The 55934-nt window shown below is 75.1% G+C and carries 53 protein-coding genes and 1 pseudogene (1 of these 54 running past the window's edge); 31 read left to right on the forward strand and 23 right to left on the reverse strand.

The window, feature by feature from the left end; all coding sequences use genetic code 11:
- Positions 1–21 precede the first annotated feature (21 nt).
- Both ACI79R_RS19025 and ACI79R_RS19030 read right to left on the reverse strand, forming a co-directional pair.
- Positions 22–1095 carry a mechanosensitive ion channel family protein gene (locus ACI79R_RS19025; RefSeq protein WP_456575228.1) on the reverse strand — a complete coding sequence of 358 codons (1074 nt, stop codon included), beginning with the start codon at positions 1093–1095 and terminating at the stop codon, positions 22–24.
- Between the two features lie 32 nt (positions 1096–1127).
- Positions 1128–3227, reverse strand: coding sequence for a prolyl oligopeptidase family serine peptidase (locus ACI79R_RS19030; protein WP_456575229.1), 2100 nt, complete (start codon positions 3225–3227; stop codon positions 1128–1130).
- A 120-nt stretch (positions 3228–3347) separates the two neighbouring features.
- Between ACI79R_RS19030 and ACI79R_RS19035 the strand changes: the two genes are divergently transcribed.
- Together ACI79R_RS19035 and ACI79R_RS19040 are read left to right on the forward strand one after the other, a co-directional pair.
- The gene (locus tag ACI79R_RS19035) at positions 3348–3956 is read left to right on the forward strand and encodes an HNH endonuclease (RefSeq protein WP_456575230.1); all 609 of its coding nucleotides are present in this window, start codon (positions 3348–3350) and stop codon (positions 3954–3956) included.
- Between the two features lie 64 nt (positions 3957–4020).
- On the forward strand, positions 4021–4884 hold the full coding sequence (locus ACI79R_RS19040) for an SCO6745 family protein (protein ID WP_456575231.1): 864 nt from the start codon (positions 4021–4023) through the stop codon (positions 4882–4884).
- A gap of 22 nt (positions 4885–4906) precedes the next feature.
- Here ACI79R_RS19040 and kynU read toward each other — a convergent pair whose 3' ends face one another.
- The gene (kynU, locus tag ACI79R_RS19045; RefSeq protein ID WP_456575232.1) at positions 4907–6160 is read right to left on the reverse strand and encodes a kynureninase; all 1254 of its coding nucleotides are present in this window, start codon (positions 6158–6160) and stop codon (positions 4907–4909) included.
- A 37-nt stretch (positions 6161–6197) separates the two neighbouring features.
- Between kynU and ACI79R_RS19050 the strand changes: the two genes are divergently transcribed.
- The 3 genes from ACI79R_RS19050 to ACI79R_RS19060 are packed head-to-tail and all read left to right on the forward strand — an operon-like array spanning position 6198 to position 8508.
- Complete coding sequence (locus ACI79R_RS19050; RefSeq protein ID WP_456575233.1) at positions 6198–7634, forward strand: amidase; 1437 nt, start codon at positions 6198–6200, stop codon at positions 7632–7634.
- Between the two features lie 28 nt (positions 7635–7662).
- Positions 7663–8001, forward strand: a complete 339-nt coding sequence (gene ctaJ / locus ACI79R_RS19055; RefSeq protein ID WP_456575234.1) for an aa3-type cytochrome oxidase subunit CtaJ — start codon at positions 7663–7665, stop codon at positions 7999–8001.
- A gap of 48 nt (positions 8002–8049) precedes the next feature.
- Complete coding sequence (locus tag ACI79R_RS19060) at positions 8050–8508, forward strand: DUF5130 family protein (RefSeq protein ID WP_456575235.1); 459 nt, start codon at positions 8050–8052, stop codon at positions 8506–8508.
- Positions 8509–8621: 113 nt separating this feature from the next.
- On the opposite strand, the gene pepN is transcribed toward ACI79R_RS19060, so the two are convergent.
- Positions 8622–11174 (reverse strand): aminopeptidase N, encoded by a 2553-nt coding sequence (gene pepN / locus ACI79R_RS19065; protein ID WP_456575236.1) that lies wholly within the window; start codon positions 11172–11174, stop codon positions 8622–8624.
- 143 nt (positions 11175–11317) lie between these two features.
- Between pepN and ACI79R_RS19070 the strand changes: the two genes are divergently transcribed.
- The gene (locus ACI79R_RS19070) at positions 11318–11980 is read left to right on the forward strand and encodes a mycothiol-dependent nitroreductase Rv2466c family protein (RefSeq protein WP_456575237.1); all 663 of its coding nucleotides are present in this window, start codon (positions 11318–11320) and stop codon (positions 11978–11980) included.
- Between the two features lie 56 nt (positions 11981–12036).
- On the forward strand, positions 12037–12792 hold the full coding sequence (locus tag ACI79R_RS19075) for an SDR family oxidoreductase (RefSeq protein ID WP_456575238.1): 756 nt from the start codon (positions 12037–12039) through the stop codon (positions 12790–12792).
- A 75-nt stretch (positions 12793–12867) separates the two neighbouring features.
- Here the strand turns inward: ACI79R_RS19075 and ACI79R_RS19080 are convergent, their stop codons facing one another.
- The gene (locus ACI79R_RS19080; protein ID WP_456575239.1) at positions 12868–13542 is read right to left on the reverse strand and encodes a DUF429 domain-containing protein; all 675 of its coding nucleotides are present in this window, start codon (positions 13540–13542) and stop codon (positions 12868–12870) included.
- Between the two features lie 26 nt (positions 13543–13568).
- On the opposite strand from ACI79R_RS19080, the gene ACI79R_RS19085 reads away from it, so the two are divergent.
- Both ACI79R_RS19085 and ACI79R_RS19090 read left to right on the forward strand, forming a co-directional pair.
- Positions 13569–14066: a ribose-5-phosphate isomerase gene (locus tag ACI79R_RS19085; protein ID WP_456575240.1), complete on the forward strand. Its 498-nt coding sequence runs from the start codon at positions 13569–13571 to the stop codon at positions 14064–14066.
- A 92-nt stretch (positions 14067–14158) separates the two neighbouring features.
- A complete protein-coding gene (locus ACI79R_RS19090; protein WP_456575241.1) occupies positions 14159–15157 on the forward strand; it encodes an alpha/beta fold hydrolase in 999 nt (332 codons plus the stop codon).
- On the opposite strand, the gene ACI79R_RS19095 is transcribed toward ACI79R_RS19090, so the two are convergent.
- The gene (locus ACI79R_RS19095) at positions 15154–16392 is read right to left on the reverse strand and encodes a GNAT family N-acetyltransferase (protein WP_456575242.1); all 1239 of its coding nucleotides are present in this window, start codon (positions 16390–16392) and stop codon (positions 15154–15156) included. The two genes, ACI79R_RS19090 and ACI79R_RS19095, sit on opposite strands and share 4 nt — an antisense overlap.
- 63 nt (positions 16393–16455) lie before the next feature.
- On the opposite strand from ACI79R_RS19095, the gene ACI79R_RS19100 reads away from it, so the two are divergent.
- From ACI79R_RS19100 to ACI79R_RS19110, 3 genes are read left to right on the forward strand one after another with little or no spacing between them, the layout of a single operon-like run.
- The gene (locus ACI79R_RS19100) at positions 16456–17043 is read left to right on the forward strand and encodes a DUF5655 domain-containing protein (RefSeq protein WP_456575243.1); all 588 of its coding nucleotides are present in this window, start codon (positions 16456–16458) and stop codon (positions 17041–17043) included.
- Positions 17040–17465, forward strand: coding sequence for a hypothetical protein (locus ACI79R_RS19105; protein WP_456575244.1), 426 nt, complete (start codon positions 17040–17042; stop codon positions 17463–17465). Before ACI79R_RS19100 ends, ACI79R_RS19105 begins: the two co-directional genes overlap by 4 nt.
- A 3-nt stretch (positions 17466–17468) precedes the next feature.
- The gene (locus tag ACI79R_RS19110; RefSeq protein ID WP_456575245.1) at positions 17469–17825 is read left to right on the forward strand and encodes an MmcQ/YjbR family DNA-binding protein; all 357 of its coding nucleotides are present in this window, start codon (positions 17469–17471) and stop codon (positions 17823–17825) included.
- Here ACI79R_RS19110 and ACI79R_RS19115 read toward each other — a convergent pair.
- Positions 17810–18454 (reverse strand): response regulator, encoded by a 645-nt coding sequence (locus tag ACI79R_RS19115; RefSeq protein WP_456575246.1) that lies wholly within the window; start codon positions 18452–18454, stop codon positions 17810–17812. The two genes, ACI79R_RS19110 and ACI79R_RS19115, sit on opposite strands and share 16 nt — an antisense overlap.
- Positions 18451–19764 (reverse strand): sensor histidine kinase, encoded by a 1314-nt coding sequence (locus tag ACI79R_RS19120; RefSeq protein WP_456575247.1) that lies wholly within the window; start codon positions 19762–19764, stop codon positions 18451–18453. Before ACI79R_RS19120 ends, ACI79R_RS19115 begins: the two co-directional genes overlap by 4 nt.
- Positions 19765–19977: 213 nt before the next feature.
- On the opposite strand from ACI79R_RS19120, the gene ACI79R_RS19125 reads away from it, so the two are divergent.
- From ACI79R_RS19125 to ACI79R_RS19140, 4 genes are all read left to right on the forward strand, one after another.
- Positions 19978–21624 carry a hypothetical protein gene (locus ACI79R_RS19125; RefSeq protein ID WP_456575248.1) on the forward strand — a complete coding sequence of 549 codons (1647 nt, stop codon included), beginning with the start codon at positions 19978–19980 and terminating at the stop codon, positions 21622–21624.
- A gap of 69 nt (positions 21625–21693) precedes the next feature.
- Entirely contained in the window at positions 21694–22695 is a 1002-nt protein-coding gene (locus tag ACI79R_RS19130; RefSeq protein WP_456575249.1) for a sigma-70 family RNA polymerase sigma factor, read from the forward strand.
- A gap of 29 nt (positions 22696–22724) precedes the next feature.
- Complete coding sequence (locus ACI79R_RS19135) at positions 22725–23132, forward strand: VOC family protein (protein WP_456575250.1); 408 nt, start codon at positions 22725–22727, stop codon at positions 23130–23132.
- A gap of 158 nt (positions 23133–23290) precedes the next feature.
- Positions 23291–23629, forward strand: a complete 339-nt coding sequence (locus ACI79R_RS19140) for a hypothetical protein (RefSeq protein WP_456575251.1) — start codon at positions 23291–23293, stop codon at positions 23627–23629.
- 8 nt (positions 23630–23637) lie between these two features.
- Here ACI79R_RS19140 and ACI79R_RS19145 read toward each other — a convergent pair whose 3' ends face one another.
- A complete protein-coding gene (locus ACI79R_RS19145; protein ID WP_456575252.1) occupies positions 23638–24801 on the reverse strand; it encodes a hypothetical protein in 1164 nt (387 codons plus the stop codon).
- Positions 24802–24914: 113 nt separating this feature from the next.
- Between ACI79R_RS19145 and ACI79R_RS19150 the strand changes: the two genes are divergently transcribed.
- The 4 genes from ACI79R_RS19150 to ACI79R_RS19165 are packed head-to-tail and all read left to right on the forward strand — an operon-like array spanning position 24915 to position 28354.
- Positions 24915–25496, forward strand: coding sequence for a sigma-70 family RNA polymerase sigma factor (locus tag ACI79R_RS19150; RefSeq protein WP_456575253.1), 582 nt, complete (start codon positions 24915–24917; stop codon positions 25494–25496).
- Positions 25480–26544 (forward strand): hypothetical protein, encoded by a 1065-nt coding sequence (locus ACI79R_RS19155; protein WP_456575254.1) that lies wholly within the window; start codon positions 25480–25482, stop codon positions 26542–26544. The genes ACI79R_RS19150 and ACI79R_RS19155 overlap by 17 nt, the downstream gene beginning before the upstream one ends.
- A gap of 2 nt (positions 26545–26546) precedes the next feature.
- Positions 26547–27518, forward strand: a complete 972-nt coding sequence (locus tag ACI79R_RS19160) for an ABC transporter ATP-binding protein (protein WP_456575255.1) — start codon at positions 26547–26549, stop codon at positions 27516–27518.
- Positions 27515–28354 (forward strand): ABC transporter permease subunit, encoded by an 840-nt coding sequence (locus tag ACI79R_RS19165; RefSeq protein WP_456575256.1) that lies wholly within the window; start codon positions 27515–27517, stop codon positions 28352–28354. Before ACI79R_RS19160 ends, ACI79R_RS19165 begins: the two co-directional genes overlap by 4 nt.
- A 2-nt stretch (positions 28355–28356) precedes the next feature.
- Here the strand turns inward: ACI79R_RS19165 and ACI79R_RS19170 are convergent, their stop codons facing one another.
- The 5 genes from ACI79R_RS19170 to ACI79R_RS19190 are packed head-to-tail and all read right to left on the reverse strand — an operon-like array spanning position 28357 to position 33734.
- Positions 28357–28722 carry a VOC family protein gene (locus ACI79R_RS19170; protein WP_456575257.1) on the reverse strand — a complete coding sequence of 122 codons (366 nt, stop codon included), beginning with the start codon at positions 28720–28722 and terminating at the stop codon, positions 28357–28359.
- Positions 28723–28753: 31 nt separating this feature from the next.
- Complete coding sequence (locus ACI79R_RS19175) at positions 28754–30016, reverse strand: bifunctional 3,4-dihydroxy-2-butanone-4-phosphate synthase/GTP cyclohydrolase II (protein ID WP_456575258.1); 1263 nt, start codon at positions 30014–30016, stop codon at positions 28754–28756.
- A gap of 11 nt (positions 30017–30027) precedes the next feature.
- On the reverse strand, positions 30028–31491 hold the full coding sequence (locus ACI79R_RS19180; RefSeq protein WP_456575259.1) for an NAD-dependent succinate-semialdehyde dehydrogenase: 1464 nt from the start codon (positions 31489–31491) through the stop codon (positions 30028–30030).
- 21 nt (positions 31492–31512) lie between these two features.
- Complete coding sequence (locus ACI79R_RS19185; protein ID WP_456575260.1) at positions 31513–32784, reverse strand: M24 family metallopeptidase; 1272 nt, start codon at positions 32782–32784, stop codon at positions 31513–31515.
- On the reverse strand, positions 32781–33734 hold the full coding sequence (locus ACI79R_RS19190; protein ID WP_456575261.1) for an NAD(P)-dependent oxidoreductase: 954 nt from the start codon (positions 33732–33734) through the stop codon (positions 32781–32783). Before ACI79R_RS19190 ends, ACI79R_RS19185 begins: the two co-directional genes overlap by 4 nt.
- Positions 33735–34110: 376 nt before the next feature.
- Between ACI79R_RS19190 and ACI79R_RS19195 the strand changes: the two genes are divergently transcribed.
- On the forward strand, positions 34111–35112 hold the full coding sequence (locus tag ACI79R_RS19195; protein WP_456575262.1) for a LacI family DNA-binding transcriptional regulator: 1002 nt from the start codon (positions 34111–34113) through the stop codon (positions 35110–35112).
- A gap of 45 nt (positions 35113–35157) precedes the next feature.
- Here the strand turns inward: ACI79R_RS19195 and ACI79R_RS19200 are convergent, their stop codons facing one another.
- Entirely contained in the window at positions 35158–36333 is a 1176-nt protein-coding gene (locus tag ACI79R_RS19200) for an acyl-CoA dehydrogenase family protein (protein ID WP_456575263.1), read from the reverse strand.
- A gap of 244 nt (positions 36334–36577) precedes the next feature.
- On the opposite strand from ACI79R_RS19200, the gene ACI79R_RS19205 reads away from it, so the two are divergent.
- The gene (locus ACI79R_RS19205) at positions 36578–37192 is read left to right on the forward strand and encodes an NADPH-dependent FMN reductase (protein WP_456575264.1); all 615 of its coding nucleotides are present in this window, start codon (positions 36578–36580) and stop codon (positions 37190–37192) included.
- A 102-nt stretch (positions 37193–37294) separates the two neighbouring features.
- On the opposite strand, the gene ACI79R_RS19210 is transcribed toward ACI79R_RS19205, so the two are convergent.
- The 5 genes from ACI79R_RS19210 to ACI79R_RS19230 form a co-directional block, all read right to left on the reverse strand.
- Entirely contained in the window at positions 37295–38674 is a 1380-nt protein-coding gene (locus ACI79R_RS19210; protein ID WP_456575265.1) for an amidohydrolase family protein, read from the reverse strand.
- The gene (locus ACI79R_RS19215) at positions 38671–39102 is read right to left on the reverse strand and encodes a RidA family protein (protein WP_456575266.1); all 432 of its coding nucleotides are present in this window, start codon (positions 39100–39102) and stop codon (positions 38671–38673) included. Before ACI79R_RS19215 ends, ACI79R_RS19210 begins: the two co-directional genes overlap by 4 nt.
- A gap of 175 nt (positions 39103–39277) precedes the next feature.
- Positions 39278–40309, reverse strand: coding sequence for a hemolysin family protein (locus tag ACI79R_RS19220; RefSeq protein ID WP_456575267.1), 1032 nt, complete (start codon positions 40307–40309; stop codon positions 39278–39280).
- Positions 40306–41679 (reverse strand): hemolysin family protein, encoded by a 1374-nt coding sequence (locus ACI79R_RS19225; RefSeq protein WP_456575268.1) that lies wholly within the window; start codon positions 41677–41679, stop codon positions 40306–40308. Before ACI79R_RS19225 ends, ACI79R_RS19220 begins: the two co-directional genes overlap by 4 nt.
- A gap of 110 nt (positions 41680–41789) precedes the next feature.
- Positions 41790–42416: a GyrI-like domain-containing protein gene (locus ACI79R_RS19230; RefSeq protein ID WP_456575269.1), complete on the reverse strand. Its 627-nt coding sequence runs from the start codon at positions 42414–42416 to the stop codon at positions 41790–41792.
- Positions 42417–43013: 597 nt separating this feature from the next.
- Here ACI79R_RS19230 and ACI79R_RS19235 point away from each other — a divergent pair.
- The 8 genes and pseudogenes from ACI79R_RS19235 (at position 43014) to ACI79R_RS19270 (ending at position 50742) form a co-directional block, all read left to right on the forward strand.
- Entirely contained in the window at positions 43014–43922 is a 909-nt protein-coding gene (locus tag ACI79R_RS19235) for an alpha/beta hydrolase (protein WP_456575270.1), read from the forward strand.
- Between the two features lie 286 nt (positions 43923–44208).
- Positions 44209–45639, forward strand: a complete 1431-nt coding sequence (locus ACI79R_RS19240) for an alpha/beta hydrolase (protein WP_456575271.1) — start codon at positions 44209–44211, stop codon at positions 45637–45639.
- A gap of 69 nt (positions 45640–45708) precedes the next feature.
- Positions 45709–46155, forward strand: a pseudogene (locus ACI79R_RS19245) (LppA family lipoprotein); the annotation flags it as partial.
- Positions 46156–46675: 520 nt separating this feature from the next.
- Complete coding sequence (locus ACI79R_RS19250) at positions 46676–47119, forward strand: hypothetical protein (protein WP_456575272.1); 444 nt, start codon at positions 46676–46678, stop codon at positions 47117–47119.
- 540 nt (positions 47120–47659) lie between these two features.
- On the forward strand, positions 47660–48469 hold the full coding sequence (locus ACI79R_RS19255; protein ID WP_456575273.1) for an ATPase: 810 nt from the start codon (positions 47660–47662) through the stop codon (positions 48467–48469).
- Entirely contained in the window at positions 48466–49152 is a 687-nt protein-coding gene (larB, locus tag ACI79R_RS19260) for a nickel pincer cofactor biosynthesis protein LarB (RefSeq protein ID WP_456575274.1), read from the forward strand. Before ACI79R_RS19255 ends, larB begins: the two co-directional genes overlap by 4 nt.
- Positions 49149–50348: a nickel pincer cofactor biosynthesis protein LarC gene (gene larC, locus ACI79R_RS19265; RefSeq protein WP_456575275.1), complete on the forward strand. Its 1200-nt coding sequence runs from the start codon at positions 49149–49151 to the stop codon at positions 50346–50348. The genes larB and larC overlap by 4 nt, the downstream gene beginning before the upstream one ends.
- 4 nt (positions 50349–50352) lie before the next feature.
- Positions 50353–50742 (forward strand): hypothetical protein, encoded by a 390-nt coding sequence (locus tag ACI79R_RS19270; RefSeq protein ID WP_456575276.1) that lies wholly within the window; start codon positions 50353–50355, stop codon positions 50740–50742.
- Positions 50743–50749: 7 nt separating this feature from the next.
- Here ACI79R_RS19270 and ACI79R_RS19275 read toward each other — a convergent pair whose 3' ends face one another.
- Genes ACI79R_RS19275 through uxaC form a run of 3 tightly spaced genes read right to left on the reverse strand, consistent with a single transcriptional unit; the run spans position 50750 to position 55022 of the window.
- A complete protein-coding gene (locus ACI79R_RS19275; protein WP_456575277.1) occupies positions 50750–52264 on the reverse strand; it encodes a gluconokinase in 1515 nt (504 codons plus the stop codon).
- A complete protein-coding gene (locus tag ACI79R_RS19280; protein ID WP_456575278.1) occupies positions 52261–53610 on the reverse strand; it encodes a mannitol dehydrogenase family protein in 1350 nt (449 codons plus the stop codon). Before ACI79R_RS19280 ends, ACI79R_RS19275 begins: the two co-directional genes overlap by 4 nt.
- Positions 53607–55022 carry a glucuronate isomerase gene (gene uxaC, locus ACI79R_RS19285; RefSeq protein ID WP_456575279.1) on the reverse strand — a complete coding sequence of 472 codons (1416 nt, stop codon included), beginning with the start codon at positions 55020–55022 and terminating at the stop codon, positions 53607–53609. The genes ACI79R_RS19280 and uxaC overlap by 4 nt, the downstream gene beginning before the upstream one ends.
- 155 nt (positions 55023–55177) lie before the next feature.
- On the opposite strand from uxaC, the gene ACI79R_RS19290 reads away from it, so the two are divergent.
- Positions 55178–55934 carry the 5' portion of a lactate racemase domain-containing protein gene (locus ACI79R_RS19290; protein ID WP_456575280.1) on the forward strand. It continues 530 nt past the right edge of the window, so the window shows 757 of its 1287 coding nt (coding positions 1–757); the start codon lies at positions 55178–55180; the stop codon falls past the right edge of the window.

The raw sequence follows: 55934 nt of genomic DNA on the forward strand, positions 1-55934 counted from the left end.
CGGCCACCAACACCACCACCCCTAACGCCACCGCCCCCCCCCCCCCGCGCCCGCCCGCCCGCTCGAGGAACAGGCGCCCCCCCCCCCGCCCCCGCCCCCGGCGCCGGCGCCCAGCAGCGGGAGCGGGGTGCGGATGCCGTCGGTGGCGAAGCGCTCCTTGAGCCGCAGCCGCAGCTCGCGGGCCACCCGCCACTGGTCGGCGTTGGTGGTGCGCACCTGCAGCCGCATGATCACGCCCTCGGCGGTGATCTGCTCGACGCCCAGCGACTCGGGCTCGGCGAGCAGCACGGCCGACCACTCCTCGTCGGCGTACATGGCGTCGGCGACCTCCTGCATCGCCGTCCGGCAGGCGTCGAGGTCGGTGTCGTGGGCGACCGGCATGTCGATGACCACCTGCGCGTAGCCCTGGCTCTTGTTGCCCACGCGCAGGATCTCGCCGTTGCGGGCGTACCAGACCACGCCGTGGGCGTCGCGCAGCCGGGTGATCCGCAGGCCGACGGCCTCGACGGTGCCGCTGGCCGCCCCCAGGTCGACGACGTCGCCGACGCCGTACTGGTCCTCGAGGATGATCCCGATCCCGGCGATGAAGTCCTTGACCAGGTTCTGCGCGCCGAAGCCGAGCGCGACGCCGATGACGCCGGCGCTGGCGATGATCGGTGCCAGGTTCACCCCGAGCTCGCCGAGCACGAGCACCACGGCGATCCCGAAGACGACGAACGAGGCGATGCTGCGCAGCACCGAGCCGATCGCCTCGGCCCGCTGGGTGCGGCGGGCGGCGATCGTCTCGACGCCGTCCGGGTCGGCCCGGCGGGCGCGGTGGCGCCACGGCCGCAGGATCGTCGGCATCGCGCCCGTGGCGGTGCGCGCGGTGAGCCGGCGGATCGACCGGTGCAGCATCGCCCGCACCACGACGGCGAGGACGACGACGAGCAGGATCCGCGCCGGCTTGGCGATCAGCGCGTCGGCGTTGGCCGCCAGCCAGTCCAGGCCGAACAGGTCGTAGACCCGCGCACACAGGGTGGACGGGTCGTCGACGCAGCTCGGGACGCTGGGCGCCGGGTCGGCAGCAGCGAACACGGACGGTGAAGCGCTCATCACAGCCATGGTCGCAGGTCCCACCTGCCGAGTCAGCCAGGTGTGACGGATGTGGCGGGACGTTCTGCACCGAGGCCCGTGTGCGCCGCCAGGAAGGCCAGCTGGTCGGCGGCCAGCCCGACGGTGCGGCTCACCGCGCGGGCGCCGTGGCCCACCGAGACCTCCCGCCGCAGCAGCACCGGCGCCTCCGCGCCGGTGGCGTGCTGCAGCGCCGCGGCGAGCTTGCGGGCGTGCAGCGGGTCGACCCGGGTGTCGGACTCGAAGGTCGTGAACAGCACCGCCGGGTAGGCGGTGCCCTCGCGCACCGCGTGGTACGGCGAGTAGCCCAGCAGCCAGCCCAGCTCGACCGGGTCCTCGGCGGTGCCGTACTCGTCGTTCCAGGTGCGGCCCAGGCCGAAGCGCTCGTACCGGACCATGTCCAGCAGCGGGGCGCTGCAGACGACGGCGGCGGCGAGGTCGGGTCGCTGGGTCAGCGTCGCCCCGACCAGCAGGCCGCCGTTGGAGCCGCCCATGACCGCCAGCTGCGCCGGCGTCGTCCACCCCCGGGCGACCAGGTGCTCGCCGGCGGCCGCGAAGTCGTCGAAGACGTTCTGCTTGCGCTCGCGCATCCCCGCGCGGTGCCACTCCTCGCCGTGCTCGGACCCGCCGCGCAGGTTGGCCACCACCCACACCCCGCCGGCGGCGACCCAGGACAGCGCCTGCGCCGAGTAGGCCGGGGTGAGCGCGACGTTGAAGCCGCCGTAGCCGTAGAGGACGGTCGGCCGCGGCGTGTCCGGGCGGCCGGCCGAGCTGATGACGAACAGGTGCACCGGCGTCCCGTCGCGGGAGGTCGCGTGCTCCTCGACCACGGTCACCGGGGGCACCGCCCCGGCGACGTCCGCGGCCTCCCAGGGCTCCAGCCGGTCGGGGACGGCGGCGTCCCAGCGCAGGACCGACGGCGGGGTGGCGTAGTCGGTGTAGCCGACCCACGCCGACGTGCCGCCCTCGGGCGGCGCGCTGACCCCGGAGATGCTGCCGGCGCCCGGACCCTCGACCTCGCCGAGCCGGCCGGAGCCGTCGGCGGCCCAGACCGACAGCCGGTCGGTGGCGTCCACGGAGTGGACGGCGAGCACCTGCAGGTCGCCGTCCGGACCGTCGACCAGGGCGAGGTCGGAGAGGACGGCGTCCCCGGTCTCCGGGACGACGTCGCGCCAGGCCTCCGGGGCCCACGTGCCCGGATCGGCCGGATCGGCGACCGCGAGCCGCCAGCGGGGGCTGTCGCGGTCGCTGAGCAGCCACAGCCGGCCGTCGCGGGCCACCCACGCCGAGGTCTGCGCGTCCACGCCGACCTGGAGCTCGCGCAGCGCGCCGTCCCCGTGCAGGTCGGCCAGCCAGACGTCGTCGCGCGGGGCGGTGCCGGCCGAGGCCGACACGACCAGCCAGCGGCCGTCGGCGCTGGTGCGCACGCCGTAGTAGTTGGTGGGATCCAGACCCTCGCCGTGGACGAGGGCGTCGCCGTCGGGGTCGGCGCCGACGCGGTGGCGCCACACCCGCCGGTGGTACTGCTCCTCGCCGGCCGGCACCTGGCCGGGGGCCAGGCGGCGCACGTAGAACAGCTCCTCGCCGCCGGGCAGCCAGGCGACGGGGGAGTAGCGGCAGCGGTCGACCGGCCCGTCGACCACCTCGCCGGTGGCGACGTCGAGCACGTAGAGCCGCGACTCCTCGTCCCCGCCGGTGGACAGCTGGTAGGCCAGCCGGTCGCCCTCCCAGGACGGCGACCAGGCGTCGAGCGTGGTGGTGCCCGCCGGGTCGAGCGCGGTGGGGTCGACCAGCACGCGGACGCTGCCGTCGGGCTCGCGCACCCGCAGCACCGCGTGCTCCTGGCCGGGGTCGCGACGGGTGGAGAACGCCCGTCCGGCCCGCCAGACCGGCACGCCGACGGCGCCGGCGTGCACCAGCTCGCCGAGCCGCGCGGCGAACGCCTCGCGCATCGGCAGGGCGGCCAGCGCCTCGGCGGTCAGGGCGTCCTGGGCCTCGGTCCACGCGCGGGTGCGCGGGTCCTCGGCGTCCTCGAGCCAGCGGTAGGGGTCGGCGACGGGATGTCCGTGCAGGTCCTCGACGAGGTCCAGCCGCGGTGCCTCGGGATAGCGCATCCGGGCCACCGTACGGTCCGCTGCCGCATCCATGCAGCGCGATGGCGCCTCGGCGGGCCAGAATGGGAGCGCCCGCGGGTCGTGCAGCACCCGGCGGTCCGGGGCGTCCGGAGGTGATCCGTGCCGCGTCCAGCGTCCGGGTCGTCGTCCGCGGGCCATCCGGGTCCGCGCCGCGACCCCGTTCCGGTCTCCGCCCTGCCCCCGGCCGGGCGCGGGACGACGGGGGCGACCCTCCTGCTCAACGCCACCTACGAGCCGCTGTGCGTGGTCTCCAGCCGGCGGGCGATCGTGCTCGTGCTGGCCGAGAAGGCGGTCTCGGTCGACAGCGCGAACGACGTCGTGCACGCCGAGACGGTCAGCGTGCCGGTGCCCGTGGTGGTGCGGCTGACCCGCTACGTGCGGGTGCCCTACCCGGCGCAGGTGCCGCTGTCGCGGCGGGCGGTGTTCACCCGCGACGGGCAGACCTGCGTGTACTGCGGCAGCTCGGCCACGAGCATCGACCACGTCGTGCCGCGCAGCCGCGGCGGCACGCACACCTGGGACAACGTGGTGGCCGCCTGCCGGCGGTGCAACCACACCAAGGCCGACCGGTCGCTGGCCGAGCTGGGCTGGAAGCTGCCGCACCCGCCGAGCACGCCGAGCGGGGCGGCCTGGCGGCTGCTCGGGCACCGCACCGTGGACCCGCGCTGGCGGGAGTGGCTGGGCATCCCCGAGAGCGTCTCCGCATGAGGCAGGACCTCCTCGCCCCCCACCGCTCGCGGGCTCGCGGCCGGCCCCTGCAAGGGGGCCGTCGGTGACCTCCTCCGGCACGGCCCGGCGGCTGTGGGTGCTGGGCGAGCCGTTCCACGCGCTCACCTACTTCGCCGACGAGTGCCGGGCCGCGGGGGAGGCCGCCGGGCTGCGCGGCTTCTGGACGACCTACTTCGCGCTGCGCGCCGCCCCGCTGGGGCCGGTCGGCCCCGAGGTCGTCACCGCGACCTTCTACAACTTCGCCCCGGGCTTCGTGGCCCGGCGGGTGCCCGCGGTGTGGGAGTCGGTGACGCCGGCCGCCGCGCTGGAGGCCCGGCTGGCGGGGGTGGACGCCGCCGTCCGCCGCGTGCTGGGCGACGAGTGGCCGACCTCCGACGACGCCGTCGAGGCGATGGAGCTGGCCGCGAGGGCGGCGGCTGCCGTGGACGTCGCCGGCCGGCCCCTGGCCGCCGCCAACACCGCGCTGGCGGTCCCCGGCGAGCCGCACCTGGTGCTGTGGCAGGCGCTCACCACGCTGCGCGAGCACCGCGGCGACGGGCACAACGTGGCGCTGCTGCAGCGCGAGGTCTCCGGGCTCGGCGCGCATGTCCTCGCCGCCGCGGCCGGCCGCACCAGCCGCGACTGGCTGCTCAGGGCCCGCGGCTGGACCGAGGACGAGTGGGACGCCGCCGCGGCGGAGCTCGCCGGCCGTGGCTGGCTGGACGGCGGCGAGCTCACCAGCGAGGGCCTGGCCATGGTGGCCGCGATCGAGGCCGACACCGACCGCCTGGCGCTGGGCCCGTGGCGGGCGCTCGGCGATCCCGGCTGCGATCGCCTCGCCGAGCTGCTGCTGCCGGTGCGGCGGGCGGTCGTCGTCGCGGGGGACTGGCCGACCGGCAACCCGATCGGCGCCCCCGAGCCCAGCTGAGCCGCCGTTCGCGCGCGAAAGGCTAGGTCACCCGCGCGGGTTCGGCGGGGTAGGCCTCGTGCGCGCCGTCGGCCAGCACCTGCCGGAAGCGGTCCATCGCGTCCCAGACGTCGACGAACCGCGTGTACAGCGGCGCCGGGCCCAGCCGCACCCGGTGGGGCGTGCGGTGGTCGGGGACGACGCCGCGCTCGACCAGCGCCTGCGTCAGCTGCCAGGCCTGCGGATGGGTCAGGCTCACGTGCGCGCCGCGCCGCGCCGGATCCCGCGGGGACGCCAGCCGCACCCCGGACGGCGCCAGCCAGGCGTCGGCGAGCGCGACCAGCAGCGCGGTCAGCTCCCGGCCCTTCCCCGCCAGCCGGTCGATCCCCGCCTCGGCCACGAGCGCGGCGCCGACCTCCACCGCGGCCATCGCCAGCACCGGCGGCGTCCCGACGGCGAAGCGCTCGATTCCGGGCACCGGGTCGTAGTCCGGACCCATCGCGAACTGGTCGCGCTGGCCGAACCAGCCCCAGATCGGCTGGCGCAGCTGCTCCTGCAGGTCGCGGCGCACGTAGAGGAACGCCGGCGCCCCCGGCCCGCCGTTGAGGTACTTGTACGTGCACCCGACGGCGAGGTCGGCGCCGATCGCGGCCAGCTCGACCGGCACGGCGCCCGCCGCGTGCGAGAGGTCCCACAGCACGAGCGCGCCGGCGTCGTGCACCAGCCGGGTGACCGCTGCCAGATCGGGCAGGGCGCCCGAGCGGTAGGCGACGGCCGAGAGGACGACGACGGCGACCCGCTCGTCCAGGACGGCGGCCAGCGCGTCGGGCGACAGCCCCTCGTCGACGTCGGCCGCCACCTGCCGCAGCGTCAGGCCGCGCGCCCGCGCGACCCCGGCGGCGATGTAGCGGTCGGTGGGGAAGTCGTCGGCGCTGACCACGACGACGTCGCGGTCCGGGCGGGCGTCGACGGCGGCGACCAGCAGCTTGTAGAGGTCGACCGAGGTGGAGTCCGAGACCAGCACCTCGCCGGGCCGGGCGCCGAGCACGCCGGTGCCGATGAGGTCGCCGACCTCGACCGCCCGCGAGATCCACGACGACCACGAGCCCACCAGCCCGCGGGCCCACTGCTCCTCGGCCACCCGCGCCAGGGCGGCCGGGGTGTCGACCGGCATCCGGCCCAGCGAGTTGCCGTCGAGGTAGAGGACGCCGTCGTCCACCCCGGCGAACCGGCCGCGGAACCCGGCCAGCGGATCGATGGCGTCGCGCGCCTGCGCGGCGGCCCGGGTCAGCTCCACCGGCCCTGTCTACCCGCGGGCGCTAGCGTCGGGGTCCGTGACCCAGCTGCACGACCTCAGCGCGCTCGAGCAGGCCGCCGCCGTCCGTGCCGGCGAGGTGAGCCCGACCGAGCTCGTCGAGCACTCCCTCGCCCGCATCGACGCCCTCGACGGCGGGCTGGGTGCCTTCCTCACCGTCACGCCCGTCCCGGCGCTGGACGCGGCGACGGCCGCCGAGGAGCTGCTGCGCCGCGGCGGGGAGCTGCCCCCGCTGCTCGGCGTCCCGACGGCGGTCAAGGACCTCAACAACACCGCCGGCGTGCGCACCACCTTCGGCTCCCCGGTGTTCGCCGACTTCGTGCCCGAGGTGGACGACGTCGTGGTCACCCGGCTGGCCGCCGCCGGCACGATCAGCCTCGGCAAGACCAACACCCCCGAGTTCGGCTTCCCCTGCTACACCGACAACGAGCTGGCCGGCCCGGCCCGCTGCCCGTGGGACCCCACGCGCTCCGGCGGCGGCTCGAGCGGCGGCGCGGCGGTCGCCGTGGCCGCGGGGCTGGTGCCGTTCGCGCAGGGCAGCGACGGCGGCGGCTCGATCCGCATCCCCGCCGGCATCAACGGGCTGTTCGGCATCAAGCCCAGCCGGGGCCGGATCACCAACGCCCCGCTCGGCGTGGACGTCACGGGCCTGGGCACCAACGGCCCGCTCGCCCGCACCGTCCGCGACGCGGCCGCGATGCTCGACGCCATGGCCGGCCCCGACGTCGGCGACGCGTCCTGGGCGCCGCCGCCCTCGCCGGGGGAGACCTTCCTCGGCTACGCCGACCGGCCGGTCGGCCGGCTGCGGATCGGCCGCTACCTGGAGTCGGGCATGCCCGGTGCGCGGGTGGACGACGACGTCCGCGCCGCCTTCGAGGACGCCTCGCAGCTGCTGGCCGACCTGGGCCACGACGTGGAGGACCTGCCGCGCCCGCCCCTCACGCCCGAGGTGGTCGCCGCCTTCGAGCGGTCGTGGACGCTGTCGGCCACGATGCTGCCGGTACCGCCGGACCGCGTCGGCGACCTGCAGCCGCTGACCCGGGAGCTGCGCGACCGCGGGCTGGCGCTGTCGGCCCGCGACGCCATGGAGGCGCTGACCGCGCTGCGGCTGTTCGCCCGGCGCTGGGTGCGGGCCACCGCGCGCTACGACGTCCTGCTGTCGCCGGTGTGCTCGATGACCCCGCGGCCGCTGGACTGGTTCGGCGCCGACGGGGCCGGCGCGCCGGACTTCGAGCGGCAGAAGCGCTACGCCGCCTACACCGCGGTCTACAACGTCACGGGCCAGCCGGCGGTCAGCGTGCCGCTGTGGTGGACGCCGGACGGGCTGCCGGTCGGCACCATGCTCGTGGGGCGCCCCACCGACGAGGCGACGCTGCTGGCCCTGTCGGCCCAGCTGGAGCAGGCCCGGCCGTGGGCGCACCGACACCCGCCGGGGTGGGACGCCGTCGCGGGTTGAGCGGCCCCAGCCGGTAGGGTCGGGGACCGTGAGCGTCGTCGAGACCATCCTCGTCTTCGTGGGCATCCCGCTGGCTGTCTTCCTCCTGCTGGCCCTGCTCACGCTGGTGCCCGGGCGGGAGAAGCGGGTCCGCTACAAGTCCGGCCAGCCGTGGGACTTCCCGCCGGTCTGGTACGAGCCGCACCCCGTGCGCGAGGAGCCGGCCCACCACGGTGCCGACACCCAGGCGATCGGGTCGTCGGTCTACGGCGAGCCCCACGCCATCGAGTCCGGCCACGGCTCGTCCGCCCGGAGCCACGGCGCCAGCGCCGCGGGGCACGCCCCGGTCAAGGCCGGCCCGCTCGGCGGCGCCCGCGGGACCTGGTGACCCGATGACCGCCCCGATCCCCACCCACCCCACTCCCGGAGGCCGGCGATGACCCGCGTCCTGCAGGCCGAGCCGCACGACACGGCGACCAGCGAGACCGCTCCGACCCGCCACGAGGAGGGCCGGCCGGACGCGATCTTCACGTACCAGGAGCTCGCCCGCCTCGACGAGGCGCTGACGATGTCCTCGCGCGAGACCGGCCTGCGCTTCACGCTCTACATCGGCGACCTCGGCCCGCGCACCCGCAACCGCGCGGAGGACCTGCACGCGACCTCCGGGGGCAACCCGGCGGAGTCGGTGCTGGTCGCCGTCTCGCCGGGGCAGCGGGTCGTGGAGGTCGTCACCGGCTCCGCGGCCTCGCGCCGGCTGCCCGACCGCGCCTGCGCGCTGGCCGTGCTGTCGATGACGAACTCCTTCGCCGCCGGCGACCTCGTCGGCGGGATCGTCAACGGGCTGCGCCAGATGTCCGACCAGGCCGGCCACCCGCGGGGCCTGCGCACCCACTGAGGACCCCGTCCTCCTCGTCCCTCGCACGCTCGGGACGAGCCTCTGGACGGGGCCGTGGACGCCACGACAGAGCCCGGCCGGACCGTCAGGTCCGGCCGGGCTCTGCCGCGTTCTCAGCCCTGCTCGGCGGCGTCGCGCTCGCGGGCCCGCAGCGCCCGGGCGATGCCGTCGCGGCCCTCGGCCACCAGCCGCCGCAGCGGCGCGGGGTGCTCGGCGCCGGCCAGCCACTCGTCGGCGGCCCGCACGGTGCGCAGCTCGACCACCGGCGGGAACAGGTACTGGACGGCGTTCTTGGCGATCTCGCCGGGACGGCGGTCCCACAGCGGGCGGATGTCGGCGAAGTACCGCTCGACGTAGCCGGCCGTCAGCTCCCGCTGCGCGGGGTGCCAGAACCCGGCGAGCATCGCCTCGTGCACGGCGTTGGGGATGCTGTCGTCGGTGAACGCCCGCCGCCAGGTGTCCTCCTTGGCCTCCGCCGTCGGGCGCAGCGCCCGAGCGGTGGCCGCCCGCCGCACGCCGGTGGCCGTCGCGTCGCGCTCGGCCTCGGCGTCGATCTCGGCGTCGCCGGCCGCGCCGATCGCGACCAGCCCGTTGAGGAACGCCCAGCGGGCGTCGGCGTCGACGGCCAGGCCCTCGATGACCTCCGACCCGTCCAGCAGGCCGCGCAGCACGGCGGCGTGCTCCTCGGTGCGGGCGGCCGCGGCCAGCGTGCGCGACCACTGCAGCTGCTCGTCGCTGCCCGGGGCCGCGGCGCGCAGCGCGGTGAGCGCCTTGTCGGCCAGCGCCGCCCACCCGACGTCGGCCCAGCGCGGGTCGGCGTAGGAGGCCAGCGCGCTCTGCACGCGGGCCAGCAGCGACTGCACCACGCTGATCTCGCTCTCGGCGTCGATGCCGGCCAGCACCAGCTGCACCCACTCGCGGGCGGGCAGCTCGGCGTCGCGGGTCATGTCCCACGCCGCCGACCAGCACAGCGCGCGGGCCAGCGAGTCGGGCATCGTGCCGATCGCCGTCCGCAGCGTGGCCAGCGAGCGGTCGTCCAGCCGCAGCTTGGCGTAGGTGAGGTCGTCGTCGTTGACCAGCACGAGGTCCGCGGCCGGGTGCCCGAGCAGCTCGGTCACCTCGGTGCGGGCGCCGTCGACGTCCAGCTCCACCCGCGAGGTGCGGGTCAGCCCGCCGGGGCCGGTGCCGTACAGGCCGACGGCCAGCCGGTGGCGGCGCAGCACCGGGTGCTCGGGCACCGCGGTCTGCTCGATGGCGAAGCTCGCGTACCGGCCGTCGTCGGTCAGCTCGTACACCGGGCGCAGGGTGTTGACCTGGCTGGTCTGCAGCCACTGCTCCGACCACTGCGAGAGGTCCCGGCCGGTGGCCTCCGACAGGGGGTCGAGCAGGTCGGCCAGCGTGGTGTTGCCGAACTCGTGCTTGCGGAAGTACCGCCGGATGCCGGCCAGGAACTCGTCGCGGCCGACGTAGGCGACCAGCTGCTTGAGCACCGAGGCGCCCTTGGCGTAGGTGATGCCGTCGAAGTTCACCTCGACCGCGGCGACGTCGACCATGTCGGCGGCGATCGGGTGGGTGGAGGGCAGCTGGTCCTGCGCGTAGGCCCAGGCCTTCTCGGTGTTGGCGAACGTCGTCCAGGCGGTCGTGTACTGCGTCGCCTCGGCCTGGCACAGCGTGCTGATGTAGGTGGCGAAGGACTCGTTGAGCCACAGGTCGTCCCACCAGCGCATGGTCACCAGGTCGCCGAACCACATGTGCGCGAGCTCGTGCAGGATCGTCTCCGCGCGCCGCTCGTAGCGCGCCCGGCTGGTCTTGGACCGGAAGACGTAGTCCTCCAGGAACGTGACCGCCCCGGCGTTCTCCATGGCCCCGGCGTTGAACTCCGGCACGAACAGCTGGTCGTACTTGTCGAACGGGTACGGGTAGTCGAACACCCGGTGGTAGAAGTCGAAGCCCTGCTTGGTGACCTCGAACAGCTCGTCGGGGTCGAGGTGCTCGGCCAGCGAGGCGCGGCAGTACAGCCCCAGCGGGATGCCGTCGTGGGAGTCGGTGACCCGGGCGTAGGGCCCGGCGATCAGCGCGAGCAGGTAGGTCGACAGCCGCTTGGTCGGCTCGAAGTGCACCAGCTGCGACCCGGCCGGGCCGGCCTCGATGGTGCGCCCGCCGGTGTTGGAGACGACCTGCCAGTCGAACGGCGCGATGACGTGGACGGTGTAGGTGCCCTTGAGGTCGGGCTGGTCGAAGCAGGCGAAGACCCGCTTGGCCTCGGCCGGCTCGAAGTGCGTGTAGAGGTAGACCTGGCCGTCCTCCGGGTCCTCGAAGCGGTGCAGGCCCTCGCCGGTGTTGCTGTACCGGCAGTCGGCGTCGACCACGAGGGTGTTGCGCTCGGCCAGGCCGGGCAGCGGCAGGCCGCCCTCCTCGGTGTAGGTGGAGACGTCGAGCTCCACGCCGTTGAGCGTCGCCGAGCGCACCGTCTCGGCCACGAGGTCGATGAAGGTGCCGGCCCCGGGCTCGCGGCAGGTGAACTCGACGGTGGTCGTCGACCGGAAGGTGCCCACCCCCGGGTGGCCGGCGCCGTCGGTGAGGTCGAACTGGAGGTCGTAGCCGGAGACGGCCAGCAGCCGGGCGCGGGCAGCGGCGTCGTCGCGGGTCAGGTTGGGTACAGCCACGTCCGGGAGCTTCCCACGGGGGAGCGACACCACTCGCGGCGTCCCGGGGACGACGGGAATCCCGGAGCCGATCAGGGACTTGGCAGCCGAACAGGACGTACCGGCGCGCGACGCGCCGGATCCGAGCACGAGGAGACCGACGGATGACCGAGGCAGTGCAGAGCGCGCCGGTGAAGGCGCGCGTGGACTTCTGGTTCGACCCGCTGTGCCCGTGGGCCTGGCTCACCAGCCGCTGGGTCCTGGAGGCGGCGAAGGTGCGTGACATCGACCTGCACTGGCACGTCATGTCGCTGGCGGTGCTCAACCGCGGGCGCGACCTGCCGGAGGAGTACCGCGAGATGATGACCAAGGCCATCGGCCCGGTCCGCGTCGCGATCGCGGCTGCCCAGCAGCACGGCGACGAGGTGCTCGGCGACCTCTACACGGCCATGGGCACGCTGCGCCACCACGAGGGCGTCGAGCTCGAGGACATCGTCGCCCCGGCGCTCGAGCGGGTCGGCCTGCCCGCCGAGCTGGCCGAGGCCGCCGGCTCCACCGAGTACGACGAGGCGCTGGAGAAGAGCCACCACGCCGGCATGGACCCGGTCGGCGAGGACGTCGGCACCCCGGTCATGCACATCGACGGCGTCGCCTTCTTCGGCCCGGTCATCAGCAAGGTGCCCACGGGCGAGGAGGCCGGCAAGGCCTTCGACGGCGCGGTCCTGCTGGCCAACCTGCCCGACTTCTGGGAGCTCAAGCGCACCCGCACGTCCGGCCCGGACATGTCCTCGGTGCCGGCCGACACCCTCGAGCTGACGCGCAGGTGACGGAGTGCGGGAGGCGAGGTTTCCTCGCCTCCCGCACTCCGGTCCATGCTGGCCGCATGCCGCGACCGATCCGCCAGCGCATCCTGATCACCGGCGCCAGCTCCGGCCTGGGCGAGGGCATGGCCCGCCGCTTCGCCGCGCGCGGCCGCGACCTCGCCCTCGCCGCCCGCCGGCTGGACCGGCTCGACGCCCTCCGCGACGAGCTGCTCGCCGCGCACCCCGGCATCCGGGTGGTCACCGCCGCCCTCGACGTGGACGACGCCGACGCCGTCGCCGAAGTGGTGCCCGCGCTCGCCGCCGAGCTGGGCGGCCTCGACCGGTTCGTCGCCAACGCCGGCTTCGGGCTCGGCGGCTCGGTCGGCACCGGGCACGCGCGGGCCAACCGCACCGTGCTGCACACCAACGTGCTGGGCACCCACGCCCAGTGCGAGGCGGCCGTCGAGCTGTTCCGCGCGCAGGGCTCCGGCCACCTCGTGCTGATCTCCTCGGTCGCCTCGATCCGCGGCATGCACGGCACCCGCACCGCCTACGGCGCCAGCAAGGCCGCGCTGAACTCCCTGGCCGAGGGCATCCGCGCCGACCTGCTCGGCACCGGCATCCGGGTCACCACCGTGCTGCCGGGCTACATCGCGACCGACTTCAACGTCGGCCGGCGCGGCCCGTTCACCGTCGACCTCGACACCGGGGTCGACGCGCTCACCGCCGCGATCGAGCGGGAGCCGGTGCGCGCCTACGTGCCCGAGTGGCCGTGGCGGCCGGTGTCGGCGCTGCTGCGGGTGCTGCCGCTGCCGGTGGTCCGCCGCCTGACGTGAGACGCGGGCACGGTTCGTGCACGAACCGGGGCGTCGGGGGCAGCGGGACGACGGTTCGTGCACGAACCGTGGCCGTCACCAGGAGATGCGCATCGGACGACGCCGCGCGTCGACCCCGCCGTCCCCGACCGAGCACGCCGTCCCCTCGGCGATCCGCCGGGCCGACCAGGCGGCGGCGCAGGCGTCGAGCGCGTCGACCACCGGCAGCCGGGACGGCGCGGCGGCGAGCGCGTCGAGCACGTCTGCGACCGCGGTGAGGGCGCGCAGCCGCTGGGCCAGGCCGCGGGCGCTCGCCTTGGGGTCGCGCACGCGGTCGTCCAGCTCCCGGAAGGCCAGCTCGGGGTGCACCTCGTGCACCCGCGGGTCGGGCGGGTCGCCCAGCGCGTCGTCGACGTCCCGGATCGAGCGCACCAGCGCGAACGTCTGCGCCGACAGCGACCGCCCGCCGGTCGCCGCGACCGAGCGCCGGCGGGCGTCGGCGTAGTCGGTCGCGCCGAGGACGGCGCGCACCGGGGCGGGGAACACCGAGCCGGCGGCGCCGCGGCCGCGCAGCTCGTCCCGCGCCGCGGTGTCGCAGACGCGGACGCCGTCCTCCGACAGCCCGATCGGCATGTCGATGCCGAGCACCTCGACCCCCGGCACGGCGAGGACGGCGGCGGCGTCGGGCAGCGCCAGCAGCGTGACCGACCGGCCGTCCAGGAGCGCGCCGACCCACTGGCCGCGCCACCCGTCGACGCCCAGCACCGCCACGGAGCGAGCCTGACAGACTCGACCCCATGCGCGTCTTCGTCGGCACCGACCACGCCGGGCTGGAGTTCAAGGAGCACCTCAAGCAGGCGCTCACCGAGGCCGGGCACGAGCCCGTCGACTGCGGGGCGTTCGAGTACGACGCCCAGGACGACTACCCGCCGTTCTGCTTCGCCGTCGGCGAGCGCACCGTCGTGGAGCCGGGCAGCCTCGGCGTCGTCATCGGCGGCTCGGGCAACGGGGAGCAGATCGCGGCGAACAAGGTGCCCGGCGTCCGGGCGGCGCTGGTGTGGAACCGCTCGACCGCCGAGCTCGCCCGCCAGCACAACGACGCCAACGTCGTGGCCATCGGCGCCCGCCAGCACAGCGTGGAGGAGGCCACCGAGCTGGTGCTGCACTTCCTCGCCACCCCGTTCAGCGAGGACGAGCGGCACGTGCGCCGGATCGGCCTGATCGCCGACTACGAGCGCGACCGGCACCGCCCGGCCGGCGGCCTGCCCACGCACTCGGAGATCGACGCCGGCTGAGGCCGCCCACCCACCGGGACGACCGGTGCCGGCGGGAGGTGCGCTGCACGAGGGTGGTGCACCTCACACGCCGACGACGGGAGCCCGAGCCGATGGACGTCCAGGAGCAGTCGACCGGGCAGGTGCCCGGCGCCACCGAGCGGCTGGTGGACGTCGGCGACATCCGGCTCCGCGTGCTCGAGCAGGGCGAGGGGCCGGCCGTGGTGCTCTGCCACGGCTTCCCCGGGCTGGCCTACAGCTGGCGCCACCAGCTGCCGGCGCTCGCCGCGGCCGGCTACCGGGCGATCGCCCCCGACATGCGGGGCTACGGCGGCAGCGACGCCCCGGCCGACCCCGCCGCCTACGACCGGACCCGCACCGCCGGTGACCTGGTCGGCCTGCTCGACGCCCTGGACGTCGAGCAGGCCGTCTTCGTCGGCCACGACTTCGGTGCCACCCTCGCCTGGGACCTCCCGCAGTGGGCGCCGGGCCGGGTGCGCGGGCTGGCGCCGCTGAGCGTGCCGCGGCAGCGCACCTCGCCCTCGTTGCCGAGCGAGGGCTTCCGGGCGGTCGCCGAGCGGCACTTCCTGCACATGCACTACTTCCAGACGCCGGGCGTGGCCGACCGGGAGCTGGCGGGTGACCCGGCCGGGTTCCTGGCCCGCGTCCTCTGGGCGCTCAGCGGCGCCGGGCGCTACCTCGACGTCTTCCTCAACCCCAGCGAGGGCCGCGGCTACCTCGACGTGCTGCCCCCGGCGCCGCCGCTGCCGTGGCCGTGGCTGTCGGCGGCGGAGTTCGCCGTCTACGTGGACACCTTCACCCGCACCGGCTTCACCGGCGGGCTCAACTGGTACCGCGCCTTCGACGCCGTCTGGCGGGAGAAGCAGGCCCGCCCCGACGAGCCGGTCACCGTGCCGACCCTGTTCCTGACCGGGGAGCGCGACCCCGTGCAGATCATGCTGGGCGCCGACTCGATCGACCGGATGCGGCCGGAGGTGCCCGGCCTGGTCGGGGTCGAGGTCGTCCCCGGGGTGGGGCACTTCCTGCAGATGGAGGCGCCGGACACGGTGAACCGGCTGCTGATCGCCTTCCTCGACGGGCTGGGGAGCTAGAAGTCGTCCGGGCACCAGGGGGTGACCGGCCAGCGGAAGGCGGTCGCCGCGAGGGTGACCGCGCCCGGGCTCACCTCGGTGACCCGGCCGGCGCCGTGCAGCGTGGCCAGCGAGACGCCGCCCAGGTAGACCGCGGCCAGCGCCTCGGCGTCGAGCACGAGGTCGGGGTCGCGGTCGGTGCGCCCGCAGTAGCCGCCCGCCGGGTGGCCGGCCAGGTGCCACCGGCCGGCGTTCCACGGGCAGACGTCGTCGCGCACCTCGAGCACCAGGTCGATCGGCGCGGGATAGCGGCGGGCGGCCAGCGCGCGGTCGACGTCGACCAGCCGCACCCACAGCGACTCCGACGGGTGGCTCTCCAGCGCCCGCCGGTCGGCGAGCAGGTGCCGCAGCGGCTCGTCGGCCGACGCCATCGGAGCGCGCATCGTGCGGACGAGGTCCAGCGAGAGCACGTACCGCCACAGGGCGGCGTAGGCCGGCGTCCCCTCGCCGCGGACCTCCTGCACGTGCACCGTGCCCTCGGGCAGGCCGCCGTCGGTCCAGGACATCTTCACGCGGTAGGCGGCGTAGCCGGTGACCCGGCCGTCGGCCTCGGTGTGCAGCAGGAACTGCAGCGGGGTGGCGCCGTCGCGCTCGGACCGGTCGTCGCGCACCAGCCGCTCCCACCAGCCCGGGTTGCGGGCCAGGTTGCCCGGCACCCACCGGCGCAGCCGCTCGTGCACGCCCGGCGCGGCGGCCAGGTACTCCTCCCGCGACGCCGGCACGACCCGGCCGGTGCCGAGGTCGACGTCGGGCCGCAGGGCGAGGTCGCGGGTACGGCCGGACAGCCCACCGCGCCAGGCCGAGGGGGCGTAGCCGAACCGGCCGTAGATCGAGGACTCCGACGCCCACAGCGCCGCCACCGGCTCGCGCTGCTGCTCGTGCAGCTCGGTGAGCTGCCGCCGCATGATCGCGGTGAGCACGCCCTGCCGGCGGTGCGTGGGGGAGACGGTCACCCAGGTGACCCCGGCGCACGGCACGAGCGCGCCGGGCACGGTCAGCTCGCGGCTGTAGATGCCGGAGGTGGCCACGACGCGCTCGCCGTCGAACAGCGCCAGCGTGCGGTCGAGCTCGGCGACCGCCGTCGGCTTCTCCAGGAACGACGCGGGAGGGTCCTCCCCGAAGACCTGCATCATGGCGGCCGCGAAGGCGGGCCACTCCTCGGGACGGACGGGGCGCAGCTCGGCGGCGTCGATCACCCCTGGATGTCTACCGGGAGCCACCGACGGGACGCGACCGGGTTCGCGGGCGAGGATGGGACGGTGACGAGGGCACGCAGCTGGGCGGAGATGCTGGCCGGCATCGAGCAGCGGCTGGTCGCGAGCACCGGGGACGACGTCGCGACCTGGGCCGCGCGGGTGCGCGGGACCGGCCTGGGCACCGAGCCGGAGGTCCGCGCCTGGCTCGCCGAGCGCGGCATCACCGGGTACGGCCAGATGGTGCTGGTGATGGAGCGCTTCGGCTATCCCGACTTCCTGACCGCCACCGCCGACGAGCTGGTCGACGCGCAGTACGCGGCCAGACCGGCGCTGCGCCCGGTGTACGACGCCGTCGTCGGCATCGCGGCCGGGATGGACGGCGTGCACGTGCAGGCCCGCAAGGGCTACGTGTCGCTGGTCGGCCCGCGGCGCACCTTCGCCGTCGTCCAGGCCTCGACGCGCACGCGGGTCGACCTCGGGCTGCGGCTGCCCGGCCGCGAGCCGGGCGGCCGGCTCCTGGCCGCGCGCAGCATCGGCAACGGCGACTGCTCGGTGCGGGTGCCGCTGACCACCGTCGACGAGGTGGACGACGAGGTCGTCGACCTGCTCGTCGAGGCGCACGAGGCCAACCGGGGAGTGGCGCGCGCATGACCGCGGGGGATCCGCAGCGCCGGCCGATCGGCTGGTGGGTCCGGCACCTGGACACGCTCCTCGAGGAGGTCGTGGACACCGCGGTCGCCGGGGAGGGGCTGACCCGCCGGCACTGGCAGGTGCTGCACTCGCTGGCGGAGGCGCCGGCGGGGGGCGCCGAGCTCGCCGCGGCCCTGGCCGACTTCGACGGCGACGTCGGGGCGGTCCTCGCCGACCTGGCCGGCCGCGGCTGGGTGACCGGGCAGCACCCCGTGGCGCTGACCCCGGACGGGCAGGTCGCGCACGACCGGCTGGGCCGCGGCATCGACCGGGTGCGCCGGCACGTCGCCGACGGGCTGTCCCGGCAGGAGTACGAGCGCACCGTGCTGGTGCTCAGCCGGATGGCGGCCAACATCGAGCGCGCGCTGGGCCGGGAGGGCTGAGCGGTGCCGGCCACCCCCGACGACGTCCGGGCGATCGCCCTGGCCCTCCCCGAGGCCACCGAGCGCCCCGCGTGGGACATGGCCTGCCTGCGGGTGGAGGACAAGATCTTCGCCTCGATGCCGCCCGAGGAGACGTGGGTGGCGATCCGGCTGGCGGAGGGGGAGAACACCGCGCTGTCGGCCGAGCGGCCGGAGGTGTTCTCCGTGCCGCACCACTACCGGAACTCCACGATGGTCGTGGCCGACCTCGCGGCCGTGGACCGGGCGGAGCTGGCCGAGCTGCTCACCGAGGCCTGGCGGCTGCGCGCCCCCGCCCGGCTGCGGCAGGCGTTCGACGCGGGGCGTCAGGAGCGCAGGTAGGCCAGCGTCGCCATGACCCGGCTGTTGCGGTCCTCGTCGGGGGCCAGTCCGAGCTTGGCGAAGATCCGCTGGGTGTGCTTCTCCACCGCGCCGGGGGTCACCACCAGCTGCCGCGCGATCGCGGTGTTCGAGTGACCCTCGGCGATCAGGCCGAGCACCTCGCGCTCGCGCGGGGTGAGCCGGCGCACCGGGTCGTCGGCGCGGCGGCGGGCGAACAGCTGGGCGACCACCTGGGGGTCGAGCACGGTACCCCCGGCCACGACGTCCTCCAGCGCGGCGAGCAGCTGGTCGAGGTCGGCCACCCGGTCCTTGAGCAGGTAGCCGACCCCGCCGCGGCCGTCGGCGAGCAGCTCGTCGGCGTAGGCGACCTCCACGTACTGGGAGAGCACGAGCACCGCCGTCCCCGGCACCGTCCGGCGCGCCTCGACCGCGGCGCGCAGGCCCTCGTCGGTGTGCGTCGGCGGCATCCGGACGTCGACGACGGCGACGTCCGGGTGCAGCTCGGCCACCGCCCGCACGAGGGCCGGCCCGTCGCCGACGGCGGCGACGACGACGGTGCCGGCCTCCTCGAGCAGGCGGACCAGGCCCTCGCGCAGCAGCACGGAGTCCTCCGCGAGCACGACCCTCACCGGCACGGCAGCTCGGCGGTCAGCCGGGTGGGGCCGCCGCGCGGGCTGTCGACGGCGAGGACGCCGTCCACCGCGCGCAGCCGGTCGGCCAGGCCGGCCAGCCCGTGGCCGGGGGCGAGCACGGCGCCGCCGGTGCCGTCGTCCTCGACGACCACGCGCAGCGTGCCGTCGGTGCGGGTCACCTCGACCCGGCAGACGGTGGCGCCGCTGTGCTTGGCGGCGTTGGCCAGCGCCTCGCTGACCACGAAGTAGGCGGTGTTCTCCGCGACCGGCGCCAGCCGCTCGCCGGGCAGGTCGACGGCCAGCTCCACGGGCACTGGGGAGCGGGCGGCCAGCGCGGCGAGGGCGGCGGCCAGCCCGCGGTCGGCGAGCACCGGCGGAGCGATGCCGCGCGACAGCGCGCGCAGCTCCTCCAGCGCCTCCCGGGCCATGCCGGCGGCCTCGGTGATCGTGGCCCGGGCGGCGGCGGGGTCGCGCTCGAGCTGGCGCTGGGCGCGGGCGAGGTCCATGCCCAGGCGCACCAGGTGCTGCTGCGGGCCGTCGTGGATATCGCGCTCCAGCCGGCGCAGCGCCACGGCCTCGGCGGCCACGGCGGCGTCGCGGCCGCGGGCGAGCCGGCCGATCTCGGCCTGGGCGGCGCCGCGCGAGGTGAGCAGCGCCCGGCCGACCTGCGCCTGCAGCAGCGCGACGGCGCGCACCGCGAACGGCAGGAGGACGGCGAACACCAGCCCGATCACGGCGTAGAAGGCGATCCGCCGGCCGGCGGAGGACTCGACCCCCAGCAGCTCGAGCAGGTCCTCGTTGCCGGGGTCGGTCGAGGGGTCGGGCAGCGACCAGTCCCACGCCCAGTAGGTGAGCCCGCCCAGCGCCACCGACCACCAGGTGACGGTGACGACGAAGGCGAGGATCGCGAACGGGAAGCGCACGAGGGCGTGCAGCGCGTCGAGCCAGCACTGCGGATCGCGCAGCGGGGTGAGCAGCTGCCGGATCCGCGAGCCCTCCGGCCCCAGGTACTGCGGCCGGGGCAGGTCCCGGTCGAGGACGGCGGGCAGCCAGGCGCGCTCGGCGACGGCCAGCCCGCGCGCGGCGACCAGGGTGAGGGCGAGGACGGCGACGCCGATCCAGACGACGAGCAGCCCTGCGCCGAGCGCCAGGCCGGTCAGCACGACGACGAAGGCGGCGATCGCCAGGGGGAATGAGGCGAGGGCGTAACCGGTGTCCAGCCCGAGCCCGCGGAACAGCCCGCGGCGGGCGCGGACCGGGGCGGGGGAGGCGGCCATCGGCGGGAGCACGAGGGTGTCTGCGGTCATGCCGTCGAGCCTGGTGTCCGGGCGGGTCCGGACCCATCCCGCCACCTGGCCGTTCGGTTGTCGGGCTGGCCCGACAGGTGCACGCGCGCCATGTCGCCGACGATGCTGGCCAGACCCGGCGGCCGCTGTCCAGCCCCGGGCCCGGCGCGGCGCCCGATAGGGTCGTCCGGGCCGAGCCCGCCACCGCCGTCGGAGCCGGCGGGGGAGGGGCGCATGCACACGAGGACGCTGCCGGTCGCGCTGTCGCTGGTCCTGCTGGCCGGCTGCTCGGGTTCACCCGAGGCCGAGGAGCCGACGGCGGAGCCCGGCGGCACGGCGGGGGTGACCACCTCGGCGCCGGAGAGCCGGCTGACCGTGGTGGGCGACGCCGAGCCGGTCGCGGCCGCCGCCGGGGCCAGCCGGGCGCTGTTCGACGCCGCGGAGGTCGCCGTCCTGGTGCGCGACGGCGACGAGGCGGGCACCCTGCTCGGCGCCTCGGCCGCGGTCGGGCTGGGCGTGCCGCTGCTGGTCGAGCCGGCCGACGGCGCGGCCGCGGAGCCGCTCACCGCGGAGCTCGAGCGGCTGGGGGCCGCGACCGTGCTCGCCGTCGGCGAGGCCACCGGTCCCGACGGCGGGCCCGACGTGCTCGCCGTCCCCGCCGCTCCCGACGCCGTCGCGGAGGTGACCGGCCTGGACCTCGCCGGCCCCGAGGAGGTGCCGGCCGGGGAGGAGGCGCAGGCGCTGGCGGCGCTGGACGCCGACGAGCCCGTGGCCCTGGTGCCCGACGGCGCCGACGCCGCGGACGGCGACGCCCCCGGGGACCGGCTGCCCGAGGTGACCCGTGCCGAGCCGCTGACCGGCACGCTGGTGCTCGGCGCCGGCGACCCGGCGTCGCTGCCGGGCCTGGCCACCGCGCGGGCGGCCGGCGCGACCGTCACGCTGACCGGGGACACGACCGATCCGCGCGGCTCGGCCGACCTGGTCACCCGGCTGGCCGAGCTCGAGCCGACGGCGGTCGTCGCGCTCGGTGCCGACCTCGCCGCCGAGGACGGGCTGGACTGGAAGCTGGCCACCGCGGCCACCGGCGCCCAGCTGCCCGGCGGCGGGCAGCTGCTGTTCCCGGAGCACATGCTGATCGCGCTCTACGGCCATCCGGGGACGGCGGCGCTCGGCCTGCTCGGCGAGCAGGACGTGACCGGCGCGATCGCCCGCGCCCAGGAGTACGCGGCGGCCTACGAGCCGCTGGTGGACCGCACCGTGGTGCCGACCTTCGAGATCATCGCCACCGTCGCCTCGTCGGCCCCGGGGGCCGACGGCGACTACTCCGCCGAGGCCGACGTCGAGGTCCTGCGGCCGTGGGTGGAGGCGGCGGGGGAGGCCGGGATCTACGTCGTCCTGGACCTCCAGCCCGGGCGCACCGACTTCGTCACCCAGGCCCAGCGCTACGAGTCGCTGCTCACCCTGCCGCACGTCGGGCTGGCGCTGGACCCGGAGTGGCGGCTGGGCCCCGGCGAGGTGCACCTGACCCAGATCGGGTCGGTGGACGTCGAGGAGGTCAACCGGGTGGTCACCTGGCTGGCCGACCTCACCCGGGCGAACGCGCTGCCGCAGAAGCTGCTGGTGCTGCACCAGTTCCGGCTGGACATGCTGCCCGGCCGGGAGCGGCTCGACGTCTCCCGCGACGAGCTGGCCGTGCTCATCCACGCCGACGGGCAGGGCTCGCAGGGCGACAAGCAGGCCACCTGGCAGGCGCTGCGCGCCGGCGCGCCGCCGGTGACGTGGGGCTGGAAGAACTTCATCGACGAGGACGCGCCGATGCTCACCCCGGAGCAGACGGTCAGCCAGGTGCAGCCCGTTCCCGACCTCGTCAGCTACCAGTAGCCCGCAGGCTCTCCCGTTTCGTCGGTCGGGTGTGGTGAGCTGGCGCCCCGCCGACGAGGAGGACCAGTCGTGACCAGTGTGGTGACCGGAGCGGTCGAGCAGCTCGACCCGCGGCTGTTGGAGCACCGCCGGGAGCTGACCGGCTACTGCTACCGCATGCTCGGCTCCAGCTTCGACGCCGAGGACGCCGTCCAGGAGACGATGGTGCGGGCCTGGCGCGGCCTGGCCGACTTCGAGGGCCGCTCGGCGCTGCGCTCGTGGCTCTACCGGATCGCCACCAACGTCTGCCTCGACCAGCTGTCGGGCCGCCAGCGGCGGGCCACGCCGATGGACCTCTCCGGCACCTCCTGGCAGCCGGTGGAGGCCTCGCTGGCGGCCACCCGCCCGGCCGAGGCGTGGATCGAGCCGGTGCTCGACCGCCAGGTCGTGCCGGAGGACGCCGACCCCGCCGAGCAGGCGGTGGTCCGCGAGTCGATCCGGCTGGCGTTCATCGCCGCCCTGCAGCACCTGCCCCCGCGGCAGCGGGCGGTGCTGCTCCTGCGCGACGTGCTGCGCTGGAAGGCCGAGGAGGTCGCCGGCCTGCTGGAGACGACGGTCGCCTCGGTGAACAGCGCGCTGCAGCGGGCGCGGGCCACCCTGGCCGCGGCCGGCGGCGACCTCGAGCCCCGCCCGCTCGACGCCGACACCCGGGTGCTGCTCGACCGCTACGTGCAGGCCTTCGAGAGCTACGACATCGAGGCGTTCGTCGCGCTGCTGCACGAGGACGCGACGCAGCACATGCCGCCGTTCGAGATGTGGCTGGGCGGCCGCGACGACATCGCCACCTGGATGCTCGGCCCGGGGGCCGGCTGCCGCGGGTCGCGGCTGATCGAGACCTCCGCCAACGGCTCGCCGGCGTTCGCCCAGTACCGGCCGACGGCCGAGGGCGGTCACGTGCCGTGGGCGCTGCACGTGCTCGAGGTGGTCGACGGGCGGATCGCCCACATCAGCAGCTTCCTCGACCTCGACGCCGGCCTGTTCGTCCGGCTCGGGCTGCCCGCGGCACTGGAGGCGCAGCCCGCGCAGCGATGAGTCCGGGCGGTCGGCGGGGTCTGCCCTGCATGACCGAGACAGCCAACCGGACCGTGCTGAGCGACAGCCGCGCCTTCAGCGGCTTCTCCGTCGACGACGTCGAGCGGGCCCGGCGCTTCTACACCGAGGTGCTGGGCCTGCGGATGTCGGTGGTGGAGGGGATGGGCGGGATCGCCCGCCTGCACCTGGCCGGCGGAGTCGAGGTGCTGGTGTATGCCAAGGCCGACCACCGGCCCGCCACGTACACGGTGCTCAACTTCCCGGTGCCCGACATCGAGGCCGCGGTGACCGAGCTCGAGGGCCGGGGCGTGGAGTTCCTGCACTACGACGATCCGCCCACCGACGAGCGCGGCATCATGCGCGCCGGCGGTCCCCTGATCGCCTGGTTCGCCGACCCGGCGGGCAACGTGCTGTCGATCATGGAGCAGCAGGGCTGAGCCCGGCGCAGCAGGAGTTCCCCTGCGGGTCCTCGCGCTCTGCCCACCCCTGGGGGCAGAGCACGAGGTCCCGCCGGAGCACCTCTCCCGGCTGCCGTCCCCCGTCAGGGAGGAGGATGGGCCCGAGGGCCCCGTCCCGACGGAGGAGGAGTGCGCAGGTGATCTCGGACGCCGAGGTGCGGCTGGCCAGCCGCGGCGTGGCCATCCGGGAGCTCGGCTCCCAGGACCACCCGGGCGACCTCGAGGGGCACCTGGCCGAGCACCCCGACGTCGTCGGGCTGCTGCTGCTCAACCCCGACCCCTCCGGCGGCGCCTACGTGCGCGCGGTGGTGCGCCCGGACGCCGGCAGCGAGCGGCGCGCGTGGTTCGCCGCCTGGGTCGAGGAGAAGATCGACCGGTTCGCCGAGCACGGCCCCGAGCCCGACGGCTGGTCGCGCCGCCAGCTCGACGGCGGCTGGATGCTCTGGGCCGAGGAGCTCGACCTCCCGCCGCTGTGACCCGCCGGTCACTCCAGCAGCCAGGCGACCTGCTCGTCGTCGGCCCGGTCGTCGCAGTGCCCGCCGACCACCAGCCGGGTGGCGTCCGGGGTGAGCACGACGTCCCCGTGGCCGACGACGCCCTCGGCGCAGAGCACGACCGGCTCCCCGGGCGCGCCGGCCGCCAGGTCCACCGGGGTCACCGTCAGCGCCTCGCCGGCGGCCGGGTCCTCGGCCAGGCCGACGTGCGCCCACGTGCCGGCCGGGTCCACGGCCAGCCCGCGCACGTCGTAGGCGCCCGCCCAGGCGGCCACCAGCTCGGCCGTGCCGGCGCCGTCGGGCACGGCGAGCAGCCGCACCTCCAGGCCGTCGGTGCCGCGCAGCCCCACCGCGGCGAGGACGGTGCCGTCGGCCGTGGTGGCCAGGTGCACGTCGCTGCCGTCCTCGCCGTCGGCGACCAGCGGCACCTCGGCCGGCGAGCCGAGGTCCGCGCCGGCGCGGACGAGCACCGCGTCGCCGGACTCGGTGAACAGCCCGGCCACCGGATCGCCGTCGGGCGTCACCACCAGGCTGGTGACCAGCGCCGTCTCGACCTCGCCGCCGATCTCCAGCGGCGCGTCGGCGGTCACCTCGCCGCTGTCGGCGTCCACCGCGTACAGGTGCGGTGCGTCGCCGGAGATCGACAGGTACACGGTGCGCCCGTCCGGGGAGACGGCGACCTGCACCTCGTTGCGGTACTGCACGTCGATGTCCGCGTCGACCACCACCGGCGTGGTGCCGCCGTCCGCGGCGACGGCCACCCAGCCCACCCCGGTGTCCCCGCCGGCCTCCACCCCGCCTGCCAGCAGCACCGCGCCGTCGGCGGTCGCGGCCGCGTCGGAGAACCCGCTGAGCTCCTCGACCTCGACCTGCGACCAGCCCTCGGCGGCGTCGGACACCGTCGCCACGGAGGTGCCGGAGCCGTCGGCGAGCACCAGCACCGCCTCGCCGTCGGACCGGGCGGTCACCGCCCGCACCTCCACCTCGTCGCCGAACTCGGCCGTCACGGGGTAGGTGAGCACGACCTCCTCGACCGGCCCGCCGGCCGGCGCCGACCCGTGCGCCGCCGGGGCGGCGGCGCCGTCCACGGTCGCCGAGCAGGCGGCCACGAGCAGCAGCGGCAGGACGGCGACCGATCGGGCCCGGGCGGCCATGGTTCCCCCTCGGAGGCGGCGGGCGGACCGCCGCATGGTGCCGTCTCGCAGCAGTGCTGGGGAGGGCTCCGCGCGCGGTGTCACATCCGCGGCCCCGGCGGTGCTCAGAGGGTGTGGACCTCGTGATGCAGGAGCGGTGGACGCCGCCCGCCCCGGCCGTGCCCGCCGCGCGGCGCGGCCGGGCCGGGGTCGCGCGGGCCGGGGGAGTGCGGGCCGACCTCGAGGAGGTCTTCCGCTCGGACTATCCGCAGGTGGTGGCCGTGGCCGCGCGGGTGCTCGGCGCCCGCGACCAGGCCGAGGACGTCGCCCAGGAGGTGTTCCTCGCCTTCGGCCGCTCCTCGGTGCCCGCCGCCGAGGCCGGCGGCTGGCTGACCGTGGCCGCGGCGCACACCGCGCTGAACCTGCTGCGGTCCGGCCGGCGCCGCGCCGCCCGCGAGGAGGCCGTCGGCGCCCACCGCACCGACGTCCCCGACGTCGCCGACGCGGTGATCTCCCGCGAGGAGTCCGGGCGGGTGCGCGCCGCGCTCGCCCGGCTGCCGCGCAAGCAGGCCGTCGTCCTGGTCCTGCGGCACAGCGGCCTGAGCTACGCCGAGGTGGCGGCCGCCCTCGACCTGTCCGTCGGCAGCGTCGGCACGACCGTGCGACGCGCCGAGTCCGCCCTGCGCAAGGAGCTGCACGATGCGTCATCCCTCTGAGGGCGTCCTCCGCCGCCTGCTCGACGAGCCGGTCGGCGTGGCCGACGCCGACCGCGCGCACGTCGCCCGGTGCGCCACCTGCCTCGCCGGGGTGGAGGCCGCCCGCGCCGACGCCGTCGCCGCCGGCGCCGCGCTCGGTCCTGCCCCCGACCGTCTCGACGTCGACGCCGCCTGGGCCCGGCTGTCCGCCACCGCCCCGGCCGGGCGTGCCCCCGCGCCGGCCCGGAGCAGCCGGTGGGCCGGTGCGCTGCGCCGTCCGGCGGTCGCCGCGTTCGGCGTCGTGCTGGTGCTCTCCGGCGCGGGCGTGGCCGCGGCCAACGACTGGCTGCCGATCTTCCGCACCGAGGCGGTCGAGCCGGTCGCCGTCGACACCGGCGACCTGGTCGCCCTGCCCGACCTCTCCGCCTTCGGCGACCTGGAGGTCAGCGGCAGCGGCGAGCCGCAGGAGGTCGCCGACGCCGCCGAGGCCCAGCAGCGCACCGGCCTGACCCTGCCCGGGGTGGGGGAGCTGCCGGTGGGCGTGACCGGCGAGCCCCGGTACGTGGTGGCCGACCGGCTGAGCGCCGTCTTCACCTTCTCTGCCGAGAAGGCCGCGGCGGCCACCGGGGAGGACCTCCCGCCGCTGCCCCCGGGCCTCGACGGCAGCCGCGTGCAGCTGGAGGCCGGCCCCGCGGCCGCGGCGGTGTGGACCCAGGAGTCCGGGCTGCCGGTGCTCGCCGTGGGCCGCGCGGTGGCGCCCACCGCCGCCTCCGACGGCGTCCCGTTCGAGACCGTGCGCGACTACCTGCTGTCGCTGCCCGGCCTCCCGCCCGAGCTCGCCGCCCAGCTGCGCACCTTCACCGCCGACGGCACGACGCTGCCGCTGCCGGTGCCCGCGGACATGGTCACCACCAGCGAGGCCGAGATCGACGGCCGCCCGGCCACCGTGCTGGCCTCCCGCGACGGCACGATGTCCGGCGTGGTGTGGGTGTCCGACGGCGTGATCACCGGCGTCGCCGGCGCCGTGAGCACCGACGAGGTGCTGGCCGTGGCCCGGGCGCTGCGCTGACCGTGGCCGCCGAGGACCTCCGCACCGCGGCCGACCTGGTCGCCGGGCTCCCGGCCTCGCCGGCCGTCTGGTGCTCCGGACTGCGCAAGCGGTACGGGCGCCGGACGGCCGTCGACGGGGTCTCCTTCACCGTCGGCCGGGGCGAGGTGGTCGGCCTGCTCGGCCCCAACGGGGCGGGCAAGACCAGCGTCATCAAGATGCTGCTGGGCCTGGTCCGCCCCGACGCCGGCGAGGTGATGCTGCTCGGCTCCCCGGGGCGGGATCCGGAGTCCCGGCGCCGGGTGGGCTACCTGCCCGAGCTGTTCCGCTACCAGCCGTGGCTCACCGCCGCGGAGGTGCTGGCGCTGCACGCCCGGCTCGCCGGGGCGCCGATGACCGACGCCGACGGGCGCGACCGGCTGGCCCAGGTGGGGCTGGCCGGGCGCGACCGCGACCGGGTCGGCGGCTTCTCCAAGGGCATGCAGCAGCGGCTGGGCCTGGCCGTCGCGCTGGCCGGCCGGCCGGAGCTGGTGGTGCTCGACGAGCCGACCAGCGCGCTGGACCCGATCGGCCGGGTCGACGTCCGTGACCTGGTGCTGGCGCTGCGGGAGCAGGGCGTGGCGGTGCTGCTCAACTCGCACCTGATCGGCGAGGTCGAGCGGGTGTGCGACCGGGTGGTGATCCTCGACCGGGGCACGCTGGCCGCCTCCGGCACGCTCGAGGAGCTGCTCGGCCGGCACGAGGTGCGGCTGCACCTCACCGGCGTCGACGCCCGCGCCGAGGCCCGGCTGCGGGCCACGGGGGAGGTCGGCGGCGGCGGCGGGCACTACACCGTCGCCCTGCCGATGGACGACGACGGCACCGCCGTGCCCGCGCTGGTCGCCGACCTCGTGGCGCTGGGCGTGGCGGTGCACGCGGTGGAACCCGCGCGGATCAGCCTGGAGGACCGGCTGCTGGGCATCCTGCGCGGCCGCGACGCGGAGGCCGCGCGGTGACCGTGCTGACCGTCGCGGGGCTCACCCTGCGCGAGGCCGCCCGCCGCCGGGTGCTCTGGGCGCTCTTGGTGCTCACCGTGGCGCTGCTGACGCTCAGCGGCTGGGGCTTCTCCCGGCTGGCCGGGCTGGACACCGAGTTCGGCGAGCTGACCACCGGCCAGGCGCGGCTGTTCGCCTCGCAGCTGGTCAACCTGGTGATGTTCGGGCTGAGCCTGATCGCCGCGCTGGGCACCGCCTTCCTCGCCGGGCCGACCCTGTCCGGCGAGATGGAGTCGGGCATGGCGCTGTCGGTGCTGGCCCGGCCGGTGCGCCGCCCGGTGTGGCTGCTCGGCAAGTGGCTGGGCCTGGTCGTCGTCGGCTGCGGCTACGTGGTGCTGGCCGGGCTCGCCCAGTTCGCCGTCGTCCGGTGGACGGTCGGGTACTGGCCGCCGGACCCGGTGACCGGGCTGGCGCTGCTGGCCGCGCAGACCGTGGTGCTGCTGACCCTCGGCCTGCTGCTGTCCAGCGTGATCTCGCCGATGGCCTCCGGTGTGGTCGCCGTCGGGCTGTTCGGCGCCACCTGGGTGGCCGGGGTGGTCGGCAGCGTCGGCGAGGTGCTGGGCAACGACGGCGTGGCCCGGGTGGGCACGGTGTCGCGGATGCTGCTGCCCACCGACGGGCTCTGGCGGGGGGCGATGCACTCGTTCCAGGACCCGACGCCGCTCGGGCTGGACTTCGCCGGCTCGCCGTTCCTCGCCCAGGCCCCGCTCACCCCGGCCTACCTGCTGTGGGCGCTGGTGTGGGTGGCGATGGTGTGGGGGCTGACCGCGCTGGTGCTCGACCGCCGCGACGTCTGAGCTCAGCGTTGGGCCCAGACGCCCAGTTCGTTCCCGCTGGGGTCGGTGAAGTGGAACCGGCGGCCGCCGGGGAACTCGTACGGCCCGTCGACCACCCGGCCGCCGGCGGCGGTCACCGCCTCGACCGAGGCGTCGAGGTCGGTGGAGAACAGCAGCACCAGCGGGCCACCCGGACGCACCGCGTCGTCCAGCCGCAGCCCGCCGGCCTCCGGGGCGGCGTCGTCGCCGCCGTCCCGGAAGCCGGCGTAGCCGGGCCCGTAGTCGGTGAACCGCCAGCCGAAGGCCTCGGTGTAGAAGCGCCGGGCCGCCGCCAGGTCGGTGACGGTCAGCTCCACGTAGTCGATGGCGTGGTGGCGTGGTGAGGTCATGCCGGGCATCGTGCACCCGGCCACCGACAGGTCAGCCGTGCGACCGGGGGGCGTCCTCGGCCGGCAGCGCCAGGTCGTGCCCCATGCGCTCGCGCTTGGTGCGCAGGTAGCGCACGTTGTGCGGCGTCTCCACCACCGGCAGCGACACGCGGCCGACGACGTCGAGGCCGTAGCCCTCCAGCCCCCCGTACTTGGCGGGGTTGTTCGTGATGAGCCGCAGCCGCCGCACGCCGAGGTCGCTGAGGATCTGGGCGCCGACGCCGTAGCTGCGGGAGTCGACCGGCAAACCCTGGGCGGTGTTGGCGTCGACGGTATCCAGGCCGGCCTCCTGGAGCGCGTAGGCGCGGATCTTGTGCCCCAGGCCGATCCCGCGCCCCTCCTGACCGCGCAGGTAGACCACCGCACCGCAGCCCTCGTCGGCGATGGCCTGCAGCGCCTGCTCCAGCTGGGCGCCGCAGTCGCAGCGCAGCGAGCCGAGGATGTCCCCGGTGAGGCACTCGCTGTGCACGCGGACCAGCGCGCCGCGGGGTCCCTGCCCCGCCGCGGCGACGTCACCCAGGACCAGTGCGAGGTGCTCGGTGCCGTCCAGCACGTGCCGGTAGGCCACCGCGCGGAACTCGCCGAACGCGGTCGGCATCGCCGAGGTCGCGACCGCCTCGACCAGCCCCCCGGTCGCGCGCCGGTGACGGACGAGGTCGGCCACGTGCAGGGTGAGCAGCCCGTGCTCCTCGGCGAAGGCGCGCAGGGCGGCGCCCCGGAGCATCGTCCCGTCCTCGGTGGTCAGCTCACCGATCACGCCGACTCCCGACAGGCCGGCCATGCGGAGCAGGTCGACCGCCGCCTCGGTGTGCCCGGCCCGGGTCAGGACGCCTCCCTCGCGCGCGCGGAGGGGGAACACGTGCCCGGGCCGGCGCAGGTCACCCGGCCGGGTGGCGACGTCGGCGAGCGCGTGGAAGGTGGCGACCCGGTCGGCCGCCGACACACCGGTGCCGGTGCCCACGGCGTCGACCGTGACCGTGAACGCCGTGCCGTGCGCATCGGTGTTGTCGGCGACCATCGGCGGCAGCTGCAGGGCATCGGCGCGCTCCGCGGGCATGGGAGCGCAGACGATCCCGGTGCTGTGGCGGACCAGGAAGGCCATCTGCCGCTCGGTGACCAGTTCAGCGGCGACCACCAGGTCGGCCTCGTCCTCCCGGTCGTGGTCGTCGGCGACGACGACCATGCCGCCGGCGGCGAGGGTGGCCACCGCGCGCTGCACGGTGGCGGTGGGCAGGTCGTGGGTCCGGCTCGTCACTTCGGCCTCCGCTACCAGTCGACGGCGATGTACTGGGACTCGGTGAACTCGAGGAGGCCCTCGTGGCCGCCCTCCCTGCCGAGCCCGCTCTGCTTGAAGCCCCCGAACGGCGCCGCGGGGTCGGAGACGACGCCCCGGTTCAGCCCGACCATGCCGACCTCGAGGCGCTCGCTCACCCGCAGCCCGCGGGCGAGGTCACGGGTGAACACGTAGCCGACCAGCCCGTACTCGGTGTCGTTGGCCAGGCGGACGGCCTCGTCGTCGGTGTCGAAGGCGACCAATGGTGCGACCGGCCCGAAGATCTCCTCCGTCAGCACCGGCGCGCCGGCGGGGACGTCGAGCAGCACGGTGGGCGGGTAGAAGAAGCCGGGGCGGTCCAGCGGATGTCCGCCGGTCGCCACCGACGCACCCGCCGCGACCGAGTCGGCCACGAGCTCGGCGACCTTGGTGCGGGTCGCCTCGTTCACCAGCGGCCCGACGTCGACGCCGTCCTCCAGGCCGTCGCCCACCACGAGGGCGCCCATCCGGGCGGCCAGCTTCTCGCCGAACTCGGCGAGGACCGACCGGTGCACGAGGATCCGGTTCGCGGCGGTGCACGCCGACCCCCCGTTGCGCATCTTGGCGACCATGGCGCCCTCGACGGCCAGGTCGACGTCGGCATCCTCGAGGACGATGAGCGGCGCGTTCCCGCCCAGCTCCATCGAGCAGTTGACGACCGTGCGGGCGGCCGAGGCCAGGAGCACCCGGCCCACCTCGGTGGAGCCGGTGAACGACAGCTTGCGGACCCGCGGGTCGTCGAGCATGGCGTCGACGACCGCCCCCGAGCGCCGCGAGGTCAGCACGTTGACGACCCCGGCCGGCACGCCGGCCTCGTGCAGGAGCGTGGTCACGGCGAGGGCGGTCAGTGGGGTCTCGCTGGCGGGCTTGAGGATCACCGGGCAGCCGGCTGCCAGGGCCGGCGCGATCTTCCGGGTGGCCATCGCGGCGGGGAAGTTCCAGGGCGTCACCAGGACGCTGATCCCCACGGGCACGTGGTTGACCACGATCCGGTTGCTGCCGCTCGGGGACCGCTGGACGCTGCCGACCAGGCGGACGGCCTCCTCGGCGTACCAGCGCATGAACTCGGCGGCGTAGGCGACCTCGGAGCGGGCGTCGGTCAGGGACTTGCCGTTCTCCAGGACGATGAGCCGGGCCAGGTCGTCCGCGCGGCTGAGCATGAGCTCGAACGCCGCCCGGAGGACCTCGCCGCGCCGGCGGGGCGGGGTGGCCGCCCACCCCTCGGCGGCCGCCGCTGCGGCGTCGACCGCGCGCAGCGCCGTGGCCACGTCGGCGTCGGGGACCGAGGCGATCACCCGGCCGTCGGCCGGGTTGCGGACGTCGATCGAGCTGCCGTCGGGACCGTCCTCCCAGCTGCCGCCGATGAGCAGCCGGTGGGGGAACCAGTCGAGGGCCGGGGATGCGGTGGTCGCCGTCATCGATGCACTTCCTCCGGGGTGTCAGTACTTGTTGGCGACGAACAACTCGTCCGCCGGGAAGAGGGTGAGGATCCGGGGCCCGTCCTCGGTCACGACGACCTCCTCCTCGATCCGCGCGGCCGAGAAGCCGTCGGTGGCCGGGCAGTAGGTCTCGAGCGCGAAGACCATCCCGACCTCCAGCTCGACCGGGTTCCCCGGGCTGTTCAGCCGGGAGATGATGGGACGTTCGTGCAGGCCGAGACCCAGGCCGTGCCCGAACTGCAGCCCGAAGGCGGCACGCTCGTCGTCGAAGCCGAACTCCGTGGCCGCCGGCCAGACGGCGGCCACCTCGTCGGTGCCGCGACCTGGCCGGATCATCGCGATGGAGGCGTCCATCCACTCGCGGGCCCGGCGGTAGGCGTCGCGCTGGGCCGGCGTCGCGCTGCCGACGGCGAAGGTCCGGTAGTAGCAGGTCCGGTAGCCGTTGAAGCTGTGGATGATGTCGAAGAACGCCTGGTCGCCCGGCCGGATGATCCGGTCGGTGAAGTTGTGCGGGTGCGGGTTGCAGCGCTCGCCGGAGATGGCGTTGACCGCCTCGACCTGGTCCGATCCGGCCGAGTACAGGCGGTGGTTGGCCAGCGCGACGATGTCGCGCTCTCGCACGCCCGGCTTCAGGGCCTCGGCGATGTCCTGGTAGACGCCGTCGACCATGGCTGCGGCCTGGTTGAGCAGGACGATCTCGTCGAGCGACTTGATCTGCCGGGCGTCGAGCATCTGCTGCTGGCAGTCCACGACCCGCAGCCCCTGCCGGTCCATCTCGGCGGAGAAGGCCGGCTCGACGATGTCCACGCCGACCGGCAGCTCGGCGAGCCCGAGGTCGTGCAGGATGCCTTTGAGTTCGCGGACCGCGTCGACCATCAGCCCGGCGGAGGGGGCGACCGCTCCGCGCATTCCCAGCATCCCGGGCCGGCAGTTCTCGTCCGGGAGCCAGTTGGAGTACAGCTGGTGGTGCCGGACGGCCGAACCGAAGTCCCACAGCCACGGGGCGTCCGCTCCGCGTGCCAGCAGCGCGTAGCGGGTCATCTTGTCGCCGAGGGCGCCACCGATCCACGTCTGGGTGACGTAGCGGATGTTGTAGGAGTCGAAGAGCAGGAACGCCCCGCACTCACCGGACTCGAGGGCGGTCCGGGCCCGGCCCAGGCGGTACTCGCGGAGCCGGGCGAAGTCGACCCGCTCCTCGTAGTCCACGCCCATGTGCCCGGGCGCGGGAAGCGGGAGGGCGCCGCCGAGCGGGAGCGGCGTCGGCCCGGTCACGGCTCGGTCGTCCCCGTCTCGAGACCGTCGCTGACCTCCGCGTCCTCGGGCTTCAGGGTCATGCCGGAGCTGGCCGCCTGGAGGTCCAGGAGGATCGCGAAGTCCTCGTCGACGCGGCCGCTGCCGATGCTGGCCTGGACCAGCTGGGCGGTGGCCGAGGCCAGGGGCATCGGCACGTCCATGCTCCGGGCCGCGGCCAGGCCGAGGTCGAAGTCCTTGCGCAGCAGGACGGGCGTGAAGGTGGGGGTGTAGTCCAGCTTCACGAGGGCCGGCGTCTTGTACCGGGTGAAGACCGAGCCCATCACGCTGTTGTTCAGGAAGTCGAGGAACGCCGCCCGCGGGACGCCGCCCTTCTCGGCGAGGACGGTGATCTCGGCGAGGGACTGGGTGACCACGCCCAGGAAGAGGTTGTGGCAGATCTTTACCAGCCGGGCGGTGTCCCCGTCGCCGGCGTAGGTCACCGAGCGACCGATGAGCGCGAGCAGCGGGTGGACCCGCAGGTAGGTCTCCTCGGGGCCGGAGGCCACCAGGGTCAGGCGGCCGGCCTCGGCGACCTTGCCGTTGCCGCTGACGGGGGAGGCGAGGAAGTGCACGCCGAGCCGGTCGCAGGTCTCGCGGATCCTCGCCGACGACTCGGTGGAGATCGTCGAGCAGTCGACGAGCACCTGCGGCAACTGGTCGGAGTCGGCGAGCAGGCCGCGCTCGCCGAGGAGCACCTCCTCGAGGTCGGCGGGGGTGGACACCATCGTGAACACCACGTCCTGCGTGCGGAGACCGGCGATCTCGTCGACGACCTCGGCGCCGCGAGCGGCGAGCGGCTCGGCCTTGGCGCGGGTGCGGTTCCAGACCTTGAGGGGCGTGCCCGCATCGGCGAGCCGACCGGCCATGGCCGCGCCCATGCGTCCGGTCCCGAGCCAGCCGACGGTGTCGCGCACTGCGTCCTGCGTCATGTCGTCCTCCGTTGCAAACGTTTGTAGCCCCGACGGTAGGTGTCCCCCGATGCGACGTCAACACCCGTCCACGGAGGGGCGCGGTGTCCTCGCCGCGCGAGGTGCCGGCGCGGGAGCCGGCGTCCTGCCGTCACCAGCACCGAGTCGTGACCAGCGAGTCGGTGCCCGAGTCGAGGGGGAGACACCGGGCAGCGGACGCCTAGCCGTCGTCCCGTCGAGAGGGATCCGCGGGGGAGTCCTGCCGCGGATCCGGCACCCGGCCGTCCTCCTGTGTGGCAGGCTCGCGACACCGGCCGTGAGGACGTGCTGGTGCAATCGATCGCGGGTCAGGGGCCCGCGCGGGAGTCGAGGGACGATGACGGCAACACTTCGCGACGTGGCCCAGTTGGCCGGGGTGCACCCGGCCACCGTCTCCCGTGCGCTCAACGCGGAGACCGCGCACCTGGTGGCCGCCGCGACGGCACGCAAGGTCAGGTCGGCCGCCACGAAGCTCGGCTACGTCGCCAACCCGCTGGCCCGGAGCCTGAAGACGAACCGGACCCAGGCCCTCGGTGCCGTCATCCCGGACATCACCAACCCGATCTTCCCGCCGATCATCCGGGGGATCGAGGACGCCGCCTCGGCCGCCGGGTTCAACGTGCTGGTGGCCAACACCGACAACGAGGCCGCGCGCGAGCGGTCCCAGGTCGCGCAGCTGCGCGCCCGTCAGGTCGACGGGCTGATCGTCGCGTCGTCCCGCGTGGACGACCCGGTCATCGCCTCGCTGATCACCGACGACGTGCCCCTCGTCCTGGTCAACCGCGTCGAGCCGGACCTCCCGGTCTCCAGCGTCTCGGGGGACGACGCCGCCGGGATCCGCCGGCTCGTGCGCCACCTCATCGAGCTGGGCCACACCCGGATCGCGCACATCGCCGGCCCGTCGACCACTGCCACCGGCGTCCTGCGGCTGCGCGTGTTCCGCCAGGAGGTGGCGGCCTACGGACTGCCGGCCGAGGGCTGCCCGGTGATCGAGGCCTCCGCCTACCAGATGGACGCCGGCGAGCAGTGCATGGACCAGCTGCTCGACAGTGATCCGGAGATCACCGCGGTGCTGGCCGCCAACGACCTGCTGGCCCTGGGCTGCTACCGGTCGCTGCGTCGCCGGGGGCTGGACATCCCCGGGCACATCAGCGTCGCCGGGTTCAACGACCTGCCGCTGGTCGACCTGGTGCAGCCGCCGCTCACCACCGCGCACATCGAGCTGTACGACCTGGGCGCCGAGGCCGCCCGGCTGCTCCTGGAACGGGTCAGCGGAGGCGACGTCCGGCCCAAGTCGGTGCTGCTCCCGGTCACGCTCCGCCAGCGCGGCTCCACGACCGTCGCGCGCACCGGCCGGTAGTGGCGGGCGCCCCCTGGCGCCCGCCACTACCGGCGCCGGCAGGGCTCACAGCATCGGGCTCACGTGCGGCTCGAGCCCGAGCAGGGTCCGGCCGTACATCTCGAACGGCACGTTGAGGGTGAACAACGCGTGCCGGCTCGCAGTGCCGATGTCCCGCCAGATCCGGCTGAGCGGGGAGAACTCGGCGAACGCGGAGGTGCCGTGTGCCGACATGAGGATGTCGACGGCCTCCCGCGCCTGCTGGCTGGCCCAGGCGTAGTCGGCGCGGATCCGCGCCCGCTCCTCGCTGGTCAGGTCGAGCTCCCCGGCCATGGCGGCGTCCACGTCGGCGGAGGCGCGCCGCGCGTGCAGCCAGGCGGTGTCGATCTTCGTCGCCGCCTCGGCCACGTCCAGCTGGAACGGGGCGGCCTCGGCCTGGCTGCTGTAGACCGATACCGCGATCGGCCGGCCGTGCGCCTTCGCCCGGACGAAGCCGAGCACCGCGTCGGCCATGCCCAGCTGGGGCCCGAGGATGGCGACGGTCAGGATGCCGGCCAGGTGCGCGTGCTGCGGGGCGGGGGAGCCGATGACGAACGGCGCGATGCGGTGGTCGGGGACGAACACCTCGGACGCGACCACCGTGTTGCTGCCGGTGCCCCGCATGCCGGTCACGTACCAGGTGTCCTCGATCGTCACGTCGCTCATGGGCACGAGCACCAGGGACGGCGGCGTGGTCGCCGGGTCACCGAGCGGCGGCACCATGCCGATGACCCAGTCCGCGTGCAGGGAGCCCGACGCGTAGGCCCACTTGCCGTTGACGACGATGCCGCCGGCGACCGGGCGCGCCTGGGCGGTGGGCTGGATGGGGGAGGCGATCCGGGCGAGCGGGTTGCTCTCCCAGACCTCCCGCTGCGCCTGCTCCGGGAAGAGGGTGAGCGTGTAGGTGCTCGCGTTCAGGATCCCGGTCACCCAGGCCGACGAGCTGCATCCCCGGCCGAGGGCGGCGGTGACCTCGAGCAGGGTCGTCGCGCCCCGCGCATGCCCGCCGAACTCCTCGGAGACGAGGAGCTTGAACAGGCCGCCGTCGGTCAGCGCCTGCACGGTCCGCGGGGTGAGGTCGCGGGTGCGGTCCACCTCGGCCGCGTCTTCCCAGAGGTCGGGCTGGAGTGAGTCCGCATAGCGGACGAGGTCGGCGTGCGCATTCGAAGCAGCGAGCGTCTGGGGCCTGTCGGTGACGGTCACGATACTCCTCCTTGGGTTGCAACCGATTGTAGGAGCAAGCCTCAGGTGCGCGTAAGCCCTCATGAGGCTTTTGTCGCAGCCGGACCCTCTCTCGCGCCGGAGACGGCGACCGGAACTGGCAGAAGTGCGCCTAAGACACCTACCGGCGACCGGGCCGGAGCGCCCTCTAGCACGGTGTTGACGCCCTTCTGCGGCCGCCCCTATGGTCTGCCAAACGTTTGCAGAACCGGGCGAGGAGCCGCACATGTCCGACCACCCTGAACCGCTGCACGTGCTCGTGATCGTGGGAAGTCTCCGGGAGAACTCGTACAACGCCGGCCTGGCCCGCGCGTTCGTGCAGGAGGCGCCGTCCTCCATGGCCGTCGAGGTCTACGACCGTCTCGGGGATCTCCCGCACCTCAACGACGACGTCTTCCAGGAGTCCGGCTTCCCCGCGCCGGTCGCCGACCTGCGGAACCGGATCGAGGCGGCGGACGCCGTCGTGCTGTCCACCCCGGAGTACGCCTACGGCCCGCCGGGGGTGCTGAAGAACGCTCTCGACTGGATGAGCTACCCGCCGCCGACCAACCCGCTGCGCTTCAAGCCGGTGGCGCTCATGGGCGCGTCCATCGGTCCCGGCGGCACCATCCGCGGGCAGAACCAGCTCCGGCAGACCCTCCTGTTCTTCGACGCCGGTCTGATCGGCAAGCCGGAGATCCAGGTCCCGCACGCCGGGCACGGTCCGTTCGACCCGCAGGGCGACCTCAAGGACGACCTGGTCCGCGAGCTCATCGTCGAGCTGATCGAGGAGATCGAGCGGTTCGTCCCGGCCAACCGGATGCGGCATGCCGACAGCAAGCGGCCCTTCCGCTTCAGCTGAGGACCCCGTCGCCACCTGGATCGGGTGGCGATGCCGAACGGGGGTGGGCAGCCGGCGCGCCGGTTGCCCACCCCCGTTCCGGTTGCCGGTCCGGTCGCCGGCTCAGAAGGCCCGGCCCTGGCCGGCCTCGTAGCGCGCGCGCAGCTCCGCCGTCATCTCCGGCCACTGCGTGTCCGGCGTGCGACCCAGCAGGAAGTCGCGGGACGCCGCCAGGCGCTCCCGGATCTCCGGCAGGTCGGGGCGGTGCAGCCGGCGGTCGGCCACCACCAACCGCCCGCCCACGTAGACGCGGCCCACCGCACCCGACCCCGCCTGCAGGACGACGTGCTCGGCCGCCTCGGCGCCCCCGAGCCCGAACGGCTCGGTGTCGACGACGACGAGGTCCGCACACTTCCCGGGCGTGATGCTGCCGATCTCGGCGTCCATCCCGAGGGCGCGTGCACCGCCGATCGTCGCGAGCTCCAGGACCCGCCGCGGATCCAGTGCGGGGGAGCCGGCCCGGCGGGCCGGCGGCCGGCCGGCCAGCCGGTCGACGGTGGAGTCGGAGTGGCGGTCGAGCGCCAGCGCGATCCGCATCTGCACGAAGGGGTCGCCGTTGACGGCCGTCGGCGAGTCGGTCCCGATGCCGACCGGCACGCCGCGGCGCAGCGCCCGCCCGAGGTTCGGTGTGATGCCCATCTGGCCGGCCTCGACCTCCGGCGTGATGAGCAGTGGGGACCGCGCCTCGGCCAGGAGGTCCAGCTCGGCGTCGGTGATCGGGCCGCAGTGGACCCACAGCAGGTCGTCGCCCAGGAGGCCCTGCCCGGCGCTCTGCGCGACCTGCCCGGGGAGGTTGGCGTGCACGGTCGCCTTCAGGCCGAGCTCCCGGGCCGCCTGCACCTCCGCCGCATGGGCGTCGGGGGACACGTGCTCGATGTTGTTCAGCGACACGGCCATGCGGACCGGTCCGTCGTGCGCCGCCGCGAGGCGCTGCAGTTCCTCCACCCGGGACCCGAACGTCGGCAGCTCGTCGCTGCCCGCCTCGGGCCGGGGTCGGAAGCTGAAGGCGAACAGCGCCCGGATGCCCGCGTCGGTGAGCCCGGCGATGGAGGCGTCGGCGTGCGCCGCGGAGTTGGTGGCGTGGCAGAAGTCGAGGGTCGTGGTGACGCCGTGCGAGAGCAGCTCCAGCGCGCCGCCGCGGGTCGCCTCGAACATGTCGTCCGGCCGCAGCCGCCCGGACAGGGGGTGCACCAGCCCGAAGTACTCCCGCCCCCAGCACGAGGAGGCCAGGCCCCGGAGGGCGGACTGCCAGAGGTGGATGTGCGTGTCCACGAAGCCCGGGACCAGCACCGAACCCCGCAGGTCGACCACCTCGTCGTACCCGTCGGCGATGGTGGGACCGACCTGCACGATGCGGTCGCCGTCCAGGAGGACGTCGCCGACGAGGTCGCCCACGTCGGGGTCCATCGTGACGACGTGGGCGCCGCGGAGGAGGGTTCTCACGCCTGCGCCCGCGGCGGCACGGCGGCGATGGCGCTGATCTCGAGTCGCAGGTGCGGCGGCACCAGCCGGGAGACCTGGCAGGTCATCGAGGTGGGCAGGGTCGGGAAGTACTCCCGCATGACCGCCACGACTGCGGCGTTGTCGCGGTCGATGTCGACGAGGATCTTCTGGACCTGGACGACGTCGGCGAAGGTCGCCCCGCTGGCGTCCAGGACCTGCGCCATCCGCTCGAACAGCCGGCGGGTCTCGGCCTCGATGCTGTCGTCCGCGGCGTCGCGCTCGCCCAGGCACCCGGCGACGAAGACCAGGTCCATCCCCGCCGGCACGCGGATGGCGGGGACGAAGGGCAGTCCGGCGCGGCCGTAGAGCTCCTCGGCGGTGCCGTGGATCTCGAGTCCCGCAGGCGTGGTGCTGGGTGTCAGGGTCATGGGTTCCTCACGGTCGATCGCTGCGCGGACGGCCGGACGGCGCTGTCCCGGTGGTCACAAACGATTGCAGGAATGACACCAGCCGCGCTCGGAGTGCGTCAAGGCCCGCCCGGTCATCGGGCGACCGCGCGGCCGGACCCCGAGGGGAGTCCGGCCGCGAACGTCGGAGCGCCGGTCAGGCCGGCTGCGGCTCCTCGGCCCGGGCCGGCGGCGGGAACAGCCGGCGCAGCACGTCCGACAGCGTGATGACGCCGAGCACCGTGTCGCCGTCGGTGACCACCGCGAGGTGGTTGCGGGTCTCGCGCATGGCCTTGAGCGCGGCGTGCACCGTCGTCCCGGCGTCGAGGCCGAACACCGGCCGGGCGAGGGTGTCGGCCCGCTCGTCCTCGGCCGAGGCGAGGGTGTCGCGGACGTGCACCACGCCGGTCAGCCGGTCGGGGGTGCCCAGCAGGATGCGCAGGTGCCCGGTCGTGCGGGTGAGGTGGCGGACGTCGGCGACCGTCGCGTCGGCCGGCACCACGGCCAGGTCGGCGCCCTCGGTGACCAGCTCGCGCACCGTCATCCGCTCCAGCTCCAGGGCACCGGAGATCTGCTCGGAGAAGCTGGCGTCCAGCGCGCCCACGTTGGCCGAGTGCTCGACCAGGTGGCGCAGCGCGTCGGGGCTGTGCCCCACGGCCAGCTCGTCGGCCGGCGCGACGCCGACCCGGCGCACCAGCGCGTTGGCGGTGACGTTGAGCAGCCGCAGCAGCGGGCGGAACACCGCCATGAACGCCCGCATCGGCCCGGCCAGCAGGGTGGCCGAGCGCTCGGGGTGCGCGATCGCCCAGGACTTCGGCGCCATCTCGCCCACCACGAGGTGGATGAAGGTGACGATCAGCAGCGCCAGCACGAAGCCGACGACGTCGGCGGCGACCAGCGGCAGGCCCCACGTCTCGAACAGCGGGGTGAGCCAGTGGTGCACGGCCGGCTTGCTGATCGCGCCCAGCGCGAGGGTCGCGGCGGTGATGCCGAGCTGCGAGCCGGCCAGGAGCAGGGTCAGCTCGGAGGAGTTGCGCAGCGCGGCGCGGGCCGACCGGCTGGTCGGCGCGGCCTCCTCCAGCCGGTGCCGCTTGGCCGCGAGCGCGGCGAACTCGACGGCCACGAAGAACGCCGACAGCGCGACGATGACGATGGTGGCGGCGGCCACCACCCACGGGTTCTCGCTCATCGGGCGGTCTCCTCGTCGGTGCGGTCGGGCAGTTCCAGGCGCACCCGCGAGGGCACGTGCCGGTCGACGGCGAGCACCTGGACCTGCAGCAGTCGGGGTGCCGGGGCGTCGTCGTGGACGAGGTCGCCGGGGTCGGGCGGCAGCTCGACCGGCAGCGTGGTGCCGGGCTCGGGCAGCGTCCCGGCAGCGGCGATGACCAGGCCGGCGATCGTCTCGTAGGGGCCGCGCGGCAGGTCGACGCCGAGCGAGCGCTCGACCTCGTCGACGTGCACGTCGCCGGACATCTCCCAGACGCCGTCGCCCTCGACGGGCACGTAGGCCGGATCGACGTCGTCGTCGTGCTCGTCGGTGATCTCGCCGACCAACTCCTCGGCGAGGTCCTCCAGCGTGATCACGCCGGCGAAGCCGCCGTACTCGTCGATGACGCAGGCCATCTGGTTCTGCGTCTCGGCCAGGTGGCGCAGCGCGTCGGGCAGCGAGGTGTAGGTCGAGACGACCAGGGGCTCGCGGGCGATGGCGGGCACGCGGGCGGTGTCGGGCAGGGGGGTGGCCAGCAGATCGGCCAGGTGGACGACGCCGACGACGTCGCCCGCGCCGTCCAGGACCGGGTAGCGGGAGTGGCCCGACGCCATCAGCTCGCGCAGGTGGCCGAGGGTGTCGGTCTCGGAGACGGTGCCCACGCGGGGGCGCGGGATCATCGCGTGCTCGACGTCGCGGTCGGGGAAGTCGAGGATGCGGTCGACCAGCATCGACAGCTCGGCCGGCAGGTCGCCGCTCTCGCGCGACTCCTCGACGATGTGCTCGAGGTCGCGCGCGGTGGCGGCGTGCTCGACGTCGTGCACCGGCTCGATCTTCAGCGCCTTGAGCAGCAGGTTCGACGCCGCGTCGAAGACGGTGATCAGCCAGCCGAAGACGGCCAGGTACACGGTGGTGGAGGCGCTCAGCCAGCGGGCGACCGGCTCCGGCCGGGCGATGGCGAGGTTCTTGGGGAACAGCTCGCCGAACAGCATCTGGACGACGGTGGAGAACAGCAGCGCGAGGACGGCGCCGATGCCGACGCTGACCGCGGTCGGGATGCCGACGCCACCGAGCAGCGCACCCAGGGAGTCGCCGATCAGCGGCTCGGCGACGTAGCCGACCAGCAGGCCGGTGACGGTGATGCCGAGCTGGGCGCCGGAGAGCATGAACGAGGTGCGGCGGGTGACCTTCAGGGCGCGCTCGGCGGCGGCGTCACCGGCCTCGGCGCGCGCGGCCAGGGTGGCGCGGTCGACCGCCATGTAGGCGAACTCCTGGGCCACGAAGTAGCCGGTGAGCACGGTGATCCCGAGGACCACCAGCACACCCAGGAGCAGGGAGAGCACTTCTGTCATCGGCCACGCACCCCCTTGCTATGGGGCGGGTGCGCGGCCGGGGGTATGTGGGCTGTGCTCATGACTCTCTTCGCCGATGGCGGCCCGGCCGGACGACGGGGCCCCTCGTCTCAACGCTGCGGGGGCGCCGGACGTTCCGCCGGGGCGACCGGTTGGCGCAGGATCGTGCGCTGCTTCTCGGGCGCGGTCCTCCGGAAGTCGCTCAGGTAGATCTCGTGGTGGGTGCCGGCCAGGCGCAGGCCCTGTCCGGGGACGACGTCCTCGTGCAGGTGCCGGAGCACCGCCGTCTCGTCGTCGAAGGAGCCGACGTGCAGCGTCTGCACGCAGCGGCCCTCGGCCAGCGTCTCCAGGCGCGGGGTCCGCGCCGGGGCCTTCCTCGCGATGGCCGTCTCGACCATCTCGCCGGGGATCCAGGCCGGGACCATGAGCAGCAGCGTCCAGCTCCACCGCGACTTGTCGCGCGCGGTGGTGAATGTGCTCATGTCCTCGGCCCACCAGAGGCCCTCGAGCGGCGGGACGACGTAGTCGCGGCCGAGGTCGTCCCTGCTGGCGAACTTGACCGCGTAGGCGACCGGGTAGAGCGACTCGACCGCCTCGGCGAAGGCCGGTGCGGTGTTCGGGTCGCCCTGGCCGTCGAGCATCAGGTGCCGGGTGTCCGGCACGTCGAGGACGCGGAACTCGCCCCGCTTCGCCCGGTAGGCGTCGAGGGTCCTCCGGAAGTCGACCTTGTCGGGCACGGGGGCATCCTGCCGCTCAGGAGCAGCCGCAGAGCCCCCGCTCGCGCGGGGCGACGCCGCACGCGGGGCAGGTCTCGGGGACCCGGACCACCCGCCGCGGCCGTGGCGGCGGTGCCGGCCCGGGCGCCGGCTGAGGGCGGGGGCGGCCGAGGTCGCGGGGGAGCAGCCGGGACTCGCGCTGCCCGAGGGTGCACCTGCACGCGCTCGGCCGGCGCCACGCTGCGGGGAGCCGGCGCCCGTCGCTCGACCGGTAGCCGCAATCGCGCTTCTGGCTCCTGACGCCGTGGCGGCAGGCCGTTCACCTTCCGCAGGGCGTCGATGTCCTGGGCGCGGCCACCGCCGGCAAGCGGCTCGTCGGGGAACTCCGGGGGCAGCTCGGCGAACGGGGTGAACTCGACGACCTCGTCGTCCGCGGCGTCGCCGAACGAGCCGTCCTGCCGGTCGGCGAACCAGTCGTCGATGCTCATCGGTGTCCCTTGTCTCCCGGTCCCGGGCCCACGGTGACACGCGGCCGGCGGGGGGCTGTGGACCGACAGGCACCCCTGCACGACCGACGGGGTGGCTGACTTCTGCGCCCGGGTCGGTTAGGCAGGTCGCGTGGACGTCGGACCGCACCGCCTGATCCGGTCCGACCTCGCCGGGCACGTGCCGGAGGCGCGGGCGTTCTACGCGGCGCGGGGGGAGCGGCGCGGGCCGGCCTCGCTGCCGGAGCTGCTGGCTGCACGGGCCGCGCTGCCTCCTCTCCCGCCGGCCGACGAGCACGTCGTCGACGCGGGCGGGCGGCGGAGCCCGCTGCGGATCGCCGTGCCGTCGAGCGGCGAGGTCCGGGGCGTGTGCCTGGAGATCCCCGGCGGCGGCTTCTACCTGGGGCGGACGCCGAGCCAGGACGCGCGCGACGCGGCACTGGCCGAGGCGCTCGGCATCGCCGTGGTCGGCGTCGACCACCGGCTGGCGCCGGAGGACCCGTGGCCGGCCGCGCCGGACGACTGCGCGGCGGCCGCGCGCTGGCTGGTCGAGCACGCGGAGCAGCGGTTCGGCACGACCCGTCTGGCGATCGGCGGTACCTCGGCCGGCGCGACGCTGGCGATGACGACGCTGCTCCGGCTGCGGGACGCCGGGCTCGCGGATGCGTTCGCCGGTGCGGTGCTGCAGTTCGGCACCTACGACCTGAGCGGCACGACGCCCGCGGGCCGGCGGATCGCCGACGAGTACTTCCTCGAGGCCTACGTCGGGCACGTGGCCGACCGGACGCTGCCCGACGTCTCGCCGGTGTTCGGGGACCTGGGCGGCCTGCCGCCGGTGCTCGTGGTGGTCGGGGCGCTGGACGTGCTGCTGGAGGACAACCTCGCCATGGCGGCGCGGCTGGTGGCGGCGGGGGTGGCCGTCGACCTGCGGGTGTATCCGGAGTCGCCGCACGGCTTCACCGGGCACCCGACCGGGATGGCCGAGGCGGCGCTGGGGGAGCGGGACGCCTGGCTGGCCGCGCGGTTACGTGCGATTGCCTGACCAGCGTCGATGGATGGGCGTCGTGGTCACCCCGGACTCGGGGGCAACTGCCGATGCACCGCCAGGCCGAGGACGTCGGGGGCGACACCGGTAGCGGGGAGCCCGATCACTCGTGCCGATACGTGGTGGGGCGGGAGGGGCGGGCGGAGCGGGACACGACGGGCTCACGTCGACCTCACCGGGACGCGGGCTGATCAGACATACCGTTCGGCCGCAGGAGCAGGACGGCATCTCGCGGTAGCCGGAGGCCGTCGTCGGAAGAGGGGCACGCGTGACTGTGATCGGGATGGACGTCGAGGCCGTGCGTGGTCTCGCCCGTCTCATGCTCCAGAGTGGGAGCGAGCTGGAGTCGGTGCAGGGCGTGGTGCGGTCGGCTCTGCTCTCGGTGTCCTGGCGTGGGCATGACGCGGACGCCTTCCAGCAGGTCTGGGAGCAGCGGCACGGGCCGGTGCTGTCGGCCGCGGCCGCAGGGCTGTACGAGGTGTCGCAGCGGCTGGAGAGCGAGGCCGCCGAGCAGGTGGCCGCCAGCGAGTCCGACGGTCGAGGTGGCCCGGCCGGACCGGGCGGCACCTCGGCGGGTCCCGGCCCCGGACGTCCGCCGTCAGGAGGCAGTCCGGCGGACAACGCGGCCTGGTGGGGCTCGCTGTCGCCCATGGACCGGGCACAGCTGCTCCGTGACCATCCCGAGTGGTTGGGCCGGCTCGACGGCCTTCCTGCTGCCGTGCGTGACGACGCGAACAGGGCCTGGCTGGGGGACGAGCGCGCGCGACTGGAGGCCCAACGTGACCGCCTGCGCGCCGACCTCGCCGACAACCGATTCGGCGGATGGTTCACGAACGCCGATGCGGCACTGGAGAACACGGAGGCGAAGCTCGAGGCCCTGGATCGCATCGAGTACGTCCTCAAGCAGGACAACCGTCAACTGCTCGTGCTGGACACCCGGGGCGACCTGGTGCGAGCGGCGATCGCCGTCGGCGACGTGGACACGGCTGACCACGTGGCCGTCTTCACGCCCGGCTTCACCAGCAACGTGCAGGACAGCCTGGAGCGCTACGACCGCGACATGGACCGTCTCCAGCAGCGCACGCTCGACGAGCTCGACCGCGCGGGTCGTGACGAGACGGTGGCGACCGTGGCATGGCTCGGGTACGCGGCCCCCCAGGCCGGCTGGGACCTCGTGAACCCTGACCGGTCGGTGGCGAACGACAACGCCGCGCGCGAGGGCGGCCAGGACCTGGCGACCTTCCTCGACGGCATCAACGCGTCACGGCCTTCGGATCCGCACCTGACGGCCCTGGGGCACTCCTACGGCTCGACGACCACGGGCTTCGGCCTCCAGGAGGCCAGCGGGGTCGACGACGCCGTCTTCTTCGGATCACCCGGGCTCAGCGTGAACGACGTGGACGACCTCAACGTGCCGTCCGGTCACGTGCACGTGATCGAGGCTCGACGCGACCCGGTAGCCGACGCCGGTCACTTCGGTACGGACCCGAACCTGCTCCCGGGGCAGGTGCCCCTGTCGGCGCGAGAGACGGTGCTACCGGACGGACGGCGGCTGACCGAGTCGGTGGGCCACAGCGAGTACGTCAGGCCGGGCACCACCAGCCAGTACAACATCGCCGTGGTCGTCGGCGGCATGCCCGACCGGCAGGTCGTCGGCACCGGCTTCGGTGCCGGTGATGTCCTGGTGCCGGGTCTGCGAAGCGGGCTCCCGTGACGGTCGGGTGGCGTCCCGTCGTCGCGGTGCGCGGTCCCGACCGCCCGTCCCGCATGCACCGCCGGTCAGGAGGATCTCGGAATGTCCGACGCTGAACAGCCCAGCACGCCGTCGATCCAGGAGATCGCCGCTCGTTACGAGCGAGCCCGGGCGGAGGCGCAGCGGGCGGTCGACGACCGCCTCGGTCCGCGCTCGTGGGAGCGGAGCAGCGAACTCCATCGCGCCCTGTGCCCGGGGAACGAGGAGCCCCGGCTCGTCGAGTGGGGACTGCCGCGCCTCACGGCGGCGGGTGGGATCGCGGACGCGGACTGGCTCGACGCCGTCCACGCCGTCCGGACGGTGCTCGAGCGCTACGGGTTCGCGCCGCCGGAGACGGTGGTCGATCGGCCGGGTGACCACGAGGTGCAATTCCGCGACGGGTACGGCGCCGTGCTGCTGTTCGGGGCGTACGTGAACACCATCCTGTCGGTACGGACCGGCTGCCACCCGGACGCGGCGGAAGAGGTCGGTTCGTAGGTCGAGGGACGGGAAACGGTCGGTCAGCGCGTGGAGCGGGTGACGGGAATCGAACCCGCATGGCCAGCTTGGAAGGCTTGGCCCTCGAGGCGCCAATTCGGTGGTCAGCGCCTGCTCAGGCCGACGCCGTGCCTTCCGCGTGCCTTGGCGGTTGCCCCCGCACCCGGCCGCCTCAGTCGATCGTCGAGCCCGGCACCTCGTGGAACTGCATGATGGGGTCCCCCGTGACCCAGTGGGGGGGGATCTCGAGAAACCGCTGCGTGTGGTCGTGGCTCATGTGTGCCTCCAGGGCCGCGCGGTCGCTCCAGACCTCGCGAACGAGTAGGCCAGGCAGCCACGGTCGCCGCGAGTGGCCGCGGCGACCGTCCGGGCCGCTTTGACGAGTTCGTCCCGTGTAGCCGGGGGCGGCGGTGCCCGGCGCGCCAGAGTAAGCTCCGCCGCGCCCTACCTGCATTTCGCCAGCCGCAGCCCGCTGCTGTCCGCGGCGGCCACCGCGGCTGGCCGGCGGCTGTCTGAGCAGATGGCGGAGGCGGTCGAGAAGGAACGGGTCTCCCGCGCCGGGGACGACGACCCGGTCACCCAGGCGGTGGAGGCGCTGGCCACCCTCGCCGCCGTCTACGTCCGCTACACCCTGGCCCACGGCGCGGCGTTCGAGCTGATCCTCGCCGACGAGCTGCAGGACGTCCCCGACGAGGAGCGCCGCGACGTCACCCGGGCGCTGTTCGACCAGCTGCTGTGGCCGGCGATCACGATCACCGGCGACGTGATGGCGGCCAATCCGCTGCTGCGCAGCTTCACCGCCATCGTGCACGGCTACGCCTACCTCCCGCGCGGCGGCTTCACCCGCGGCTTTCCCCTCGACATGCGCGGCTTCCCCACCGAGACCGATCTCGTCGCCGCCGAGGCCGCCCGCACCGTGCGCACACTCGCCCGCGCGGCGGCCGGGCGAGAGCTCAACGCCTGATGCCTGATATTGCGGACGGCGGGCCTCGCGAACAGCGCCCGCCTTCCGCGGCAGGAGGGCTGCCGCTGCGTCGCCCGCTGGCAGTCCTCGTCCGGCAGTAGCTCGAGCCAGGTGGTGGAAGCGAGGTAAGGCGCATCTATGCGGACGTACTTGGCCTAGCGGCTGCCGCTGAGGGAGGGGCTCATGGTTGAGCCGGTGACTCCTTGGAAGTTGCTGCCGTGACCTGACCCGGTTCTTCTGGACTGCTGCGCTTGCCGTACCAGGCCCGCCCGGGCCGAGCCGGTGGAGACTGATTAGACCGAGCTCAACGCAGTCATCACGCAGGCGTTCGCGCCTTGGATCCACCAGTTGGAACTGCTGCAGACGATCCCCGGGGTGGGAGAGAGAAGGTTGCCGAGGTGATCATCGCCGAGGTCGGCGGGGACGTGTCGGCGTCGTCCGGTGCCCGGCAACATCCGGCAAGCGGTTGCCGCGGCATGCCCGCTCGGGTGGGATGCGGGGGGCGGCCGTTCCGGCCGGCCGCCGGAGCGAGGGATGGACATGAGGCCGCAGCTGCTGAATTGGCTCGCCCGTCTGCCTGCCCGCGCCATCGCCTGCAGCGGCGGCGTGGACAGTCTCACGCTGGCGACGCTGGCTCACCGTGAATCACCGGCCACCACCTTGGTGGTGCACAGCATCACCCCGGCCGTCCCCGCCGCCGCCACCGCTCGCGTCCTCCGGTTGGCCGCGGAGCAGAGATGGGACCTGAGGACGGTCCGCTCGAAGGAGTTCGAGGACGAGCGGTACCTGGCCAACCCGCGCGACCGCTGCTACGTCTGTAAGTCCCATCTGTACGAGGCGATCCACGACCTGGTCGGGGTGCTCGGGGGTACGCACACGCCGCTGAGCGGCGCCAATGTCGACGACCTGGGGGAGTTCCGCCCGGGCCTGCGGGCCGCGGCCGAGGCGGGGGTCCGTCACCCCTATGTCGAAGTCGGCGCCACCAAGGCAGATGTGCGTGCCCTCGCCCGCGACCTCGGGCTCGACTGCGCCGAACTCCCTGCCTCGCCGTGCCTGGCTAGCCGGCTCTACACGGGTACGCCGGTGACCGCGGTCCGGCTGCGTGCCGTGGAGGTGGGCGAGGCCCTGCTGACGGCACGCACCGGCGTCACGGTGGTCCGGTGCCGACTGCGCGGGGACCACGTCAGCATCGAGGTGCCCTCGGTCGACCGGACACGAGTGACGCGGGCGCTGGTCGCCGAGGTCCTCGCGGCGATGCGTGCCGTCGACCCGGCGATCCGGACGGCGGATCTCGACGAGCAGCCCTACCGGCCGGGTCGAGCCTTCACGCTCACCCCAGTGGCACGTTGAGCGACCCTGGTTTCGTCGACCTCGGCTTCGCCCGCGTCGACACCGATCGACTGCAGCGCACCGGCCATCCGGAAGTGGTCTACGGCGCCGGCAAGACGGCCGACGAGGTGGTGGCCATCGTCGGGACCCTGCGGATGGCGGCGCCCGAGCGCCCCGCCCTCGTCACGCGCGCCACCCCGGACACCGTCGCTGCGTTGTCCGCGCGTTGGCCGGACCTGCTGGTCGATCGCGGGACCGTCGTGGTCGGACCCCTCCCGCCGCCGGCCGGGGTGGTGGCGGTGGTCAGCGCCGGGACGTCTGACGAACCGGTGGCGGCGGAGGCGGCGGCGACGATCCGCGCCCACGGCGCGGGCGTCGCCCGGGTGACCGATGTCGGCGTCGCGGGACTGCACCGCGTCCTTGCCGCCCGCCAGGTGCTCGCCGACGCCGACGTCGTCGTCGTCGTGGCGGGCATGGAGGGCGCGCTGCCCAGCGTCGTCGGCGGCCTGGTGGGAACGCCGGTGATCGCCGTCCCCACCAGCGTCGGTTACGGCGCGAGCTTCGGCGGGCTGTCAGCGCTGCTTGGCATGCTGAACTCCTGCGCGCCCGGGGTGGTGGTCTGCAACATCGACAACGGCTTCGGCGCCGGGGTGTTCGCCGCTCGCGTCGCCCGGAGCATCGCCGCCGGCCGGACCGCACGGTGACCCGGGTCGGGTGGCTCGACCTCAGCAGCGGCGTGTCCGGGGACATGCTGCTGGGGGCGCTGGTCGGCGCCGGGGTGCCGCTGGAGACGCTCACCGCGGCGCTCGACCCCCTCGACCTGCCGATCGCCCTGCGCGCCGAGCAGATCCGCCGGGCCGGGCTGGCCGCCATCCGGGTGCACGTCGACGCCCCGGAGGAGGGACAGCCGCACCGCACCTGGGCCGACGTCCGGGGCCTGCTCGTCCGGCTGCCGGAGCCGCTGCGGTCCTCGGCGTCGGCGGTGTTCGCCGCGCTGGCGCGGGCCGAGGCGGCCGTGCACGGCGTCCCCGCCGACGACGTGCACTTCCACGAGGTCGGCGCGCTCGACGCGGTCGCCGACGTGGTCGGTGTGTGCGCCGGGTTTGCCGCGCTCGGCCTCGACCGGCTGGTGGTGTCGCCGGTGGCGCTGGGCGGCGGGTCCGTCCGCACGGCGCACGGGCGGCTGCCGGTGCCGGGCCCGGCGGTGCTGGCGCTGCTGGCCGGCACGGACCTGCCGGCCCGGGGCGGCCCGGACGACGAGGAGCTCGCGACGCCGACCGGGGTGGCGCTGGTGACGACGCTCGCCACGGCGTCCGGGCACCTGCCGCTGCTGCAGGCGCCGGTGACCGGGACCGGTGCCGGTGGCCGGGACCCGCACTCCCGCCCCAACGTGGTGCGCCTGGTCGTGGGGGAGGTGCCGGGGGACGGGGGGGCCGAGGCCCTCGTCCAGCTCGAGGCGAACGTCGACGACCTCGACCCCCGGGCGTGGCCGGCCGTCATCGGCGCCCTGCTGGCGGCGGGGGCGCGGGACGCCTGGCTGACCCCGGTCCTGATGAAGAAGGGCCGGCCCGCGCACGTTGTCAGCGCCCTCGTCGACCCCGCCGGCCTGGCCGCCGTCCGCGGCACGCTGCTGCGCGAGACGACCACCCTCGGCGTCCGCGAGACCGTCGTCGCCCGGCACACGTTGACCCGCGCCTTCCGGACCGTCGACCTTGATGGCCAGCCCGTCGCGGTCAAGCTCGGTCTCGCCCACGACGGGCGCGTGGTCAACGCCATGCCCGAGTGGGAGGACGTCGTCCGCGCGGCCACGGCGCTGGACCGTCCCGTGAAGCTGGTCCTGGCTCAGGCCCTCGGTCTCGCCGAGCGCGTGAGCCGCGGGCCGGCGCCTCCGGGAGACTGAGCGGGTGAGCACTCCTGATCCCGTGCGGGACCTCGTCACCCGCGCCGGGGAGCTCGCCGCGCAGCAGCGGATTCAGGAAGCCCTCACACTGCTGGAGTCCTGCGACGACGTCCGGGCCGACCTCACCTACCACCGGGCGTGGGCGCACGACCGGCTCGGCCACGACGACGACGCCGTCCGGCTCTACTGCGACGCGCTCCGCCGCGACGCGGAGGCCGGGGCGGGGCGGCTGACCCCCGACGAGCACCTGGGTGCCCATCTCGGGCTGGCGATGGTCCTGGTCCGGCGGGGCGAGCGGGACCACGCCCGGGACGTGGTCCGCGGCGCCGAGCGGAGCCATCCCGGCTCCGCGCAGGTGGCGGCGCTGCGGCTGCTCGTCGGCGACGACGCCTGAGCGGGACTCACCGGCGGCCGGCGTGCAGGCCGGCCACCGCGGCGTACCGGCCGAGGACCTCGGGGACCGCCTGACGCAGGCGCGCGAACGCGGCCACGTCGGCGGCCGCCACCGGGTGCGGCGCGGCGGAGGCCGGGCCAGCGCCGAGGACGGCGGCCGCGTCCGCAAGGCGGTCGGCGCGGCCGAGGGCGAGCCAGCCCAGGGCGGCGGCGCCCAGCGCGCTACCGCCGGCGTCGTCGGTGACGACGACCGGCCGGCCGATCGCCGCGGCGACCGCCGACCGCCACAGCGGCGACCGGAACGCCCCGCCGGTGGCCCGGACCTCCCGGACCGGCTCGACGCCGTCGAGCAGGTCGACCACCGCGGCCAGCTGCAGGGCGACGCCTTCCACGGCCGCGCGCACGAGGTGTCCTCGGCCGTGCCGGCGCTGCAGGCCCAGGTAGGCACCGGGCACGTCCGGATCCCACAACGGCGCCCGCTCCGCGACGAGGTAGGGCAGCATCACCAGCCCCTCGCTGCCCGCGGGCACCGCGGCGGCCAGCTCCAGGAGCGCAGCCTCGCTCGAGGCGGCGAGGTCGGGCGCCAGTGCCCGTCCCGCCCAGTCGACCACGTGGGCGCCGTTGCTGATCGCCCCACCGACCACCCACGCGTCCGGCGTGAGGGCGTAGCAGAACAGCCTGCCGTCGGGGTCGGTGCGGGGTCGGTCGACGACCATGCGGACCGCGCCGCTGGTGCCCAGGGACAGCCCGGCGGTACCCGGCGACAGCGCGCCGGTGCCGAGATTGCCCAGCGGCCCGTCGGCGGCGCCGGCCACCACGGGCGTGCCCGCGGGCAGGCCGACCCGCGCCGCCGGAGCGGTGGCGAGCTCCAGCAGCGCCGTGGGGGAGAGGACCTCGGGCAGCCGCCCGGCCGCCACGCCGGCGTGGGAGAGTGCCAGCGGCGACCATTCCGCCGTGGCCAGGTCGAGCAGGCCGGTGGCCGAGGCGGAGGAGAGCTCGGTGACCAGCCGCCCGGTCAGCTCCAGCAGCACGAGGTCCTTGAGGCCCACCCACCAGCGCGCCCGCGCGAATGTGTCCGGGTCCGAGAGGCGGAACCACACCAGCTTGATCAGCGGCGACATGGGGTGGACCGGCGTCCCGGTGATCCGGTGCAGGTCGCGCGCGGACCCGTCCGCGCGCAGCGCCCGGGCCTGGACGGTGGCCCGCGAGTCGGCCCAGGTGAGCAGCGGGGTGAGCGGCCGGCGGTCGGCGTCGAGCGCCAGCAGCCCGTGCATCGCGGTGCTGACCGACACGGCCAGCACCCGCGCGCCACCGCACGCGGCGACGCACTCGGCGAGCGCGGCGAGGGTCGCGTCCAGGACGGCGGCCGGGTCCTGCACCTGGTGACCGGGTGCCGGCTGCAGCAGCGGGTAGCCGCGGAGCGCGGACGCCCGCCACGGCGAGGCCGGGTCGAACGCGACCGCCTTGACCGCCGTCGTCCCGACGTCGAGGCCGATGACGACCTCGGCCGGCGCTCCCGTCACCGTCGTCCGGACAGCTCGGCGCACCGCGAGCGGACCGCGGCGACCAAGGCAGCATCGTCGCCCAGGCCGGCGTCCAGCGCCGCGAGCACCGCGGCCGGCTCCGCGGCGAGCGGCTGCAGGTCCGCGGCGCGGAGGTCGCGCACCGGGGCGCCCGCGCCGCGCAGGTGCAGCACCCAGGCGGCCAGCACGGTGACCGCGACGTCGGGCAGCCGGCCGGCGGCCCGCTCCGCGCGCAGCACGGGCAGCAGCCGGACGGGCAGCTTCTGCGAGCCGTCGGTGGCGATCTGGACGAGCGCGTGTCTCATTCGGGGGTTGGCGAAGCGCTTCACCAGCGCGGCGCAGTACGCCGCCGCCTCCTCCGGGCCCACCGCCAGGTGCGGGGTGCACAGCGCCCACCACTGCCGCAGCAGGGTGAGGACGGCCTCGTCGGCCACCGCCTCGTCGACGGTCGTGTGCCCGCGCAGGGAGCCGGCGTAGGCCAGCAGGGAGTGCCCGCCGTTGAGCAGCCACAGCTTGCGCTGCTCGAACGGCGCGACGTCGTCGGTGAACACGGCGCCGGCGGTCTCCCACGCCGGGCGGCCACCGGGGAAGTCCCCGGACACGACCCACTCGCTGAACGGCTCGGTGACCACGGGCGCGGCGTCGTTGACGCCGGTGGCGGCCAGCACGGCCGCGCGGTCGGCGCCGGTGGGCTGCGGGGTGATCCGGTCGACCATCGTCGTGGCGGTGGCGACGTGCGCGTCCAGCCAGCCGAGAAGTCCCGGGTCCACGGCGTCGGCGAGGTCGCGGAGCACGCCGGCGAGCACGGCGCCGTTGTCGGGCAGGTTGTCGCAGGGCACGAGCGTGACCGGACCGGCGTCGGCGGCGCGGCGAGCGGCCAGGCCGGCCAGGATCCGGGCGGGAGCCGTGGCCACCGCGGCCTGCGGGTCGGCGCGCAGGGTGACGACGTCGGCGACGACCGGAGGCGCGTCGAGGTCTAGGCCGCCGCCGGGTCGGCGGAGGTAGCCGGCCTCGGTGACGGTCGTCGTCAGGACCCGCACGTCCGGCGAGGCGACGGCGGACAGCCACGCGGCGTGGTCCCCGCCCGGCACCGCGCGGGCCAGCGAGCCGACCACCTCGTGGTCGTCGCCATCGGCCCGGCGGGTGACGAGGGTGAACAGCCCATCCTGGCCGGCGAGGGCGTCCGCGAGGTCGGGGCGGCGCCCGGTGAACGCGGCGATGCCCCACTCAGCGCCGTCGGCCGCGCGGCCGGTGTACCAGGCCTGGTGGGCGCGCGAGAAGGCGCCGAGACCGAGGTGGACCACCCGTACCGGCGGGGCCGGTGTGGTCCGGTGCAGGCGGGTCACAGCTTGAAGACCTCGCGGGGCCGGCCGACCACGAGGTCGACGGCGATTTCCGCGGCCTCGTCCTCGTCGAGCACGTGCTCGGCGACCAGGCCGGCCAGGTGCCCGCAGTCCAGTCGCCGGGACATGTCATGGCGCGCGGGGATCGAGCAGAAGGCCCGGGTGTCGTCGATGAAGCCGGAGGTGCGGCGGAAGCCGGCGGACTCGGTGACGGCGCGACGGAATCGGCGGACCGCCTCCGGGGCGTCCAGGAACCACCACGGGGCGCCGACGTAGACCGACGGGTAGAAGCCGGCGAGCGGGCCGAGCTCCCGGGAGAACACCGTCTCGTCCAGCGTGAACAGCACCAGGTGCAGGCCCGGGTGCGTGCCGAAGCGCTCCAGCAGCGGGCGCAGCGGGTCGGTGAACTCCGTGCGCAGCGGGATGTCGTGGCCGGTGTCGGGGCCGTGGGCGCGCAGCGTGGGAGAGTGGTGGTTGCGGCGCACGCCGGGGTGGATGGTCATGACCAGCCCGTCGTCGCAGGACATCCGGGCCATCTCCAGCAACATGTGCCGGCGTAGGGCGACGCACTCCTGCGGTGTCGCGCGGCCCGCCAAGGCGGCGGCGTAGACGCGCTCGGCCTCGACGGCCTCCAGCGGTGCGGTGCCGACGTCCTCGTGGCTGTGGTCGGCCGAGGTCGCCCCGTGCGCCCGGAAGACCTCCCGCCGCCGTTCCATCGCCACGACCCACCCGCCGTAGCTGCCGGTGTCGGTACCGCTGACCTCGCCGAGGCGGGCGACGGCGTCCCGCCACCCCGGTGCCGCGGGCTCGAGGTAGCGGTCGGGGCGGAAGGTCGGGACCACCCGCCCGCCGAAGGACGGGTCGGCCGCGAGCCGCGCGTGGGCCGCCAGGTCGTCGCACGGGTCGTCGGTGGTGGCGAGGAACTCGATCCGGAAACGCTCGAAGAGCGCGCGCGGCCGGTAGGCGTCCTTGCCCAGCCGCTCGGCGATCTGGTCGTAGACGTCGTCCGCCGTCGCCGCCGATGGGCGGACCCCGATGTCGAACAGGTCGGCGAGCTCGGATTCGAGCCAGTAGCGGGTGGGCGTTCCAGCGAGCACGTCCCAGCGCTCGCACAGCCGGCGCCATACCGCCCGCGCCTCGGCCTCGGGCAGCGGACCGCGGCCGACGCCGAGCTCCGCGAGCGGAACCCCGCTCGCGTGCAGCAGCCGGGTCACGTAGTGGTCGGGCGTCACGAACAGCGCCGCGGGATCGCTGAACGGGACGTCGTCGGCGAGCATCCGGGGATCCACGTGGCCGTGCGGCGACAGGATGGGCAGGTCTCGCACTGCGTCGTACAGCCGGCGCGCGATCGAGCGGACTCCGGGCTCCACGGGCAGGAGCCGGTCGGGGTGCCGGGCGAGGGCGGGGGTGGCCATACCGGCCATGCTCGGTGTCACCCAGATCACGCGGCAATCGGTTGCCAGCAATTGCCGCCGCCTCCTGCGGCACCGCGCCTCGGCGCGCCGCAGCGGTTGCCATCTGTTCCCGCGGGCCCTTGCCGCCGGGGAGCGGGTCGACGGATCGTGGCCGGGTGACGACCACCGTGGACACGCCCGCCGCCGCTCGAACCGCTGCCGCCGTCGGCGGGCCGGATTCGGTGTTGACCGACGAGGAGGTGGCGGCCTTCGTCGCCGGGCAGCTCGCCGCCGCGGACCTCGACGGGCGCAGCGTCTGCGTCGTCGTCCCGGACGCCACCCGCAGCTGCCCGCTGCCGCTGCTCCTGACCGCCGTTCACGGCGCGCTCATCGGCCGGGTGACCCGGTTGACCGTGCTCATCGCGCTGGGCACGCACGCCCCGATGACCGAGGCCCACCTCGCCCGGCACCTCGGGTACCCGGCCGGCGACCTCGGCGCGCGCTATCCGGGCATGACCGTGCTCAACCACGAGTGGGCCGACCCGGCGACGTTCGTCTCGCTGGGCGAGATCCCCGCGGAGCGGGTGGCCGAGCTGTCCGAGGGTCGGCTCCAGCAGGCCGTCGACGTCCGGCTCAACCGGGCCGTCGTCGAGCACGACGTCGCGCTGGTCGTCGGGCCGGTCTTCCCCCACGAGGTGGTGGGCTTCTCCGGAGGCAACAAGTACTTCTTCCCCGGGGTGGCCGGGCAGGAGATCATCGACCTCTCGCACTGGCTCGGCGCGCTCATCACCAGCGCGGACATCATCGGCACCCGCGGGACGACACCGGTCCGCGCCCTGATCGACGAGGCCGCGGCGATGGTCCCCGCCGAGCGCCTGGCCCTGTGCGTCGTCGCCCAGTCTGGCAGCGGTGCCCTGCACGCCGCCGCGTTCG

The organism is Blastococcus sp. SYSU D00820, from assembly GCF_054050695.1.

Bases quoted from the DNA above. Each gene is read 5' to 3' on its own strand.
- uxaC (WP_456575279.1), bottom strand. From the start codon at position 55,022: ATGGCCACCCCCGCCCTCGCCCGGCACCCCGACCGGCTCCTGCCCGTG.
- ACI79R_RS19255 (WP_456575273.1), top strand. From the start codon at position 47,660: ATGAGGCCGCAGCTGCTGAATTGGCTCGCCCGTCTGCCTGCCCGCGCC.
- ACI79R_RS19075 (WP_456575238.1), top strand. From the start codon at position 12,037: ATGCCGCGACCGATCCGCCAGCGCATCCTGATCACCGGCGCCAGCTCC.
- ACI79R_RS19030 (WP_456575229.1), bottom strand. From the start codon at position 3,227: ATGCGCTATCCCGAGGCACCGCGGCTGGACCTCGTCGAGGACCTGCAC.
- ACI79R_RS19180 (WP_456575259.1), bottom strand. From the start codon at position 31,491: ATGACGGCGACCACCGCATCCCCGGCCCTCGACTGGTTCCCCCACCGG.
- ACI79R_RS19155 (WP_456575254.1), top strand. From the start codon at position 25,480: ATGCGTCATCCCTCTGAGGGCGTCCTCCGCCGCCTGCTCGACGAGCCG.
- ACI79R_RS19220 (WP_456575267.1), bottom strand. From the start codon at position 40,309: ATGAGCGAGAACCCGTGGGTGGTGGCCGCCGCCACCATCGTCATCGTC.
- ACI79R_RS19240 (WP_456575271.1), top strand. From the start codon at position 44,209: ATGGACGTCGAGGCCGTGCGTGGTCTCGCCCGTCTCATGCTCCAGAGT.
- ACI79R_RS19025 (WP_456575228.1), bottom strand. From the start codon at position 1,095: ATGAGCGCTTCACCGTCCGTGTTCGCTGCTGCCGACCCGGCGCCCAGC.
- ACI79R_RS19125 (WP_456575248.1), top strand. From the start codon at position 19,978: ATGCACACGAGGACGCTGCCGGTCGCGCTGTCGCTGGTCCTGCTGGCC.
- ACI79R_RS19090 (WP_456575241.1), top strand. From the start codon at position 14,159: ATGGACGTCCAGGAGCAGTCGACCGGGCAGGTGCCCGGCGCCACCGAG.
- ACI79R_RS19170 (WP_456575257.1), bottom strand. From the start codon at position 28,722: ATGACCTCACCACGCCACCACGCCATCGACTACGTGGAGCTGACCGTC.
- ACI79R_RS19135 (WP_456575250.1), top strand. From the start codon at position 22,725: ATGACCGAGACAGCCAACCGGACCGTGCTGAGCGACAGCCGCGCCTTC.
- ACI79R_RS19060 (WP_456575235.1), top strand. From the start codon at position 8,050: ATGACCCGCGTCCTGCAGGCCGAGCCGCACGACACGGCGACCAGCGAG.
- ACI79R_RS19215 (WP_456575266.1), bottom strand. From the start codon at position 39,102: ATGACCCTGACACCCAGCACCACGCCTGCGGGACTCGAGATCCACGGC.
- ACI79R_RS19085 (WP_456575240.1), top strand. From the start codon at position 13,569: ATGCGCGTCTTCGTCGGCACCGACCACGCCGGGCTGGAGTTCAAGGAG.
- ACI79R_RS19120 (WP_456575247.1), bottom strand. From the start codon at position 19,764: ATGACCGCAGACACCCTCGTGCTCCCGCCGATGGCCGCCTCCCCCGCC.
- ACI79R_RS19225 (WP_456575268.1), bottom strand. From the start codon at position 41,679: ATGACAGAAGTGCTCTCCCTGCTCCTGGGTGTGCTGGTGGTCCTCGGG.
- ACI79R_RS19205 (WP_456575264.1), top strand. From the start codon at position 36,578: ATGTCCGACCACCCTGAACCGCTGCACGTGCTCGTGATCGTGGGAAGT.
- ACI79R_RS19070 (WP_456575237.1), top strand. From the start codon at position 11,318: ATGACCGAGGCAGTGCAGAGCGCGCCGGTGAAGGCGCGCGTGGACTTC.
- ACI79R_RS19190 (WP_456575261.1), bottom strand. From the start codon at position 33,734: ATGACGCAGGACGCAGTGCGCGACACCGTCGGCTGGCTCGGGACCGGA.
- ACI79R_RS19145 (WP_456575252.1), bottom strand. From the start codon at position 24,801: ATGGCCGCCCGGGCCCGATCGGTCGCCGTCCTGCCGCTGCTGCTCGTG.
- ACI79R_RS19105 (WP_456575244.1), top strand. From the start codon at position 17,040: ATGACCGCGGGGGATCCGCAGCGCCGGCCGATCGGCTGGTGGGTCCGG.
- ACI79R_RS19250 (WP_456575272.1), top strand. From the start codon at position 46,676: ATGGCGGAGGCGGTCGAGAAGGAACGGGTCTCCCGCGCCGGGGACGAC.